The sequence below is a fragment of the Pseudomonas sp. B21-048 genome (genome assembly GCF_024748615.1).
Taxonomy (GTDB): domain Bacteria; phylum Pseudomonadota; class Gammaproteobacteria; order Pseudomonadales; family Pseudomonadaceae; genus Aquipseudomonas.
This window is the reverse complement of sequence record NZ_CP087168.1, coordinates 3265001-3322671: the sequence shown is the minus strand read 5'-3', so window position 1 is coordinate 3322671 and position 57671 is coordinate 3265001. Positions and strand designations below refer to the sequence as shown.

Genomic DNA, 57671 nt, shown 5'->3' with positions numbered 1-57671 from the left:
TTGAGAGCTTGAAGGCGAACGCTGCGATCGGACATTTGGACTACTCGGTAAGGCCATGACGAAGGGGCGGGATAATAACAAACCTGTGCGCTTTTGGAGCATATGCGGGTTTTGCATGAATATCGTTCATGTTGGTGCGCAGGCTGGACCGGTAGAATCGCGACGTTTTCTTACGATCAGGACCAGGGATATGTCGTATCGCGTCGTCACCAGCCTATTGATGCTGTTTTTAAGCGGGGGCGCCGCTGCGCAAGGTCCGGATATTTCCTACGTCCGCGACATTCAACCGATCTTCACCGAAAAATGCGTGGCCTGCCATGCCTGTTACGACTCCGCCTGTCAGCTCAATCTGGGCAGTGGCGAAGGGGCTACTCGAGGGGCGACCAAGGCGCCGGTCTATGACGGCGAACGCCGTCAGGCTGCAGCACCGACCCGGTTGTTTTATGACGCATTCGGCAAACGTGCCTGGCAGCAAAAAGGCTTTTATTCGGTGCTCGACGCCCAAGGCAGCCAAGCGGCGCTGATGGCGCGGATGCTTGAATTGGGCCACAAAACCTCGTTGCAACCTAACGCCAAACTGCCGGAAGACATTGTGCTGGGCCTGAACCGGGAGAACCTGTGTGCCATGCCGGCAGAGTTCGACGGTTACGCCCGTTCCCATCCGAAAGAGGGCATGCCGTTGGCGGTCACCGGCCTGACCGATCAGCAATACCAGACGCTGCAACGCTGGTTGGCCTCCGGCGCGCCGATCGATGAGCAGGGCCTAGTGCCCAGCACCAGGGAAGCCTTGCAGGTGGTGCAGTGGGAAAACCTGCTGAACGCGCCGGGCGCTCGGGAGAGTCTGGTCGGGCGCTGGTTGTTCGAACACTGGTTTTTGGCGCACCTCTATTTCAAGGACGGCGAACCGGGGCATTTCTTTCAGTGGGTGCGTTCGCGTACGCCGACGGGGCAGCCGATCGATCTGATTAACACTCGCCGCCCGAATGACGACCCGGGCACTCAGATCTATTACCGTTTATGGCCGGTGCAAGGCGTGATCGTGCACAAGACGCACATTACCTATCCGCTGAGCGCGGCGAAGATGGCGCGGGTCAGAAGCTTGTTTTACAGCGGTAACTGGCAGGTTAACGCGCTGCCGGGTTATGGGGCGGAGCGAAGGGCTAATCCCTTTGCCACGTTCGAGGCGATCCCGGCGCAGGCGCGCTATCAGTTCATGCTCGATAACGCCGAATACTTCGTGCGCACCTTTATCCGTGGCCCGGTCTGCCGTGGCCAGATCGCCACTGACGTGATCCGCGACAACTTCTGGGCGCTCTTCCAGGCCCCGGAGCATGACCTTTACATCACCGACCCGAACTATCGCGGCCAGGCCACGCCGTTGCTGGCGATGCCGGGGCAGAACGATGACGTCGGCAGTGTTCTGAGTCTGTGGCGCGACTACCGCAACAAACGCAACGAGTACGAAGCCTTGCGCCGGGACAGCTACGCTGATTTGCCGGCACCGAGCTGGTCGACCCTATGGGCCGGTAATGACAACGCGCTGCTGAGCATCTTCCGGCATTTTGACAGCGCCTCGGTGAACAAAGGCTTGATCGGCGACGTACCGCAGACGATGTGGCTGTTCGATTACCCCTTGCTGGAACGCACGTATTACCAGTTGGCGGTCAACTTCGATGTGTTCGGCAACGTGTCTCATCAGGCCCAGACCCGGTTGTACTTCGACTTGATCCGCAACGGAGCCGAACAGAACTTCCTGCGCCTGATGCCGGCCGACTCGCGGGACGGCTACCTCGATGATTGGTACCAGAACAGCGGCCAGTTCAAGATGTGGCTGGATTACGAGTCCATCGACAACGACAAACCAACGGCGCTGACGCTGGACGAAAAGGACCCGAAACGCGATTTCGCCCTGCAGTTGCTGAGCCGTTACGGCGATCTCAACGCCAAACCCGACCCGATTAACCGCTGCGACGGTGCTTACTGCTCGCGGCCGAACATCGATCCGGCCTTGCAGAACGCCGAGCAGGCCTTGAGCCGCCTGACTTCGCGCCCGGCCGCCGGTTTAAAAGTCATTGATCAGCTGCCGGAAGCCACGATGTTGCGCATCGAGACCCAAAGCGGCAAACGCGAGGTCTACAGCCTGCTGCGCAATCGGGCCCACAGCAACGTGGCGTTCCTGCTCGGTGAATCGATGCGTTATCAGCCAGGGCTCGATACGCTGACTATTTATCCGGGTGTGCTCAGCAGTTATCCGAACTTCCTGTTCAACATCCCGGCCGGCCAGGTGCCCGCGTTCGTCGACGCGATGGAAAATGCGAAGGACGCCGTCAGTTTCGAGAAAATCGTCGAACGCTGGGGAATTCGCCGCAGCCATCCGCAGTTCTGGCAGTATTTCCATGACCTGAGCCGCTACATCCACGACACCGACCCGGTGGAAGAGGGCGTGCTGGACATGAACCGCTACGAAAACCTCTGAAACACCGTTGATCCCCTGTAGGAGGGCGGCGGGATCAGATTATCGACAAGTGCATCTTTCTTGACAAAAATACTGGGACTTTGTGCGGCGCGATGATTGGCGTAAACTGCGTCCAAGCCTGCGAGGAGTTTCCATGACCGCTATTACCATTACCGACGCCGCCCACGATTATCTGGCTGATCTGCTCTCCAAGCAGAACACCCCGGGTATCGGCATCCGCGTCTTTATCACCCAGCCTGGCACCCAGTACGCCGAAACCTGCATTGCCTACTGCAAGCCGGGCGAAGAAAAGCCTGAAGACACGGCGCTGGGGCTCAAAAGCTTCACCGCTTACATCGACTCGTTCAGCGAAGCATTCCTGGACGATGCGGTCGTCGACTACGCCACCGACCGCATGGGCGGCCAGCTGACCATCAAGGCGCCAAACGCCAAGGTACCGATGGTCAACGCCGACAGCCCGGTCAACGAGCGCATCAACTACTACCTGCAAACCGAAATCAACCCGGGGCTGGCCAGCCACGGCGGTCAGGTCAGCCTGATCGATGTGGTCGACGACGGCATCGCCGTGCTGAAATTCGGCGGTGGTTGCCAGGGCTGCGGCCAGGCAGACGTCACCCTGCGCGAAGGCATCGAGCGCACCTTGCTCGAGCGTATTCCCGAGCTCAAGGGTGTTCGTGACGTGACCGACCACACGCAGAAAGAAAACGCCTACTACTAAGTAAGGTGTTCACTGCAAACATAAAAAACGGTGCCCGTGAGCACCGTTTTTTTTTGATCGTTCCCACGCTGAGCGTGGGAACGATCATCTCAGGGTCGATACAAATGCGCATGCCCCGCGCGATACAACGACGATTCACTGAAGTGATCGCTACCCAACACCCGACCCACCAGGATCAACGCCGTGCGGCGAAACCCCTTGGCTTCAACCTTCCCGGCAATATCCGCCAGCGTCCCCACCACCCAGTCCTGATCCGGCCAGGTCGCCCGATGAATCACCGCAATCGGGCAATCGGCGCCATAGTGCGGCAGCAATTCGGCGAGGATCTTCTCCAGGTGATTGACCCCCAAATGGATCGCCATGGTCGCGCCGTGCTGCGCCAGACTGCCCAGCTCTTCACCGGCCGGCATCGCGGTTTTGTCCGCGTAGCGGGTCAGAATCACGCTCTGTGACACGTCAGGCAAGGTCAGTTCAGCACCCAAAAGCGCCGCGCAGGCGGCGGTGGCGGTGACGCCGGGAATGATTTCGAACGGGATGTCGAGTTCACGCAAGTAGCGAATCTGCTCGCCAATCGCGCCGTACAGGCTAGGATCGCCGGAATGCACCCGAGCCACGTCATGGCCGTTGGCATGGGCGGTCTTGATCAGATTGATGATCTGTTCCAGGTGCAATTCGGCGCTGTTGACCACCTGTTCGGCCCGGTGGCCCTCCAGCACGGCGGCGGGGACCAGGGAGCCGGCATAGATGATGACCGGGCAGCTACGAATCAGCCGCTGGCCTTTGACGGTGATCAGTTCCGGGTCGCCGGGGCCTGCGCCAATGAAGTAGACGGTCATCGTCGTTTCCTGTGAGAAAAAGGGCATGGGCACGCTTCAGATGAAGATTGCTCATGATCGAAGCGGGGGATTATCGAGGGTTTTACGCGGCGCTGGCCAATGCCAGAGTGGCCTGGGCGTATTTTTGTCGTGGAATCAGCAACTTTGCCGGTGCCTGAGCCAATTGTTCGGCCAGTGCAAGCGCGGCACTTTCCGCTACGCCGTAACAGCCGGTGCGTTCGAACGCGATGTCCGAGTGGTGGCTGAGTTGCGGTTCATAACCGGCCAATTGTTCGCTGCTGAAATACATCAACGGCAATGCCAGTTGTTCGGCCAGTTCGATCAGGGCGGGTTCTCCGCGCTTGAGGTCGATACTGGCCAAGGCCTTGATCTCACGAAGTTCGATTTGATGGGCCTGTAACGCCTGATCAAGCAGCGCCCGCAGCGTACTGACGGGGCAGCCGCGCTGGCAGCCCAGGCCGACCACCAGGGTCGGCGCTGCGCTGACGTCAGTCATGCGCAGTATTGGCCATCGCTTTTGCGGCGGAACAACCAGGCGCTGATCAGGCCCAAGGCCAGCCAGAACGCCATGTTGGTCAGTTGCGAAGCGATTTTGAACTGCGCTTCCAGGGCTTCCGGAGCCAGCATGGAGTGCACTTCCGGTTGTGGCGCGCCAATGACGTGCGGAACGGCGAGAATTGCCACGCCGAGGATCTTCATCAGCCAGTGGCGGCTGAAGACAATCAGCGCAATACCGGTAGCAGTGGACGCTGCCGTGCCGATCCACCAGATCTGCCGTTGCGCCAGATCCGCAGCAGCAGTGCCCGGCAGCTCAGGTGGCAGACCGAGGGTTGGCGCCAGCACGAACGTCGCATAACCGGCCAGACCCCAGAGCAAGCCCTGAGAGGTACGGCGTGGAGCGCGCAAGGTGTAGAGGCCCGCGAGCATCAGGGCGAAACCGACCGCTACCACCAGATTGCCGCCGGTGGTCGACAGCACGCGCTGCCAGCCGTCTTCCGGTTCCCAGGCTTCAGCATCGTGGGTGTGAGCGACAGCACCCGCGGCGTGCTCGTGGGTTTCAACTGCGGCCGGCTCGGACTTTTCGTAGGTCTCGGCCTGCAAAATCAGCGGGGCCACCCAGAAGCTTTGCAGCAGGGTCAACAGCAGGGCGGCCAGCAGCCCGGCGAAACCTGCGGTTTGCGCAATACGCTTGATCATGTCAGCAGGTCTCAATGGCACGGAAAGGCGGAGCTGTGGCGGGTATCGTGCGCGGCGTTGTGCACCGCTTCGATGTGCGAGAAACCGGCGAAATACACGAGGCTAGCGCCCAGGATCGACGCAAAAAAAGCGGCGGTCAGGCGTTGGCTCAGGGTAGTGGTGGTGCTGGCGGTGCTGCTGGCGGTACTGCTGATGATCGACATGGCGCTTCCCTCTGGTCTGTCAGCGGGTGAATAGAGCGCATGAAAACCTCCGCACGCCGGGGGCACGCAGAGATTTCGAACAGCGCCCGCCCACCGCGGGTTTGTTATTCAGTGAACATAAAAGTCACTTTGTGTTGCGGGCCGGTCTCCGGGCTCGCGAGGGGCAGGCTTGCGCCGACACCTGCAAGCATCACCTTCCCATGCCGTATGACGGGCACAGTGGATCTGACGCTTCACTCGCTTACCGTTGCGGGGGCAGCACCGGACTGACATGGCTTTGAGTAAAGCACATGATTCACCGATTTCCCGTTTCACCCTATGAAGGGCACCCGTAACAAGGCGTGTAGGAGAGCATGGGTGGGGGTTGGGCGTCAATTGGCAAGGGTTCTCAACTCTGTGGCGAGGGGGCTTGCCTGTGGCGAGGGGGCTGTGGCGTGCTCAGTGATTGACCCGCCCCCACACGATGCGTAGCCTTGCGCTTTCGAGGTTCTTCGGCATCTGCCGAAGCTAAGAAGGGAACGCGGTCGATGCCGCGGCTGCCCCCGCAACTGTGAACGGTGATGTTCGCTGCCACGCCACTGCAAGCCCTGATTCATCAGGTTCGCGGGAAGGCGCAGCGAATGCCAGGCCAATAAGGCCGGCACACCGTCAGCCAGGAGACCTGCCTCGACACAGATTCTCACTACAACCGGGCGGGGTGATCCGGTGGCGGAACTCTTGCGCGCGTGCATCCGCCGCTGCGATTGTCGTCCCGTATGCCCGCCACCTTGCCAAAGGGCATCCGATGAAAACACTGGCCAAACTCCCCGTCACCATCGTTACCGGCTTCCTCGGCTCGGGCAAAACCACCTTGCTGCGCCACATGCTCGACAACGCCCAGGGCCGCCGTATTGCGGTGATCGTCAACGAGTTCGGCGAGCTGGGCATCGACGGCGAAATCCTCAAGCAGTGCTCGATCGGTTGCACCGAAGAAGAAGCTAACGGTCGCGTCTACGAACTGGCCAACGGCTGCCTGTGCTGCACGGTTCAGGAAGAATTCTTCCCGGTGATGCGCGAACTGGTCGCTCGTCGCGGCGACCTCGACCACATCCTCATCGAAACCTCGGGCCTGGCCCTGCCAAAGCCTTTGGTTCAAGCCTTCCAGTGGCCAGAAATCCGCAGCGCCTGCACGGTTGACGCGGTGATCACCGTGGTCGATAGCCCGGCCGTCGCTGCTGGCACCTTCGCGGCGTTCCCGGATCAGGTCGATGCCATGCGCAAACTCGACCCGAACCTGGATCACGAATCGCCGCTGCACGAGCTGTTCGCCGACCAACTGGCCAGCGCCGACCTGGTGATCCTCAACAAGGCCGACCTGATCAGCGCTGAAGACCTGGCCCGCGTGCGCCTGGAAGTCGCCGAAGAACTGCCGCCAGCGGTGAAAGTCATCGAAGCCAGCAGCGGTCGTCTGCCACTGGACGTGCTGATCGGCCTCGGCGCCGGTTCCGAAGAACACATCGACAGCCGCCACAGTCATCACGATCATCACCATGAAGGTGAGGACGACCACGACCATGACGCCTTCGACTCCATCTCCATCGAACTGCCGCAAGCCGACGAAAGCCTGCTGCTGGACGCGCTGACCCAACTGGTGGTCCAGCACGGCATCCTGCGCGTCAAAGGTTTTGCGGCGATCCCGAACAAACCGATGCGCCTGCTGATCCAGGGCGTGGGCACGCGTTTCGACAAGCATTTCGACCGCCAGTGGAGCGCTGAAGAAGCGCGCACCACGCGTCTGGTGTTGATCGGTCAGGATCTGGACGCCGCTCAGCTCGAAGCGCAATTGCGCGCTGCGCTCAGCGTTTAAACCATGCACCTGCTCAGGACCCAGCCCGGCGGTTTCGTGTCGGATGACAACATTGCCGACCTTGGACAAACCCCCGCCGAGCTGGTGATCCTGTGCAGCGGCGATTCCAGCCTGGCGTTGCTCGCCGAAGCGGCGCAGCAGTTGCCCGACGATTACCCGAGCGTGCGCCTGGCCAACCCGATGCAGGTGCAGAATCACGCCTCGGTCGATCTCTATGTCGACGAAGTGCTGCGCCACGCCAAAGTGATTTTGATCTCGCTGCACGGCGGCATCGCCTATTGGCGTTACGGCATCGAGCGTCTGGTGGAATTGTCCGGACGCGGCGTGCAGCTGATTCTGGTGCCGGGGGATGATCGTCCGGACCCGGAACTCAGTGACCTGAGCACCGTCACCGCGCAAGACCGCGACCGGCTCTGGCACTTCCTGCGTCAGGGCGGCATGGCCAACGCGCTCGACCTGTTTCGCTGCCTCGCCAATCGCTGGCTGGGCCGCGATTACGCCTGGTCCGAGCCGCAAACCCTGCCACGCACCGCGATTTACCATCCGCAAAAAAGCCCCGCTGAGCTGAGTGATTGGCAAGCCGACTGGCAGGCGGATCAGCCGGTGGCGGCGGTGCTGTTTTATCGCTCGCACTTGCAGGCGGCGAACACCGGTTTCATCGATATTTTCTGCCAGCGTTTGCAGGCGGCGGGGTTGAACCCGTTACCGATTGCGCTGGCCAGTTTGAAAGAGCCCGGCTGCCTGACGGTGGTTGAGGACCTGTTGGATGAAGTCGAAGCGGGGGTGATTCTCAACACCACCGGTTTCGCCCAGTCCAGCCCCGAAGCACCGCACTTGCGGCCGTTTCGCCGCAATATCCCGGTGATCCAGGCGATCTGCGCCCAGGACAACGAGCCCGGTTGGCGCGCCAGCGAACAGGGCCTCGGCCCCCGTGATCTGGCGATGCACATTGCGCTGCCGGAACTGGACGGGCGGATCATCAGCCGCCCGATCAGTTTCAAGGACCTGGCCTGGCGCAGTGAGCGCAGCCAGTCCGATGTGGTCTGCTATCGACCTGCACCTGAGCGCATGGATTTCGTTGCAGAACTGGCGCGGCGCTGGATCGATCTGGCGCGTGTGCCCAACGGCGAAAAACGCATCGCCCTGATCCTCGCCAACTACCCGACGCGCGATGGACGCATCGGCAATGGCGTGGGACTCGACACACCGGCTGCGGCATTGAACATCCTGCGCGCGCTGCACGCCGAAGGTTATCCGCTGCCAGCCGAGTTGCCGGACAGCGGCACCGCATTGATCCAGCAATTGCTCGGCGGCGTCAGCAACGACCTCGATACCCTCGACCAGCGTCCCTGCCATCAAAGCCTCGCGCTGGACGACTACAACCTGATGTTCAACGCGCTGCCAGAAGCCAATCGCCAAGCGGTGCTGGAACGTTGGGGCGCGCCCGAAAACGATCCAATGTTCCGTGGCGGACGAATGATGATTGCCGGTCTGCGCTTCGGCCTGACCTTCGTCGGCATTCAACCGGCCCGGGGTTATCAAGTGGACCCGAGCGCGGTGTATCACGACCCGGACCTGGTGCCGCCTCACGGCTATCTCGCTTTCTATTTCTGGTTGCGCAACACCTACGGCGCTCACGGCGTGATCCACGTCGGCAAGCACGGCAACCTCGAATGGCTGCCGGGCAAGGGCGTCGGGCTGTCGGAAAACTGCTGGCCGGATGCATTGCTCGGGCCGCTGCCGAACATCTATCCGTTTATCGTCAATGACCCGGGCGAGGGCGCCCAAGCCAAGCGTCGTACGCAGGCAGTGATCATCGATCACCTGATGCCGCCGCTGACCCGCGCTGAAACCTACGGTCCGCTGCGTAATCTCGAATGGTTGGCCGACGAATATTACGAAGCGCAATTGCTCGATCCGCGCCGCGCCCGGGAATTGCAGCGCGACATTCTGCAATTGGTGCGCGACACGCACATCGACCGCGAACTGCAACTGGACGAGAAGCTTGACAGCGATGCCGATGCGGCGATCTGGTTGCCGCGTCTGGACACATACCTGTGCGATTTGAAGGAGTCGCAGATCCGCGATGGCCTGCACGTGTTTGGCGAGTCGCCGGTCGGTCGGTTACGCATCGACACCTTATTGGCCTTGCTGCGTATTCCTCGCGGCGATGGCCGTGGGGCGCAATCGAGCTTGCTGCGGGCATTGGCCAAGGCGTTTGCATTGGGCTTCGATCCGCTGGATTGCGCGTTGGCCGAGCCGTGGACCGGTCCTCGACCGGATGCCTTGTTGTCGCTCAGTAATGAAGTCTGGCGTACGGCGGGAGACACCCGCGAACGTCTGGAACTGTTCGCCGCGCAGCTGATCGAGCAGGCCTTGAGTGCTGAAATCGATCGGCTGGACGAGCCAGGCTGGTCTGACGTGAGCGCTATCATCGATAGCCTGCGCAACGTCGTTGCCCCACGCCTGGACGCCTGCGGCCCGGCGGAAATGCGCGGCCTGCTCGACGCCCTCAGCGGTCGATTCGTCCCGGCCGGCCCCAGCGGTGCACCGAGTCGCGGCCGTCTGGACGTACTGCCCACCGGGCGCAATTTCTATTCCGTGGACGTGCGCAACCTGCCGACCACCACCGCGTGGCGCATTGGCTTCCAATCCGCGAACCTGATTCTTGAGCGACACTTGCAGGACCACGGCGATCACCTGCGTCAACTCGGCCTGTCGGTCTGGGGCACCGCGACCATGCGCACCGGTGGCGACGACATTGCCCAGGCCATGGCGCTGATGGGCGTGCGACCGGTCTGGGCTACCGGCAGCCAGCGCGTCGACGACTTCGAGATTCTGCCGTTGAGCCTGCTGGACCGCCCACGCGTGGATGTGACTTTGCGCGTCTCCGGATTTTTCCGCGATGCCTTTGCCAACCTGATCCGGCTGTTCGACGCCGCCGTGCAAGCGGTCGCTGCGCTGGATGAACCGGACGATCTCAACCCGTTGGCGGCCAAGGCCCGCGCCGAGCGGCAAGCGCTGCTGGAATCCGGTCTGGATGAAGACGCGGCGCGGCGGCAGGCCGGCTGGCGCATCTTCGGGGCCAAACCGGGTGCTTACGGAGCGGGCGTGCAGGGCGCCATCGACGGTCGCTTGTGGCAAAGCCGTGAGGACTTGGCCGAGGTTTACCTGAACTGGGGCGGCTACGCTTACGGCGGCTCTGACGAAGGCACCGCCGCCCGCGAACAGTTCGCCCAGCGTCTGAGCCAGGTGCAGGCTGTGCTGCAGAATCAGGACAACCGTGAGCACGACTTGCTCGACTCCAACGACTATTACCAGTTCCAGGGTGGCATGTTGGCGGCCGTCGAAAGCCTGCGCGGCGAAGCGGCGGCCAGTTATCACGGCGACCACAGTCAGCCGGACTTGCCGAAGATTCGCACCTTGAAGGAAGAGCTTAACCGGGTGATCCGTTCCCGGGCGGCCAATCCGAAATGGATCGACGGGGTCAAGCGTCACGGCTATAAAGGCGCGTTCGAACTGGCGGCGACGGTCGATAATCTGTTTGCGTTCGACGCCACCACGCAGTTGATCGACGATCACCAATATGCGTTGCTGGCGGACGCCTATTTGCTCGATCCGGCGACCCGGGAGTTTGTCCGCGAACACAATCCCCATGCCCTGCGAGACATGACCGAGCGCATGCTCGAAGCGCAGCAGCGGGGGATGTGGAAAGAGCCGGGCGAGTACCGAGAGGCGCTGGAGAATTTGTTGCTGGATATAGAAGAAGACGGGTAACCAAGAGACGGATCGTTCCCACGCGCAGCAAAGGAATGCAGCCCGGGACGCTCCGCGTCCCTTCCAGAGCCGAACGCGGAGCGTCCGTTGAGGCATTCCCACGCAGAGCGTGGGAACGATCACACCACCGACCACAACGAGTAATGCACATGACCGACACCCCCCATTTCCCGCTCTCCGCCGTGGTCGGCGCCGATGACTTGAAGCTCGCGCTGTACCTGACCGCCATCGACCCGAAAATCGGCGGTGTGCTGATCGAAGGTCCACGAGGCATGGCCAAATCGACCCTGGCCCGAGGCCTGGCGGACCTGTTGGCCAGCGGTCAATTCGTCACCTTGCCCCTGGGTGCCACTGAAGAACGTCTGGTGGGCACCCTTGACCTCGACGCGGCCCTGAGCGAGGGGCGCGCGCAGTTTTCCCCCGGCGTACTGGCCAAGGCCGATGGCGGCGTGTTGTATGTCGATGAAGTCAATCTGCTGCCCGATCACCTCGTGGACTTGCTGCTCGACGTGGCCGCCAGCGGCACCAACCTGATCGAGCGCGACGGGATTTCCCATCGGCATTCGGCGAAGTTTGTGCTGATCGGCACCATGAATCCGGAAGAGGGCGAACTGCGTCCGCAATTGCTTGACCGCTTTGGCCTGAACGTCGCCCTCAGTGGCCACACCGCACCCGCCGAGCGTGGTCAGATCATCCGTCGTCGACTGGATTTCGACAGCGACTCGCAAGGGTTCTGCGCCGAGTGGGAAAGCCAGCAACACGCACTGCGCGAGCGCTGCCAAAAGGCGCGCTCGGCACTGGCGAGCATTCCCCTCGACGATGCGGCGCTGGCGCAGATCACCGAGCGCTGCTTCGCTGCCGGCGTCGATGGCCTGCGGGCCGACCTGGTCTGGTTGCGCGCGGCCCGGGCTCATGCAGCCTGGCGCGGAGCGAATGCCATTGGCGAAGAAGATATCGACGCGGTCGCCGAGTTTGCCTTGCGCCATCGTCGTCGCGAACACTCGCCACCGATGCCGCAACAATCCCAGGTATCGCAGCCCTCTAACCAGAACCCCAACCCAAGCGAAGGTCAGGGCCAGTGGGGCGAAATGCCCGCTCAAGCGCTGCCGGTCGGCGCACGACGAGAAGTGCCGAGCTGGCCAAAAAAGCCCTAGGCATTCGCCCTCGATCAGATGCGGGGGCGAATGCCAGACCCCGCGCAGGACGGCTGGATCACGGCAGACAGGGCAAGCGTCACGCGGCACGCAGTGGATCGATCAATTGGCCCGGCACTTTACTCAATGGCCGACCGCGTCAACGCGACGATGTGCTGTTTCACCTGCGCACTCGCTCCCCACACGAACTGTGGCTGGTGATCGTCGACGCCTCGGCCTCGACCCGGCGTCATCAGGCGCTGAGCGATGCCAAGGGGTTGCTGGCACAACTGTTCGACGACGCCTATCGGCAGCGTGCGCGGCTGGCTTTGCTGACTGCCAGTGGTCATGTGCCGAAGTGGCAGGTGCAAGGGTTGAAAGCCTCCGCGGGCTTGCGCGACTGGCTCGACGGGCTCGGTGCCGGCGGCGGCACGCCGATGCTGGCGGCGCTGGGTGAAGCAGGGCGTTGGCTGGCGGCACGGCAAAAGCGCTTTCCGGCAGAGCAGCAACGGCTGTTGCTGGTGACGGATGGGCGGGTGAAGGAATGGTCAACATTGCCGGCGCTGGATTGCCCGGGGCTGCTGATCGACATTGAGCGCGGACCGATTCATCTTGGCCGGGCAAAGGTGTTGGCGGCACAGCTGCAGGTTGATTATCGGCATATCGATGAGCTGATTTCAGGTTGAGTTTTTGGCATCACCTCGCAATCGAATAATCGCAGTTCATCTGCATCGCAGCCCTATGCTGCTGTAAGCAAGCCAATCACAGGAGTGACCCATGCGCGTTTTAGCCCGCAACGATCAGGACGATTTTCGCGTCAAAGCCTACGCCGGCACCAACGGTGTGTTGCTGGCCATCGACGTGGCCGAACACCGTCGCAAAGGTCTGCTGGGTTTCGCCATCGAAAAACAGCAAGGCAGCAAACCCTGGCTGTTTCTGTTCAACAGCCTGACCTTCCCCGGCAAGGCTCATACGTTCCCCCAGTTTCACGCCACCCCCAGCGATACCGCGCCATTGCAGAAATTTCGCTGGGCCGATTACGCGGTCAATCCGGGCGTGACGATCCATTATCGGGTTCACTTGGCCTATGGCACCGCTGATGCGCCACAACTGGGTGAATGCCTGGAAGTGACGGTCAGCACCGACAATGGCCTGCCCAAAGGTCAAAACGTCATTTTCAATCGGGCGGTGGCCGCCAGTCAGGCTTTCCAGCGCAAGTTCGCCGACGTTGATGCGCTGCTCAGCGTCAACAAGAAACTACCCATCGAAGAATGGCCCGACGCCCCACGGCAATGGCTGGAAAATGGTCTGCTCGCACGCTTGCTGGGGTTCATCGAACGGGCCGAGGATGGCGAGTGGGCGCTGGACATTGCGATCTACGAATACCAGTTGCAGGTGATCGTCGATGCGGTGAACGCTGCCTTTGAGCGCGGCGTAAAGCTTCGGGTTCTGTACCACGCCCAGCCGGACGAAGACACCACGGCGCTGAACGAAGCTAGCCTGGAAAAAATCCCGGCGGCGAACAAGCGTGGGCGAGTCACTCACAACATCTTTCACAACAAGTTCATGGTCCTGAGTCGGCTCGACGCAGCGGGGCAGCATCAGCCCGAGGCGGTACTCTGCGGCAGTACCAACTTCACAGCTAACGGTGTTTATCGTCAGGCTAACGTTGTGCATGTGCTGGACGATGCCCGAATCGGCGCCAGTTACCTGCAAACCTTCGAGCAGGTCTGGGCTGCACCGGCGGACGTCGGCGCCACACGGGAATGGCTCACGGAAAACAATCCGATGCAGCCGGACCAGGCGTTGTTCGCAGGGTTCTCACCGCGCTCGGGCCAGGGCGACTTACGTGAGTTCGTAGAAATCATCGAGTCAGCCAAAAAAGACCTGTTGTTTGTCACTGCGTTCACCTTGCCGGACGAAATACTCAACGCCTTGCTCGGCCAGCCCCACGACGACATCTTGCGTTACGGCTTGCAAAACACCGTCAGCAGCATCACCGGTTTCCACGCTGACCGCACCGCCGAATTCGCCGCCACCGCGCTGCTCAATACCGGCCTGGAAGGCTGGCTTAAGGAAAACATGAAAGGCCAGAAGGGCAACCTGCTGGTGCACACCAAAGCCATCGTCGTCGACTTCACCAGCGACTCACCGACCATCATCAGCGGCAGCCACAACCTTAGTGAAGCGGCCAGTAACGGCAATGACGAAAACTACCTGATCATCCGTGGTGACACCGACCTGGCCGATCGTTACGGCCTGGAACTGCTGCGTTTTTACGAGCATTACCGATTCCGCTACTTTGCAAAGAAGCTGCAACTCAAGCAGGTCCGGCCGTTGGCGGTGGATGACAGCTGGACCGATGATTATTACCTCGAAGGCGATTTGCGCATGTTGTCGCGGTTGCGCTTTGCCGGACGATAAACAGCCTGGCAAGGAGCGGAACCTATGCGGGCTTGCTCGCGAAAGCGGTCTGTCAGACGACTAAAATATGACTCATCCGTGCATTCAACAACTCCCGTGCCCGAGGCGCGGTGCATAAAGTGCTGAAGGTTTTCTGCAACCACGGCAAATCGTGGCGGGGTTTGTGGGCAACCTGCTTGGGCCTGACCTTGCCGATGTGCTTTTTGAAGTTGTCTTCCAGAGTTTCCCGGGTTCCAATTCCTTTGAGCTTCTTCAGCAACTTCCCGTCCTTGTAAAACAGCACGGTGGGTGTGCCGGTGACATCCGGATGCTTGGGCGATTCGCTGGTGTTGAGCATGTAGATTTGCGCGTGATGCCGATAGGGCTCTGCAATCTGACGAAAAACCGGCCCGGCCATTTCGCAGGCAGGACAGTGTTGGCTGCCGAAATACAGGATCACCGGGCGCCAGGTTTTCAGCGCCTTGCGGTAGACCGCAGCCATGGTCGGGTGGGTGGTCATCGAGCTCATTGAAATCTCCTTTTCAAAGACTGTCGAAGGCCTGTTGACGTTAAAGTAGACGAGCAGATGGGTCTACTGTCAGAAATTACAGGTGGGGGGCAGGTGCCGGTGGGTTTCTTTGCGTATAAGCGGACATCTATGAAGCGTCTGATTCACTGTGACGGCGAGTTGTTCGAAGTGCCGACCTAGTGAAATGAAGGTCTGCCTGACGGCAGGCCATTACCGGCCAGCACACAAAAAATCTGACACGCTCATCAATCCCGGTAAAACACCTGCACCAGGTGATACCCGAACTTGCTCTTGATCGGCCCATGCACCACCCGCAGTGGTTTTTTGAAGATCACCGCATCGATCACGCCGACCATCTGCCCGGGCCGTACTTCGCCCAGGTCGCCGCCGCGTTTTCCGGACGGGCAGGTGGAGTATTTCTTGGCCAGCACATCGAAGGCTTCGCCCTTGGCGATGCGTTGTTTGAGCTGCTCGGCTTCTTCCGAGGTTTTCACCAGGATATGGCGGGCTTGGGCTTTCATTGGCAGTACCTTGCAACGGTGGTGGCTATGTTGGTGCCAGCGTGGGGCGCGCGATTATGCCTTAACTCAGTCCGCTTGGCCGATCATCGTGCGAATCTTGTTGGCCAACAGCTCAATGGAAAAAGGTTTGGCCACCATGTCCATGCCTTCTTCCAGGAAACCCTGGCGTTCGGCGGCTTTTTCCGCATAACCGGTCATGAACAGCACCTTCAGACCCGGGCGATGCTGACGCGCGATTTCCGCCAGTTGCCGACCGTTCATACCCGGCAGCCCGACATCGGTCACCAGCAGATCGACTCGCAGGTCGGACTCCAGCAAGGGCAGGGCGGCCTTCGCGTCTTCGGCTTCATGGGCGTGATAACCCAATTCATTAAGCAGGTCGAGCACCAGCATGCGCACCGCCGGATCGTCTTCCACCAACACCACGGTTTCACCGGCCACCGCTGCCGGTGTTTCGCCGTTGAGCGGTTCCAGAGTGTGCTCTGGCACCGCGACGTGGAGCCGTGGCAAATACAGACGAACGCTGGTGCCTTGGCCCGGCAGGCTGTGAAGGCTGACGTGCCCGCCCGACTGCTGGGCGAAGCCATAGATCATCGACAGCCCAAGACCGGTGCCCTGGCCGATGGGTTTGGTGGTGAAGAACGGGTCGAAGGCCTTGGCCAACACTGACGGGGTCATACCGGCGCCGTTGTCACTGACGGCAATCATCAGGTAATCCCCGGCCCTGACCGGTTCCAGGGGGGGGATGTCGCTACCGTCGAGGTGAACATTGGCGGTTTCAATCAGCAGCTCGCCGCCTTCGGGCATCGCATCCCGGGCATTGATGACCAGGTTGAGCAGAGCGTTTTCCAGTTGGCTGACGTCAGTACTGACCGGCCAGACTTCATCGGTCAGTTGCATTTTGAGCTCGATGTGGTCGCCCTTGGTTCGGAGGAACAAATCTTCCAGGGAATGCACCAGCTGGTTGGCATTCAGCGGCTTGCGATCCAGCGACTGACGCCGGGAGAACGCCAGCAGGCGATGGGTCAGGGCGGCGGCGCGGTGGGCCGAGGACACCGCGGCTTCGGTAAAACGACCGATCTCGTCAGTGCGACCATTGGCAATGTAGCGCTGCATCAAATCGAGGCTGCCGATGATCCCGGTGAGCATGTTGTTGAAGTCATGGGCGATGCCGCCGGTGAGTTGTCCCACCGCTTCCATTTTCTGCGCGTGCCGCAAGGCGTCTTCGGCGCGCTCGCGTTCGAACATCTCGTTCTGCAGTCGCTGGTTGGCTTCGGCCAATTGCTGAGTGCGGGCGCTGACGCGTTCTTCAAGGGTTTCGTTGAGATTGCGCAGGGCTTCCTCGGTCTGTTTGCGCTCGGTTTCGTCGATTACGAAGATGTAAAAACCATTTGCCGCGCCGTCCGGGCCATGACGGGGCAGGTAGTTCATCAAGGCCTGACGGAGGCTGCCGTCGCGGTGCGCGGCGCTGATGCTGAAACTGCAGGCCTTGCCTTTCAGCGCCTCGGCAATGTATTCGGCGCGTGAGGCATAGGCTTCGTCGCCCAGCACTTCGCGGATGGTGCGGCCGTAAAGCTCCTGGGGCGTCAGGCCGTACCATTCCAGATAGGCGGCATTGTTCAGGCGAAAGCGCTCCTCGCTGTCGACGTAACTGATCAGGATCGGCATGGCGTTGATGATCAGTTGCAGCTCGGTCTGGCTCTGGCGCAAAGCCTGTTCGATGTGTTTGCGTTCCGTCAGATCGAGTGCTGCGCCAAGGAAACGGATGGGCCGACCATGATGGTCCTTATAGCAGCGGCCTCGGGCAAACACCCAACGCAATTGGCCGTCGGGCTGCAGCAAGCGATATTCCTCGGCGTACTCGCTGCCATGGGTGATGCAGTGCTTGATGTTGCGGGCAATCATGGCGCGATCTTCCGGGTGCACGCCGTGGAGGTATTCGCTGATGGGCAATTGACTGGCCATGGCCGGATTGATGCCATGCAATTGAGCGAAGTGGGCATCGGCGATGAATCGGTCTTCGCCGATGTCCCAGTCCCAGGTGCCGACGGCATCGGTGGCGGCCAGCGCCAGTTGCAGGCGCTGCTCGGTTTCCTGCTGGGCCTTGAGGCTCGCGGCGGAGCGTTGTTCGAGTTCCTGCGCGATGCGGCGGCGCTCATTGGTTTCGATGGCCGTGACCAGAATCCCGGCGACCTCGGCGCTTTCGTTGCGAATGGGGCTGTAGGTCAAATCCAGCCAGAAGTCGGAATTCTGACCGTCGCGCTGCAAGGTAAAGCGCTGCTCGCTGTAGGTCCGCACCTGACCCTGTAGGACGGCGCTGTAAATCGGGTCGGTAAAGTCTTTAAGTTCTGGCCAGATCAGGTGCGTCGGTTGTCCGAAAGCGTGAGGGTGTTTGCTGCCGGCAAGGAGAGCGAAGCCATCATTGTAGATCTGCGCGAGCTGTGGGCCCCACAGCAACAGCATCGGCATCGGCGAGTGAATCACAATGTCCACGGCGGTGCGCAGGCTCTGTGGCCAGTGGTCGGCGGCGCCCAGCGGGTTATTTGTCCAGTCCAGTCGGGCAATCAAGGCCTGGGCGTCGCAGGTGGTCGATGGTGCGTTCATTACAATGTCCTGCGCGTCAGTCGGTGTGGCCGCGTCTACTATCCTTGCAGGGCGGTAGACGCTGGATGACCCGTTTTGGGCCATTTTTTCAATTGAATGCTTCGCGGGTGTTTTTTGCCATGGAAATCGATGCACTGTTGCAGATTCTGTCCAGCCGCAATGGCTCCGATCTTTACCTGTCCACGGGAGCGCCACCCAGCGCGCGATTCGACGGTGTGCTCAAACCCTTGGCCGATCAACCGTTCAAACCGGGAGAGGTGGCGGCCATTGCCGCGTCCATCATGGACGCCGAACAACGCCTGGAGTTCGATCGCGAACTGGAAATGAACCTGGCGCTTTCTCTGGCTGGTGTCGGGCGCTTTCGGCTCAATATCTTCAAGCAGCGCAACGATGTGTCCATCGTGGCGCGCAACATCAAACTCGACATTCCACGCTTCGAAGACCTCAAACTGCCACCTGGGCTGCTTGAAACCATCATGCTCAAACAGGGGCTGATACTGTTCGTCGGTTCGACCGGCTCAGGCAAGTCGACCTCGCTGGCGGCACTGATCGATTACCGCAACCGCCACAGCAGCGGGCATATCATCACCATCGAAGACCCCGTCGAGTTTATCCATCGGCACAAGAAATCGATCATCAATCAACGTGAGGTCGGCGTTGATACCCGCAGTTTTCATGCGGCGTTGAAAAACACCCTGCGCCAGTCGCCGGACGTGGTGCTGATCGGCGAAATTCGTGACCGCGAGACTATGGAACATGCGCTGGCGTTTGCCGATACCGGTCATCTGGTCATTTCCACTTTGCATGCGCACAACGCCAATCAGGCGCTGGACCGCGTGATCAACTTCTTTCCCGAAGAACGCCGGACGCAACTGCTCCATGACCTGGGCAACAACCTCAAGGCCTTTGTTTCCCAGCGGTTGGTGCGTACCCGCGATGGGCAACGCCGGGCGGCGGTGGAGATTATGCTGGGAACGCCGACCATCGGCGACCTGATCCGGCGCAATGAGTTTTCCGAGCTCAAGGGGATTATGGAGAAGTCGTCAGAAGCGGGGATGCAGACGTTTGATGGGGCGCTGTTCGAGCTATTTGCCGAGGGCGCGATTGATGAGGCAGAGGCGCTGAAACATGCGGATTCGGTGAACAACTTGCGCCTGCGCCTGAAAATGCACGCCGAGGCTACGCCCGGGCCCCATACCCCGCCGGGTGAATGGGGTCTGATGGACTGACGTCTACCCCCGCAGGAGCTGCCGAAGGCTGCGATCTTTTGATCTTTAGCGATTCATCTGACGCCAAAAATCAAAAGATCGCAGCCTTCCAGACTGTGTGAAAACGCAGTAATCGCGGCCCAAGCAAACGCCACGGCTTGTTCGGGGCGTTTGCTCTTTGCGGGAAGCAGACGAAAAAAGGCTATTCAGCCCATTAACGCCATCAGTTGACGTGCTCCCAGCACATTAATCACTCTTTTGAGGTTGTAGGCGTTTATCGCCAGCGCCATTTCCGCTCTCGCGCCTTCCAATTGACGCAGCAGGAAGCGGCCGTTGCCGAACAGCCATTGTTTGAGGTTGCCGAAAGGGTGTTCAACGATGGATCTTCGGCTGACCATCATCTCTGGATGTGCCCGCATCCGTTGCCCCATGCGCTCAAAGGCATCTTCGTTTGCATGCCGCGAGACATACCGACGAGGCGCATCGGTGCACTGTGCTTTTAATGCACAGGAGGTGCAATCCTTGATGGCCTGGTACTCACGATTGCCGTTGTGCAATTGCTTGAGTGTCAGTAATTGGCCGGCAGGGCATTGGTAATGGTCGTGCTCTACGTCGTAAACAAAGTCTTTTCGGTCGAAAAAATCCTTACCTTTGCGGCTGGAGTTCTTTGATCGGCTGGGCGGCACATAAGCCGTGATGTTGGCGTCTTCACATGCCTGGAATTGCTGGCCATTGGAGTAGCCGGCGTCAGCCGTCACGGTCAGCTCTGGCTGCTGCAACTGTTCTTTGGCCTCCTTGGCCATCGGCTCCAACTGACGCCGATCGTCGCCATCCTGAGTCACTGCATGGTGCAGGATCAGGCAGTGTTCAGCGTCCACCGCCGTTTGCACGTTGTAAGCAACTCGCGGACCTTTGGCGGTGCGCATCATTCGAGCATCGCTTTCGTGAGCGTTGAACTGCTCCAGATCCATAGACTTCATCAAAGCCTGGCAAGTCCGGTTATTCGACTGCTTGTCTTCAAGTCGCGCCAGCGCGGTTTTGATCGCGCTGCGATCAACCGTTTCACCCGCCTCGTCCTTGTCGGCCTCATCCAGCTGCACCAGATACTGGGCAATGCGCTTGTCCAGCTTTTCCTCCTGGAGCTTGAGCTGTTTGAGATTCAGATGCCGTCGTGCAGACGCCACCGTCCGAAATTTACTGCCATCGATGGCAACCAGGTCGCCCGCAATCAAACCGACCGCGCGGCAGAATTGGACAAAGGCCCGGCACGTGGCAATGAACGCGGTTTTGTTGTCCCGACGAAAGTCGGCAATGGTTTTAAAGTCGGGCTTGAGTCGATTGATCAGCCACATGACTTCGACGTTGCGTTGGCACTCGGCTTCAAGTCGGCGCGAGGAGCGAATCCGCTGGAAATAGCCGTAGAGATACAGTTTGAGCTGGTCGGCAGGATCGTAAGAGGGACGTCCTGTGCCTTTGGGAGTTGCCCTGCCGAAGCCCAATTGAACAAGATCCAGTCCTGCGACATAGGCGTCAATCACGCGAACGAGATGATCTTCAGGTATTAAATCTTCCAGAGAAACCGGGAATAGACTGGTCTGGTTTCGTGGTTCACCTTGGATATACGCCACAGCAAAAATGCCCCGTATCTTTCAATGATGGGGCATTTTCTTGAATCGCTGCGCAAATGGCTAGGTTTTCACACAGTCTGCTTCGGCAGCTCCAGGGGTCGCATTTCAGTCGTTCAGTTCGGGGCGGTCGCGAAACTGCTCCAGGGCCTCGGGATTGGCTAAGGCATCGGTGTTCTTCACCTTCTGGCCATGTACCACATTCCTCACTGCCAGCTCGACCACCTTGCCGCTGATGGTCCGTGGAATGTCCGTCACCGCGACTATCTTCGCCGGCACATGCCGTGGCGTGGTGTTGGCGCGGATGACCTGGCGAATCTGTTGTTGCAGCGCTTCGTCCAGCTCGACACCGTCGCGCAACTTCACGAACAGTACCACCCGCACGTCATCCTGCCATTGCTGACCGATGGCCACGCTGTCCAGCACCTGCGGGACTTTCTCCACCTGACGATAGATTTCCGCTGTGCCGATGCGTACACCGCCGGGGTTGAGTACCGCATCGGAACGCCCATGGATCAGCATGCCGCCATGGGGCAGTTGCTCGGCGTAATCGCCTTGGGCCCAGATGCCGGGGAACAGGCTGAAATAGGACTTTCGCAGCTTCTCCCCGTCAGGGTCGTTCCACAGACCGATGGGCATGGCCGGAAAATGTCGGGTACACACCAGCTCGCCTTTTTCACCGATCACAGGCGTACCGGCGTCGTTCCAGACTTCAACCGCCATGCCCAGGCCCTTGCATTGCATTTCGCCACGGCGCACCGGCAGGACGGGGTTGCCGATCACAAAACACGACACGATGTCGGTACCGCCGGACATCGAGGACAGGCACAGGTCGGACTTAAACACGCGATAGACGTAATCAAAGCTTTGCGGCGACAGCGCGGAACCGGTGGACAGCACGGTTTTGAGGCTGCTCAGGTCATGACTTTCGCACGGCTTCATGCCATTGCTTTCCAGCGCGGTGAGAAACTTGGGACTGGTGCCGAAGACGTTGATGCGTTCGTCGTCGATCAGGTCAATCAAGCGTTCCGGACCTGGATGAAATGGCGAGCCGTCATACAACACCACGGCGCTGTCGACGGCCAGGGCCGAGACCAGCCAGTTCCACATCATCCAGCCGCACGTGGTGTAGTAGAACAAACGGTCGCCGGGGCCGAGGTCAGTGTGCAGGCCATGTTCCTTGACGTGTTGCAGCAGCACGCCGCCGGTGCTGTGAACAATGCATTTCGGCACGCCAGTGGTGCCGCTGGAATAGAGGATGTACAGCGGATGAGCGAAGGGCACGGGAACGAATTGCGGCTCGCCGCCCGGGTCGTAGAAGTCGTCCCAGAGCGTCACGTTGGCCCGGCTGCGGAAGTCTTCGATGCGCGCCTGGGGTCGTGCGTAAGGCACAACGATCAACTGCTGCAAGGACGGCAGTTGCCCGAGGATTTCGTTGACCTTGGTGGTCTGGTCGATGTCCTTGCCAGCGTAGCGGTAACCGGCGCAGGTGATCAGCACTTTCGGCTCGATCTGGCCGAAGCGGTCGATCACCCCATGGGTGCCGAAGTCGGGTGAAGAACAGGACCAGATCGCGCCCAGGCTGGTTGTCGCGAGCATGGCCACAAGGGTTTGCCAGGTGTTCGGCATGCACGCGGCCACGCGGTCGCCGAGGCCGACACCGGCAGCTTTCAGGCCGTTTTGAAAACCGGCGACATGGCTCGCCAGTTCGGCCCAGGTCAGTTGTTCCCGTTGGCCGTTTTCACCGATGGCCACTACCGCCACGGCATCGTCGCGACGGCGCAGCAGGTGCTCGGCGAAGTTCAGCGTGGCGCCGGGGAACCACTGGGCGCTGGGCATTTGCGTGCCCTCTATCAGCACCGCGTCTGGCTGGTCGTGAAAACGGATGTCGAAGAAATCGACGATGGCCTGCCAGAAAGCTTCCCGCTGATCGATGCTCCATTGGTGCAGGTCAGGGTAGTCGGCGATCTCAAGGGCATGTCGCTGATTGACGAAGCGCCGGAAGCCCTCCATGCGGGTCTTGCCGATGCGCTCGGTGCCGGGTTGCCAGAGGATGTCGGACATGGCTTGGCCTCTCTCGTTCCCACGCTCTGCGTGGGAATGCCTCAATGGACGCTCCGCGTCCGCTTTGGGACGCGGAGCGTCCCGGGCTGCATTCCCACGCAGAGCGTGGGAACGATCAGTGTCAGGGGGCTAGCGGCGGGTTACTGCGCCAACCACCCACCATCAATATTCCACGCCGCGCCACGCACCTGGCTACCGGCTTCGCTGCATAAAAACAGCACCAACTCACCCAGCTGCGGCGGCGTCACGAATTCCAGGGACGGCTGCTTCTCGGCCAGCAAGTCGTGTTGCGCCTGCTGCGGGTCGATCCCGGTCGCGGCGCGATCATCGATCTGCTTCTGCACCAGCGGCGTCAGCACCCAACCCGGACAAAGGGCATTGCAAGTGACGTTTGTCGTAGCGGTTTCCAGGCCGACCACTTTGGTCAAACCGATCACGCCATGCTTGGCCGCAACGTACGCCGCCTTGCCCACCGAACCGACCTGGCCATGCACCGACGCGATGTTGATGATCCGTCCCCAGCCCTTGGTGCGCATCCCCGGCAAGCTCAAACGGGTGCTGTGAAACACCGACGACAGGTTGATCGCAATGATCGAGTCCCAGCGCTCCACCGGAAAATCTTCCACCGACGCCACGTGCTGGATGCCCGCGTTGTTGACCAGGATATCCACGCCGCCGAACTCACGCTCGGCGTACTCGATCATGTCGGCGATCTGCGTCGCGTCGCTGACGTCGGCCGGGTGATGGCCGACCTTGCCGCCGAATTGTTCCACTTCAGCAATCACCCTGGAGGCATCGCCGAAACCGTTGAGGATCAGGTTGGCGCCAGCCTTGGCCAGGCTCAAGGCGATTCCCAGACCGATGCCGCTGGTGGAACCGGTGACCAGTGCGGTCTTGCCCGAAAGAGTCGTCATGAATACCTCACACAATGCCAGTGGCGTAGAAAGTACCGATCACCACAAAAACAGCGAGTGTCTTGATCAGCGTAATACAGAAAATGTCTTTGTAGGCCTCGCGGTGGGTCAAACCGGTGACCGCCAGCAAAGTAATCACCGCGCCGTTGTGCGGCAGGGTATCCATGCCGCCACTGGCCATCGCGGCGACCCGGTGCAGCACTTCCAGCGGAATATTGGCGGCGTGGGCGGCGCTGATGAACGTCTCGGACATCGCCGCCAGGGCAATGCTCATGCCGCCCGATGCCGAACCGGTGATGCCGGCCAGCAGAGTCACGGTAATCGCTTCGTTGGCCAGCGGGTTGGGAATGCTTTTGAGCCAGCCGGACAGCACCAGAAAACCCGGCAACGAGGCGATCACTGCACCGAAACCGTATTCCGACGCCGTGTTCATCGCTGCCAGCAGCGCGCCGCTGACCGAGCTTTTACTGCCTTCGGCCAACTTGCCGCGAATCGTCTGAAAGGCGAACACCAGCACCATGACGATGCCCACCAGCAAGGCTGCCTGGACCGCCCAGATCGCCGTCAGTTTGGCGATGTCGGTGGTCACCGGTGCTGCCATGCCCGGCAGCGAAAGGCTGTGAGTCTTGCCGTACCACTCAGGAATCCAGCGAGTGAACAACAGGTTCATCAGGCCCACCATCAACAGCGGCGACAGCGCGATCCATGGGTTGGGCAACTTGATGTCCGGCGCGGTTTCCGGCTCGTTGCGCAACGCTGAGCCATATCCCTCACCGCTGCGCTGGGCCTTGTTGCGCTGACTCTGCAGGAACAGCATGCCGGCGCTGAACACGAAAATCGTGCCGATCACACCCAGCCACGGCGCCGCCCAGGCGGTGGTGTTGAAGAAGGTGCTGGGGATGATGTTCTGGATCTGCGGCGTGCCGGGCAGGGCGTCCATGGTGAACGAGAATGCGCCGAGGGCGATGGTCGCCGGGATCAGGCGCTTGGGGATATTGCTCTGGCGGAACATCTCGGCTGCAAACGGGTAGACCGCAAACACCACCACAAACAGCGACACGCCGCCGTAAGTGAGCAGGGCGCAGACCAACACGATCACCAGCATCGCTTGGCGAGTGCCGAGCAAGCGAATGGCCGCGGCGACGATGGAGCGGGAGAAGCCCGACAACTCGATCAGCTTGCCGAATACGGCACCGAGCAGGAACACCGGGAAATACAGTTTGACGAAGCCGACCATTTTTTCCATGAACACCCCGGTGAAGACGGGGGCAACGGCGGAAGGGTCAGTGAGCAGGACGGCGCCGAGGGCGGCGATCGGGGCAAAGAGGATAACGCTATAGCCACGGTAAGCAGCCACCATCAACAGCGTGAGGGCTGCCAAGGCAATGATCACACTCATGGTGTGTCTCCTTCGATTGTTATTTTTGTAGGTGAAGCTTTGTGGGAAGGGCTATAGCGGGTTTCGTGCCAGAAGATAAGTTGTTAAAATTTAAAGAAAATATTTATTTGTCAGAAGATTGTGCGGGTTTCTGTCTCTGTATTGAGATTTTTGGTGGCTGGGGCTGGGGCTGGGGCTGACGCTTTCGCGGGCAAGCCTCGCTCCTACGGGGAATGGGGTTATTTGCTTCAATGCACCACCTGTAGGAGCGAGGCTTGCCCGCGAAGAGGCCATATCTACCAATAGAGATTCGTGTCTCCTTATGGAGACTCCGCAATCCCCAACGCCACCATCTTCTTGTACAACGTCGACCGCCCCAGCCCCAACCGAGCCGCCGCTTCGATAACCTTCCCGCCGCATTGCGCGAGGGCGGACTCAATCAACTGCCGATCAAACCGTTCGCGAGCCTCACTGAAGGTTTCATGGGCAACCGGCTCAATGGCCAAGGGCACCACACGCTGCACCGGCGTAAAACTGCCAATCGCCGCGCGGATATCCGCTGCATTCAGCATCAAATCATCACTGAGCAAGGCGGCGCGCTCCAGGACGTTGCGCAGTTCGCGGATGTTCCCTGGCCAGGCGTGTTGACCCAATAGTTCCAGGGCTTCGGGGTTCAGTTCGTGCTGACTGCGCAGCTCCTCGAGGATCGCTTCGCTGAGGGCCGGCAGGTCGTCGAGGCGATCACGCAGGGGCGGAACCTGAATCGGCAGCACGTTGAGGCGGTAATACAAATCGGCACGAAACTCACCGCGTTTGATCGCTGCTTCCAGATCGGTGGAGGTGGCCGCGATCACTCGCACATCGCTCTGGATCACTTCGTTGGAGCCCACCGGCTCGAATTCCTTTTCCTGCAACACTCGCAGCAACTTGCTTTGCAGGGGTAGCGGCATGTCGCCGATTTCATCGAGAAACAGCGTGCCGCCCTGAGCGATTTGCAATTTGCCGGCGCGGCCCTTGCGATCGGCGCCGGTGAACGCGCCGGGCGCGGTGCCGAAGAACTCGGCTTCCAGCAGCGACTCGGGAATCGCTGCGCTGTTGATGCTGACGAAGGCTTTGTGCGCCCGAGGCGAGGCGCCGTGGATCGCCTGGGCCAGCAGCTCTTTGCCGGTACCGGTTTCGCCGAGCAACAACACCGGTGACTCGGCACTGGCGCTGCGCCGGGCGCGGCGTTTGACTTCCAGGCTGGCGGCGCTGGTGCCGATGAAATGGGCGAAGTTGTACTTGGTCTGCCGCGCCCGCAGCAGCGAGCGGGTCGAGGCCAGTTCTTCCTGCATGCTCAAGTAGCGCTTGAGCATCGGCGACAGGCTGCGCAATTCATCGAACAAGGCAAAACCGATGGCGCCGATCACCGCGCCGGCATCGCCGTGAATCGGCAGACGCATCACCACCAGCGGTTCTTTGGGGGTGTCTTGCATGTCCAGCAGGATGGGTCGTCCGGTGCGCACCACCTCACGCAACAGGCTGCCGGGGATCACGCTTTCGCAGGCCCTGCCGATCGCACCTGCGGCCGATTCGAGACCGAAACGCCGGGCATAACGCTCGTTCATCCAGACGATGTTCGCATCGCGGTCAACGATCACCGTGCCTTCGCTCGATTGCTCGATGATTTCGAACAGCGAACGGATCGCCAGGGTGCGAACGCGCTGGTAGTCCTTGAGGCTTTCGGTGGTGTTCATGGGCTTCATTGTCCAGGATGTGTGGCGTCTTGGTCTGACTGCATGACGCCGATTATGCCTACCCCAGACGCGCCGCCGCCAACAGCTCTTTGGTATACGGATGCTGCGGCGAATCAAACACGTCGTGGCTCGCGCCGCTTTCCACTACTTTGCCGTCCTTGATCACGATCATGTCGTGGGCCAGGGCGCGTATCACGGCCAGGTCGTGACTGATGAACAGGTAGGTCAGGCCATGTTTTTCCTGAAGCTGACGGAGCAGGGCGACCACTTGTTTTTGCACCGTGCGATCCAGCGCCGAGGTCGGTTCGTCGAGCAGGATCAGCGCCGGTTTCAGCACCAGCGCGCGGGCAATGGCGATGCGCTGGCGTTGGCCTCCGGAGAATTCGTGCGGGTAGCGATGGCGGCTTTGTGGATCAAGGCCGACTTCTTCCAGCACCTGGATCACTTGCGCTTCGCATTCGTCCGGAGTGGACTGGCTGTGAACCTCAAGACCTTCACTGATGATCTGCGCCACCGACATCCGCGGGCTGAGGCTGCCGAAGGGATCCTGAAATACCACCTGCATCTTTTTGCGCCACGGTCGCAGCTGCTTTTGCGTCAAGCCATCCAGGGCCTCACCCTGAAAGCGAATGCTGCCCTGCGAGTCGAGCAAGCGCAGGATCGCCTGCCCGAGGGTGGACTTGCCCGAACCGGACTCGCCGACGATGCCCAACGTCTTGCCGCGCTGGACGTTCAGGCTGATGCCATCCACCGCGCGCAGGTAAGTTTTACGCTGAAACAGGCCACCACCGATGGCGAACCGCACCTGCAAATTATCCACTTCCAGCACTTTTTCGCGCTCGTCCCGGGGCAGGGCTTCGCCTTCCGGTTCGGCGTTCAATAGCACGCAGCTGTAAGGATGTTTAGGCTCGGTAAACAGTGTTTCGCAGGGCGCCTGCTCGACGATTTCCCCTGCCTTCATCACGCACACGCGCTGGGCGATGCTGCGCACCAGGTTAAGGTCGTGGCTGATCAGCAGCAGCGACATGCCGAGTCGCTGTTGCAGGGATTTGAGCAGCAGCAGGATCTTGCGCTGCACCGTCACATCCAGCGCGGTGGTCGGCTCATCGGCGATCAGCAACTCCGGCTCGCAGGCCAGGGCCATGGCGATCATCACCCGTTGCCGCTGGCCGCCCGACAGTTGATGGGGATAGGCCTTGAGCCGCTCTTCGGGCTTCTGGATGCCCACCAGTTGCAGCAACTCGAGAATCCGCGCTTGCGCCGCTTTGCCGCCCAGCCCCTTATGCAGCAGCAAGGTTTCGCCGATTTGCTTTTCAACGCTGTGCAGCGGGTTGAGGGAGGTCATCGGCTCCTGGAAGATCATCGCAATCCGGTTGCCACGCAGCTCGCGCAAAACCTTGACGTCGGCGCCGATCAGCTCCTGGCCGCGATAGCGAATGCTGCCGGTGGTTTCAGTGCCGGTCTCGGGCAGCAGTTGCAGGATCGAGTGGGCGGTCACCGACTTGCCGCAACCCGACTCGCCGACCAGCGCCAGGCATTCGCCGGGACGGATGTCCAGGCACAGGTTGCGCACCACGGTCTGGCCGCTGAAGGCCACGTTGAGGTCACGGATTTCGATCAGGTTGTCAGTCATATCACCAGTCCGTGTCATGGTTGTCGATCAAGAGCGTGGATCAAAGGCATCACGCAACGCCTCGCCAATGAACACCAGTAAAGAAAGAATCAACGCCAGGGTGAAAAACGCCGTCAGCCCCAACCACGGTGCTTGCAGGTTCTGCTTGCCTTGACCGATCAATTCGCCCAGGGACGCACTGCCGGCGGGCATGCCGAAACCGAGGAAATCCAGCGCCGTGAGGGTGGAAATCGCCCCGGTCAAAATGAACGGCAAATAACTCAGGGTGGCGTTCATCGCGTTGGGCAGAATGTGCCGCACGATCACCTTGCGATCGGTCAGGCCCAGCGCACGGGCGGCCTTGACGTATTCCAGGTTGCGCCCGCGCAGGAACTCGGCGCGCACCACGTCTACCAGCGCCAGCCAGGAAAACAACGCCATGATCCCCAGCAGCCACCAGAAATTCGGCTCGACGAACCCCGACAGAATGATCAGCAGGTACAGCACCGGCAACCCCGACCAGACTTCCAGCAAGCGCTGACCAAGCAGGTCGACCCAGCCACCGTAATAGCCTTGCAGCGCACCGGCAGCGATGCCGATCAGCGCGCTGATGAAGGTCAGTGCCAGCGCGAACAGAATCGACACCCGCGCGCCGAAAATCACCCGGGCCAATACGTCCCGGGCCTGATCGTCGGTACCCAGCCAGTTGACCTTCGACGGCGGGCTTGGCGCGGGTTGGTTGAGATCGTAATTGGGCGTGTCGTCGCTGAACGGGATCGGTGGGAACAGTATCCAACCGCCATCCTTGTGGATCAGCTTCTGTACGTAATCGCTGCGGTAGTCGGCCTGGAATGGCAATGGCCCACCAAATTCCTGCTCGGTGTGGCGTTTGAGCGCCGGGAAATACAGCGAGCCCTGATAACTGACCATCAGCGGTTTGTCGTTGGCGATCAACTCGCCGCCCAGGGTCAGCAGGAACAGGCCGATAAACAACCACAGCGACCACCAGCCCCGGCGGTTTTTCTTGAAACGGTCGAAACGGCGACGCCCCAATGGGGAGAGCTTGAACATCAGGCGTTCCTCGCGGCGAAGTCGATACGTGGGTCGACCAGGGTGTAACAGAGGTCGCCAATGATTTTTATCAGCAGTCCGAACAAAGTGAAAATGAACAGCGAGCCGAATACCACCGGATAGTCCCGTGACACCGCAGCTTCGTAACTCATGCGACCTAACCCGTCGAGCGAGAAGATCACTTCGATCAGCAGCGATCCGGCGAAAAATACGCTGATGAAGGCCTGCGGAATTCCCGACACCACCAGCAGCATGGCATTGCGAAACACATGGCCGTAAAGCACCCGGCGTTCGCTCAAGCCCTTGGCCCGGGCGGTGACTACATACTGGCGGGTGATTTCATTGAGGAAGGAGTTTTTGGTGAGAATGGTCAGCGTCGCGAAACCGCCGATCACCAGTGCCGTCACCGGTAGCACCAGGTGCCAGAAGTAATCGGTGATTTTGCCCAGGGTCGACAGTGACTCGAAATTGTCCGAGACCAGGCCGCGCACCGGAAACCAGTTCAATGAGGTGCCACCGGCGAAGACCACAATCAGGAACATCGCGAACAGGAACGCCGGCATGGCGTAACCGATGATGATCGCGGTGCTGCTCCAGATATCGAAATGGCTGCCATGGTGTACAGCCTTGCGGATGCCCAGAGGGATCGACACCAGGTAGGTGATCAACGTCGCCCAGAGCCCGAGGGAAATGGTTACCGGCATTTTTTTCAGAATCAGGTCGGTGACCGTGGCACCACGGAAAAAGCTCTTGCCGAAGTCCAGGCGAGCGTAGCTCTTGAGCATCAGCCACAGGCGTTCTGGTGCTGGCTTGTCGAAGCCGTATTGTTTTTCGATCTCTTTGATTAACTGCGGGTCGAGCCCACGACTGGCACGGGAACTGCCTTGCAGGGCTTCGCTGGAACCGCCACCGACACTCGCACCGCCGATGCCTTGCAGCTTCGCGATGGCCTGTTCCACCGGACCGCCCGGTGCGGCCTGGACGATCACGAAATTGACCAGAAGAATGATCACCAGTGTCGGAATGATCAGCAGCAGGCGCCGCAGTACGTAAGCCCACATCAGTGCGGCCCTCCGGGTTTTCCGCGTTTGATGAGCTCGGCGGCCATCTGTTGGTTGGTCAAGGGGGTGGAGCTCACTTCCCACCAACTCTCGATGGCTTCGTCATTGCTCGCTTGCACAGAGGGAATGCCGAAGCGGTTCCACCACACGGTCGAGCTGCCTGGCGGGTAATAATTGGGAATCCAATAGAAATTCCATTGCAGGACGCGGTCCAGGGCATGGGCGTAGCGCAGCATGTCAGCCTGGGTGGTGGCGCGAACCAGGCCGTTGATCAGCGTATCGACCGCGGGGTTCTTCAGCACCATGTAGTTGTTGGAACCGGGATCGTTGGCCGCCGCCGAGCCAAAGTAGTTGTACAGCTCGTTACCCGGCGAAGTGGTGACCGGGTAGCCGGTGACGATCATGTCGTAGTCCCGGGACATCAGGCGGTTTATGTATTGGGAGGCGTCGATGCGGCGAATATTCAGGTCGATGCCGATTTGTTTCAGGGTGCGCTTATAAGGCAGTAGCAGTCGGTCCATGCCGTTCTGGCTGATCAGGAAGGTGAAGCTCAGCGGTTGACCTTGGGCATTGACCAGTTGATCGCCATCGGGTTTCCAGCCGGCCTGTTCCAGCAAGTCCAGGGCCTGCAACTGTTTGTCGCGAATCACGCCGCTGCCATCGGTTTTCGGCGCTTCAAAGACCTGAGTGAAGACTTCGTCGGGGATCTGCCCGCGCAACGGTTCGAGAATCGCCCGTTCACCCGCGTCCGGCAATTGCCGGGCGGCCAGGTCAGTGTTGGAAAAGTAGCTCTGTTGGCGGATGTACATCTCGCGCATCATCTGCCGGTTGCTCCATTCGAAATCCCAGAGCATGGCCAGGGCCTGGCGCACACGGCGGTCCTGGAACATCGGGTTTTGCAGATTGAACACAAAGCCTTGGGCCGATTGTGGTGCTTGCGTTGCCAAGTGCGCCTTTTGCAGGCGACCGTCGCTCAGGGCCGGGCTGTCATAGCCGATGGAATAGGCGGTGGCGGAGAATTCGCGGTTGTAGTCGTAGGCCCCGCCACGCAGCACCTGACGGGCGACGTCGGTGTCGCCGAAGTACTCGATGCTGAAATGATCGAAGTTGTACAGGCCGCGGCTGACCGGTAAATCCTTGCCCCACCAGTCGGCGTTACGCTCGAAGGTGATACTGCGCCCGGAATCGACCTTGCTCACGCGGTACGGCCCGCTGCCCAGCGGCGGCTCGTAACCACCGCCGTTGGCGAAGTCGCGGGTTTTCCACCAGTGTTCGGGAAACACCGGCAAGGTCGCGAGGTCGAGGGGCAGGGTGCGGTTTTCGTTGCTTTTGAAGTCGAACCGAACGGTAAGGGGTGACTCCACTTCGACGCCTTTGACGTCGGCGAATTGCGTGCGAAAGCGCAGGCTGCCCTGGGTCATCAGCAAGTTGAAGGTGTAACGCACGTCTTCGGCGGAGATCGGTTTGCCGTCGGCGAAACGGGCCTTCGGATTCAGATAGAAACGCAGGGACAAACCATCGTCGGAACGCTCCATCTGTTGGGCCACCAGGCCGTAAACGGTATAGGGCTCGTCCAGCGAGCGCTGGGCCAGGGGCGAGTAGATCAAGCCGTCGATCTGCGTGACACCCGTGCCCTTGTCAATGTACGGCAGCATATGGTCGAAATGACCGATTTCCATCGTCGAGCGACGCATCGTACCGCCCTTGGGCGCTTGCGGGTTGGTGTAGGCGAAATGGCTGAAGCCAGCGGGATACTTCGCCGGTTCACCGTACACGGTCAAGGCCTGTTGCGGTGCAGCGTTCACACCGGCGGCGCCCAATAACAGGGCCACGGCAGTGAACAACAAAGTGGGGGAAGCCAGTCGCATTGTCAGCCTTAGAGCCGGGTGGTTGATAACCACAATTTGTACGCTAGCGGCGCGTCCCTCGCCAGCCGTATCACGTAACGAAAACACAACGGCCCGCCAAAAGGCGGGCCGTTATGTAGCAAACTCAAAGCGTTGATCAGTCCTGACGGCTGGTCACTTCCAGCAGGTGATAACCGAACTGGGTCTTGACCGGGCCTTGCACCACGTTGATCGGTGCACTGAAGACCACGGTGTCGAATTCCTTGACCATCTGGCCTGGACCGAACGAACCCAGATCACCGCCCTGGCGGCTGGACGGGCAGCTGGAGTTGGCTTTAGCGACTTCGGCGAAGTCGGCACCGGCCTCGATTTGGGCTTTGAGTTCGTTGCACTTTTCTTCGCTGGAAACCAGGATGTGACGGGCAGTGGCTTTGGCCATGGGAAAATACTCCATTCAGTGTTCAATAAAATGCGGAGCCTACCGGATTCAGTGGGCTATTTCTCTCTCAAAGTTCCATCGATGTCAGTTCCGTCAATATCCGTTCCGTGTATATCGCATGGCATCAAGGCATTGCTTAAAGGCCGGCTTTTTTCAAGCGTTCGGCATGTTGTACATACAGAGCGGTGGGATCGATGCCCTGGCGGACCTGACCGGTTGTCTGGCTGAGGCTGTCCAGATGATCCAGCGGATAGTCCGAACGGATCACTTTGCCTAAATGGGAGCTGAATCGGCCAACCAAGCCATCATTTTGCTCCGCTTCGGTGGTGAAGTAGTGGGAGAAAGCCCGGAGAAACCCGTGCAGCGGATTGAGTGCAGGGTGCGCCTCATCGAGAATGTTTCCCTGCAAGGTGCCGCTCCAGGAATAGTAGTGCACGCCGTTCACCGCATCGCGCCCCTTGCCGCCCCAGGTTTTCGGCAGTCCTTGAGGGTACTTGTCGTTGAATGCGCCAACGCCTTCGGTGGTCAGTGCATTGAGTGCGGCAATGGCATTCTGCGGCAGGTGCCTGTTGCCACTGAGCAGCGACAGGAAGTCGGCGAACAGGGTCGCCACCGCCCCAGCGACATGCTCCGGCAGTCGCCCGGGCGTCAGCGCCTTGCGCAGGTAATCGGCCAGTTCCGAGCCATGGTTCGGCCCGCTGACCGATGTCACCGAGGCGACCGACTCGGGTGCCAGCGCTCCCGCATACCGTGCAGCCAGGGCACCCTGACTGTGACCGATCAAATTGACTTTGCTTGCACCGGTTCCTTGCAATACCCGGTCGATCTGCGCCAGCAGTTGTTCGCCGCGGGTTTCATTGCTGTGGGTGGCTGACAGATGCGGGATGAAAACCCTCGCACCGGCACTTCTCAGGGCCAGTTTGACGTCATGGAACAGTTCCAGATTGCCGATGCGATCGAAGCCGAAAAGCCCGTGGACCAGCAGGATCGGATAGTGAGTGGTTGCATTCCGTAGCATGTGCATTCCTTTTTCGCAGTGGGTCAGGTGTGTGCTCAAAGGGGCACTCTAAAGCACCCGACCTGCTCGGCGATGTATGAAAAAGCCGCTGTAACCTGGTGAAAACGGAATAGAAATAGTACGAAAGTTCAGATGAACATGAGGTATTGGTCGGAATATCTGGACATCTTTTTATACGGAGCGGGGCGCTTTATTGCGATGGCCTACTTTGGAAACGTCATTTGCCTGCTTGGCGCGTCTGCGTCCAGCCATCCAGTCCTCGCTTGAGGACGGGATGGAATCGCATCGGTCAAGACGGTTATTGTTCCCTGCGTGGCGCCCGAAGTCGCTCGGCTGCCTGCAGCAACAGTTGCTCCGTTGCGGACCAGCCAAGGCAGCCATCCGTCACCGATACCCCGTAGCGCAGCGAGGGGCTCAACGGCTGGCAGCCTTCGACCAGATGGCTTTCAATCATCATGCCGACCAGCGAGCGATTACCGTGCAGGCGCTGTTCAAGCACGTCGTTGAACACAGCGGGCTGACGTAATGGATCTTTACCGCTGTTGGCATGGCTGCAGTCGACCATGATCCGCGCCGGGATTTTGAGCTTGGTCAAATCGCCGTGCACCTGGGCAATGCTATCGCGGTCGTAGTTTGGCCCGCGATGGCCGCCACGCAGCACCAGATGGGTGTCGGGGTTGCCCGGTGTCTGGATAATCGCAGGATGCCCTTGGCTATCGACACCGAAATGGCGATGCGGATGGGCGGCCGAGCGCATGGCATCGCTGGCGACAGCCACTCCGCCATCGGTGCCGTTCTTGAACCCTACCGGCATATTCAGGCCGCTGGCCATTTCCCGGTGAATCTGTGATTCGGTGGTACGGGCACCAATCGCGACCCAGCTCAGCAGGTCGTCGAAGTAGCCCGCAGCCATGGGTTGCAGCAGCTCGGTGGCAATGGGTAAGCCCAGTTGGAGCATGTCGCGCATCAATTCGCGGGACAGCGTCAGGCCGCCTGCCATGTCGTCGCTGCCATCCAGATGCGGGTCATAGGCCAGGCCTTTCCAGCCGACCGTGGTGCGGGGTTTTTCGACGTAGGCGCGCATCACCAGCAGCATTTCATCGCTGACTTGTGCAGACAGAGGGGCTAGGTGGGCGGCGTATTCGAGGGCTGAACGGGGATCGTGAATCGAGCAGGGGCCGACGATGACCAGCAGACGGGAGTCTTCACCGTTGAGGATCGCGCGAACCGCCTGACGGTGGTCGGCGACTTGCCGGGTCAGGGCATTGCTGAGGGGTAATTGCTGTTTGAGCTGCAATGAGCTGGGCAGACGAACAGTCAGCGCTTCATTGGCAGGGCTCAGGGTGGACAGCGGCGGAGCAGAGACGGACGAGTTCATATTCGGGCTTCCTGGGCTGGCGGCGGGTTGTTCCCGCGCGCTCGGCCCTACTGGGGTGTTCGACAATTGGCCGGATTGGCCGCGTGTGTGTGCTTGCCACCTGTGGGTGACCGATCGGAGGCGGCAGGCTGTCCCGAGCGGAAGCTGGTAAATCGCCAGGCGGTAAAACTGTCGTGACGGTAATAAGTGGCGTAGTTCATGTCGTGAATCCTCAAATTGTCTGGTTGACGCTAAAAATGTATGCAGCTAAATGCAGGGAGCTGAAAAAACAAAACCCCCGGTCGGGAGGCCGGCCGGGGGTTGAGAATTCTCTGGTGGGCGACCCGTTTAAAGTGGGCGCCGTGTGGGTATCAGGCGCGCCAGTGGCTAAACCAATACCCAAAATAAAAGCTGACTGGAGCACAAACGTCATTCGCCCGGGCAGCCGCAACCGAGCGCGAGGCGCTGGCGGTACGAAGCTGTGAGAGGGCGTTGAGCATGGTCTGTCTCCGATGAATGCGCCGAGCTTACTAGAGCCTGGTATGCGGATTCAATCAGAAAATGCTATCGATGATCACGGGCTTTTCTATCGCTTGAGTCCGTCGTGGGGTGTGACACACTTTGCATTGCGCCGCGGGCGTGTTGAGCACAGAAAACGGCTACGCTCCAGATATCGCACTTTTGTAGGGCGAGCCTTATGGTTGTTGCTCGCCGCAATGCTGACGGCTGGAAAGGGCAAATCGTGGCTGTGGCGGAGGCTTGAATGGGTTTCAAATTGCGTCCGGCAACATCTCTGGACCTGGACTTTGCTCGTGACCTGACTTGTCGAAATATGCTTCGCTATTACATTCAACATGAGCTGTTGTGGCTGGACGAGGCCTTCGATGTCGCCTGGGAGGGACGCGAAAACTGGCTGATTGTGCGTGATGACACGTTGATGGGGTATGTCAGTCTGAGCCGCGACGCCAGAGCCTTGTATATCCGCGAATTGCATTTATTGGAAGCGCACCAGGGGCAGGGCGCCGGTTCCTGGGCGATCGATCAGGTATTTGCCATGGCATGCAAGGAACGGCGCCCGGCATTGCGTTTGACGGTGTTTGAAAATAATCCGGCAAAAATACTTTACGAGAGAAAGGGCCTGAAGGTGGTCGGCAAGGACCAGTGTTTCCTGAGAATGCAGCGTGATATCAATGGGCTGCATCGCTGAAACACACTGGCGGCAAGCCTCGCCAGAAGAATTGATACTTTTTATATGTTGCTTGCCGCTAGGTCTGCCAGTCGCTTTTTGCTAAGGTGTCCGGCAATCCAATAAGACCAAATCGCGAGGTGTCTGCTTGATTAGGGTGCTAGTAGTCGATGACCATGATCTCGTTCGTACAGGCATTACACGAATGCTGGCTGACATCGATGGCCTGCAAGTAGTCGGTCAGGCCGAGTCGGGAGAGGAATCCCTGCTCAAAGCGCGTGAATTGAAACCCGATGTGGTGCTGATGGACGTCAAGATGCCGGGGATCGGCGGTCTTGAAGCCACGCGCAAGTTATTGCGCAGTCATCCCGATATCAAAGTCGTCGCGGTCACCGTGTGCGAAGAAGATCCATTTCCTACTCGGTTGTTACAGGCAGGTGCCGCAGGTTACCTGACCAAGGGGGCCGGGTTGCCGGAAATGGTCCAGGCCATTCGCCTGGTGTTTGCCGGGCAACGCTACATCAGCCCGCAGATTGCTCAGCAGCTGGCGATCAAATCGTTCCAGCCAACCAATGATTCGCCCTTCGACGCCTTGTCGGAGCGGGAAATCCAGATCGCGTTGATGATTGTCGGCTGCCAGAAGGTGCAGATCATTTCCGACAAACTGTGCCTGTCGCCCAAAACAGTGAATACCTACCGTTACCGAATTTTCGAGAAGCTTTCGATCAGCAGCGATGTCGAGTTGACGCTGTTGGCGGTTCGTCACGGCATGGTTGATGCCAGCCTCTGAAAATGAATGAAATCTTTGATCCAAGTGCTTTTCTGTCGACGGTCAGTGGGCGGCCGGGCGTCTATCGCATGTTCGACAGCGATGCGCGCCTGCTGTATGTCGGCAAAGCCAAAAATCTCAAGAAGCGTTTGGCGAGCTACTTCCGCAAAGCCGGTCTTGCCCCCAAAACCGCCGCGCTGGTGGGCCGTATCGCCCAGGTCGAAACCACCATCACGGCCAACGAAACCGAAGCCTTGCTGCTTGAGCAGACGCTGATCAAGGAATGGCGCCCGCCGTACAACATCCTGCTGCGCGACGACAAATCCTACCCTTATGTCTTTCTCTCGGACGGCCAGTTCCCACGCTTGAGCATTCATCGGGGGGCGAAAAAGGCCAAGGGTAAATATTTCGGCCCTTATCCCAGCGCAGGGGCGATTCGCGAAAGCCTGAGTCTGCTGCAAAAGGCTTTTTTTGTTCGTCAGTGCGAAGACAGCTTCTACAAGAACCGCGCCCGACCTTGTCTGCAATACCAGATCAAGCGCTGCAAGGCGCCGTGTGTGGGTCTGGTGGAGCCCGAGGTGTATGCCGAAGATGTACGCCACTCGGTGATGTTTCTTGAAGGTCGCAGCAATGCCCTGGCGGACGAGTTGTCCGCGGCCATGGAGGAGGCAGCGATCAACCTCGAGTTCGAGCGCGCCGCCGAGCTGCGTGACCAGATCTCATTGCTGCGTCGGGTCCAGGACCAACAGAGCATGGAAGGCGGGACGGGCGATGTCGATGTGATTGCGGCATTCGTCAATCCAGGTGGCGCCTGCGTGCATTTGATCAGCGTGCGCGGTGGCAGGGTGCTGGGGAGCAAGAACTTCTTTCCGCAGGTGGGTATTGAGGAAGACGTTTGCGAAGTCATGGCCGCGTTTCTCGGCCAATACTTTATCAGCAGTCCCGAGCGCGACTTGCCGAGCGAATTGATCGTCAACGTGGTTCATGAAGACTTTCCGACTCTGATCGCCGCCATCGAAGAGCTGCGCGGTCGCGAATTGACCATCAGCCATCGAGTACGCGGCACCCGAGCGCGCTGGCAGCAACTGGCGGTCACCAATGCCGAGCAAGCGCTGGGCGCGCGTCTGGCTAACCGGCAACACGTTGCGGCACGTTTCGATGCCCTGGCCGAAGTGTTGAGCCTGGACGAGCCGCCGCAACGTCTCGAGTGTTATGACATCAGCCATTCCAGCGGCGAGGCGACGGTGGCCTCCTGTGTAGTGTTCGGCCCGGAAGGTCCGATCAAATCCGACTACCGCCGCTACAACATTGAAGGCGTTACGCCGGGCGATGACTATGCCGCGATGCATCAGGCCCTGACCCGACGCTTTAGCAAATTGAAGGACGGGGAGGGCAAGTTGCCGGACATCCTGCTGGTCGACGGCGGTAAAGGTCAGCTGTCCATGGCGCGTGACGTGCTTAACGAGCTGGCCGTGCCAGACCTGATTCTGCTGGGCGTGGCCAAGGGCGCGACGCGCAAGGCCGGTTTCGAAACCCTGTACCTCAATGACGCAGCCCATGAATTCACCTTGCGCGGCGATTCCCCCGCGCTGCATTTGATCCAGCAGATACGCGACGAAGCCCACCGTTTCGCCATTACCGGGCACCGCGCACGTCGCGGGAAAACTCGCCGCACGTCCACGCTTGAGGGCGTTGCCGGTGTCGGACCGACACGTCGACGCGATTTGTTGAAACATTTTGGTGGATTGCAGGAGCTGTCTCGTGCCAGCATCGAAGAGATCGCCAAAGCACCCGGGATCAGTAAAAAGCTCGCAGAGTTGATTTATGCAAATCTGCACAGCGAGTAGAATGCCCAACTCACCTCGTAGCCAGTTGTGTCGATGAATATCCCTAATCTGATTACCGTTCTACGCGTCCTGCTCATCCCGATCTTCATTTTGCTGTTTTACTTGCCTTACCACTGGAGCTATCTGGCGTCTGCCTCGGTTTTTGCATTTGCCGCCGCGACCGACTGGCTGGACGGGTATCTGGCCCGTCGTCTGGAACAAAGCACACCGTTCGGGGCCTTCCTCGATCCTGTTGCGGACAAGCTGATGGTCGCCGTTGCCCTGGTCCTGCTGGTGCAGGAGCATGGCAACCTGTGGCTCACGCTGCCGGCCGCCGTCATTATCGGTCGCGAAATTGTCGTCTCGGCACTGCGCGAGTGGATGGCCGAACTCGGTGCTCGCGCCCATGTAGCAGTGTCGAACCTGGGCAAATGGAAAACCGCCGCGCAAATGCTGGCGCTGGTGATCCTGCTGGCCAATCCGTCGAGTTTCAGCTTCTGGGTCCTCATGGGCTACGCCTTGCTGCTCGTGTCCGCTGGCCTGACGTTATGGTCCATGGTCCAATACTTACGGGCTGCCTGGCCGCATCTGAAGACCGACGTGGAAAAGAAATAAAACTTTTTTGAATCAAGGGGTTGACGGGGCATCTGGATTCTATAGAATGCGCCTCACCAAGACGCGGGAATAGCTCAGTTGGTAGAGCACGACCTTGCCAAGGTCGGGGTCGCGAGTTCGAGTCTCGTTTCCCGCTCCAGATGTTGATCTACAGATGTCTACTGAGATCTGTAAGTCATTGAAAATAGAGGCTTCGGCCTCTTTTTTCGTTCCAGCGAATTCTACCGAAAACCACCCCCAGCCACACTTTTTTTGTACATTAGAACGTACATCGAAATGCGGGCTCGAAAGGTGCCAGTTTTCAGATAGATAAAGCATTGCTGGAACCCGTACATCTCTCCTCAATCGATCGAGACGAGGAGATGTACGCATGCCTTTGACTGATACGGCCGTTCGCAACGCAAAAAATTTCGGAAAAAATTACAGCCTCAGGGACATGGACGGCTTGCACCTGTTCGTCAGCTCGAAGGGTGCCAAGAGCTGGCATTTTCGTTTTACCTGGTTGGGCACGCCGGCTCGAATCTCCTTGGGGATGTATCCGGAGTTAAGTCTCAAAGATGCTCGCTCGGCTCGCGACAATGCCCGTTCCCTTGTCGCAAAGGGCATCGATCCTCGGGCCGCTCGGAGAGAGGATCGTCTTATCGCTTTGGCTGCGGACGAGAACTCCTTCGCAGCAGTCTTTCTTGCCTGGCGAACCTTCAAGGCGGTTACGCTGAAGCTCGGACGCCAAACCTCGCTTTCTCAGATTGATCGCATCTTTGCCAAAGACGTGTTGCCTTTGCTTGGCCCTCTACCTATTGCCGAGATTTCTCGTCCGCACTTGATCGAATTGCTGCGCAGAATTGAGAGTCGACAGGCGTTCACTACCGCGGAAAAATGCCGGACCTGGTTCAACCAATTGTTCCGCTATGCCATGGTTGAAAAGGGACTGATGACCAATCCCTCAGCAGATCTCGATATTGTCGCCGTTCCCAAGCCGCCGGTGACAAATAACCCCTATCTGCTCATGGAAGACCTTCCTGTCTTCCTGCAAAAATTGCGGCATTACGGTGGTAGCAAGGCGACTGTTTTGGGTTTGCGCTTGCTGTTCCTAACCGGCGTGCGAACAGGCGAATTGCGATTAGCTGAGCCTGACCAGTTTGACTTGGATCGAGGGATTTGGACTATCCCGGCGGTGATTGTTAAGCAGTTGCAGGTGCGATTGCGCAAGGAGGGTAGCAACAAGGTTCCGCCTTATGTGGTTCCGCTTTCACGTCAGGCAATCGCGATCGTCCGGGAGTTGCTCAAGCTCAGGCGTCCAGCACAGCGCTATTTACTGCCCCATCGCAGTGATCTGTCAAAACGGATCAGCGAGAACACCCTCAACGTAGCGCTCAAGCGCATGGGCTATGAAACCCACATGGAATCAAACCATAAGCGGCCCCGGGCAGTCCTGCGGTGAAAGTGCCGAGCTTGGCACGGGATAGGAAAAACTAACCCCCTGGTACGCAGTACGAGACAGGTTCCGCCCGAGGCGTGGGGGCTACTCGACTCTGTACAATCAGGAGACTGGTCGCGCGATCTCTTTTTCCGACACGATGATCTTGTTCACCAAGCCGTACTCCAGTGCTTCCTCAGCATTGAGCCAAAAGTCGCGCTCGGTGTCGGCACTAATTTTTTCTGCCGTTTGCCCAGTCGCGTGGGCGAATATTTTGTCCAGGCGCTTTTTCATCCTGACAATTTCATTCATGTAAATCTCAACGTTGCTAGCTGGCCCTTGAAAGCCACCAGACGGTTGATGCAGCAGAAACCGAGTGTTTGGGAGTGAGTAACGATTTTCTTTTTCGGCTGCCGCGTAAATCAGTGCGCCCGCGCTCGCGACGCTGCCAGAGCCAATCATTACCACCGTCGGGGCAATAAAACGAATGGCGTCGAAGATCATGTCGCCCGATTCAACATGCCCACCCGGCGAGTTGATGAAGACGTAAATCGGATCATCGTTAATGGACGCAAGGATGTGCAGTTGTTGCACAACGTCCTTGGCCATCCGCTCATCCACTACTCCCGTGATGAATACCTTGCGAGCCTTGATCGCATATTCCATCAGTTTGGCGCTGACGGCGCCCTGTTGCTCCTTGTTGTCCTGCTCTTGTTCGTCGGTATTCATAACGTCTCCCAGACCTGTTCAAAGTTCCATTTTAGGCAAGCCATATCCACGGGCGTGCCTTCTTGCCGAAGGGAGCGTAAGCGGCTCCCGAATCGTAAACCGTTGCGACTTTAGGCGTTGAGCTGGACGTAAGTCAAAGCCTTTAGCGGCACTGGGCGAGAGCCTTGGTTGAGCCATCGATCGCCGAGACTCGCCGTTGGATCTTTCGGGTTTCAGGCAAAGTACAACGCAAAAATATATCTCGCCGTCACGATGGGCAGATTGGAAAAATCATGCGAAGCAAGTTTGCAAAGCAAAAAATTGCTTCTACGCTCGGAATGTTCTTACAAAGACGTGGAAAGTTTTTCCTACTCTTCTGACGGATAAAGTCGTACTCAGGATGAGGACGAGCCCAGGTGCCCGATCGGCATGTTGGCGCATTGCGTGCTTCCACGCCTTGGAGTTTCTTCAAGAGGATACAGGGATGATCCGTACGCCATTATCGCCTTATCAGCGCGATATTTGGGTTGCCGCTGCTCAGCTCCCCGAAAACAATCAGTACACGCTCTTCTGCTACGACCGACTCGTTGGCGAAGTGGATGAAGAGGCTTTGCGCCACGCAATGGTCTCTGTTGCCAGACGCACCGATGCTTTCGGTCTGCGCCTTGGGGAAGAAGACGGTGAACCTTTTCAATGGCTCGCCGACGAGTTGGATATCTCGATAACGACCCTTGACCTTACGCATGAATATGATCCCGACGCTGATGTCCAGGCCTGGTTGTGCAATGCGTTTGGCTTCAGTTACGCCCTGGACGGCAGCCAGTTGGCTGACCTGTTCCTGCTTCGAGCAAGTGATTCAACGTATGTCTATGTCCGTGCGCACCATATTGTTTGCGACGCCTGGGGCTTGCAGTACTTCATGGGTCAGGTGCGTGATGAATACCTGAGATTGACCGCCAATGCGGTGACAGAAACGCAAGCCCAAGCGACATCCTTTTTGGCGGTCATTGAGGCCGACGACTACACGCAATTGGAACAGTACAGGGAAGATCGTGCCTACTTTTCCCAAGTATTGAGTGGGGTCGAGCCTGCCCTGTTCAGTCGCAAGCTGCCTGCCGGCGCGCGGAGTAACGCTCGTCACGCCATCACCCTAGAGCGGTCGCTGCTGGCGACCATCAGAGACCGTGGCGAGTCCCCGTTCCTGTTTTTCAGCGCCGCAATCGCGCTTTATCTGGCCCGTGTGCACCAGCGCGATGAGGTCGTGCTCGGGATTCCGGTACTGAACCGTGCTGACCGCAGGGCCAAGGCAGTGGTTGGGCATTTCGCCAATACTTTGCCGTTGCGCGTCGAGATTACTCCATGCCAACACATCGAGGAGTTTGTTGCGCAATTGCGGCAGAGCATTCGTGCGTTGCTGCGCCATCAGCGTGTGCCGCTGGGGGACGTAGCCAGAGGCTCGGCGCCGTTGTTCGATACCACCATTTCCTATATGCGCTGGCCGAAGGCCGTCTCGATCCCTGGCGTAACCTGTGAAACCGTAGCGCAGACCCATGCTCATGATCAGGATGCACTGGCGATATGGGTGTCGGAGTTCGATGACCACAGTGATGTGCAGGTGGACTTCGAATACGCCTGCGATGTTTTTGATGAAGACTTCACGATGGAAGCGGCCGCGAAGCATATCGAGACGCTTCTGCGTGCGCTGGTGGTAGGCGACGACCAGCAGGCGGTGGACCTTGAGCTGTTATCGGCTCGCGAATACAACGACTTAGTTTATGCGCGCAACACCACCACCATTCCATTTCCCAGCGACACCACATTACCCGAACTGTTTGCCGCACAGGTGGCACGAGCACCGCAACAGACAGCCCTAATTCACTCGGACGGCAGTTGTGCGAGTAACGCCGAGTTGCATCGCCAAGCATCGGCTGTAGCCACCGTGCTTCGGGCCCACGGCGTAGCGCCCGATGACCGGGTCGCAGTAATGATTGAGCGTGGTCGCTACCTGTTGCCGGCTATTCTCGGCATCCAGTTGGCTGGGGCTGCCTACGTGCCCATCGACCCGAAATACCCACTTGATCGAATAGAACTGTTGCTGGAGGATTGCGGTGCCAAGGTCGCCTTGGTACTGGATCTTGCCCTTCCTGCAACGCTCTGTACCGTCCTACAGATGGCAGAGATGCCACTCGCGTCAGACGAACCAGTGTTACCAGTGGCGGCCCCCACAAATTTGGCCTACGTGATTTACACTTCCGGTTCCACCGGTACCCCAAAAGGGGTGATGGTCGAGCACCGCGCAGTCGTGAACCGTTTGTGCTGGATGCAACGCCAGTACCCGATCGACGAGCAGGACGTACTGCTGCAGAAGACGCCGACAGCCTTTGATGTATCCGTCTGGGAACTATTCTGGTGGAGTTTCTCCGGAGCGCGCTTATCTCTGCTGCCGCCCGGGGCGGAGAAGGATCCTCGTGAGGTTCTGCAAACCATACAGCGCGACCGTGTCACCGTGATTCATTTCGTGCCATCCATGTTGTCGGTACTGCTTGACCTGCTGGAAAACGATGTACTGGCTCGGGAGCAGGCACTCAGCTTGCGGCGGGTGTTTTGCAGCGGCGAGGCACTGGCGCTGGCCCAGGCAAACCGCTTCAAGCGGATATTTGGTGAGTTGGTGGCCCTGGTCAACCTCTATGGGCCTACCGAGGCGACCGTCGATGTCTCGGACTTCGTGTGCGCCAGTGATCCCATGCCGCGGGTACCGATCGGGAAACCCATCGATAACATTCAACTGTATGTCTTGGGCAAGGGCTACAAGCCGCAACCTATCGGTGCAGCCGGTGAGCTTTACATTGGGGGTGTCGGCGTTGCGCGGGGGTATTTGAACCGGCCGCAACTGACGCAAGAACGCTTTGTTTGCGACCCGTTCAACCCGGGCGGCAGGCTGTATCGCACAGGTGACCTCGCGCGTTGGCTGGCTGATGGCAACCTGGAATATCTGGGCCGCGGTGATGATCAAGTCAAGATCCGTGGCAACCGGGTCGAGCCCAACGAAGTCCGTGACCATGTAGAGCGCTTGCTAGGCGTCAGGAGCGCTGCCGTAGTGGCCTGCTCTTCACAGGCTCGCGGTACATATCTGGTTGCCTACTACGTGGCAGATACCGAGCAGGATGCCGGGGCATTACGCGCCGGACTCGCGGCGGTAATTCCGGACTTTATGATCCCTGCGTTCTTCGTGCATCTCGATCAGATTCCCCAGACCAGCAACGGTAAACTGGATCGCAACCGTTTGCCATCGCCGCAACGATTGCTGGTAAGCGTTGCGCCACGGACGACGACCGAAACTTTATTGGCGACGGTCTGGGGCGAGGTTTTGGGCGTGTCCGATGTTGGCGTCTATGACGATTTCTACAGTCTGGGCGGCGATTCGATCCTTATGCTTCGCATACGCGCCGAGTCAGAGCGCCAAGGCCTGAGTTTTCAGTTAGCCGACCTGCTGCGCAACCCCACGGTCGCTGGCCTGTCGGAGTACGTGGTAAGGCCGGTCAAGCCCCAGGGCATTGAGCCTTTCGAGCTGGTCTGCGAAGTGGATCGCCCAAGGCTTGAAGGCCTGGAAGATGCCTTCCCGGTCAGCAGGCTGAGCTTGGGCTTGCTGTTTCATTCCAGCCAGCGACTCGAATCGTCGATCTACCACGATGTCTTCCGCTACCGCTTTGAATTGGCGTGGGATGAGTCAGCCTTTCGACGTGCGGTTCACACCGTTGTGCAGCGTTTCCCCGCACTGCGCTCGTCGTTCGACCTGATCGGGTGCACCGAGCCGATGCAGTGCATTCATGGGGAGGCCGCCAGCCAGCTGAAAATTATCGATTTAAGAGGACAGGACAACGCTCAAGCGCAGATCGACCAACACATTCATCAGCGTCGGTTTCACCGCTACGTGGTTAACCAACCGACGTTGTACCTGTTCACGGGGTTTATCAGCGAGAAAGGGCTGGAGCTGGTGTTCAGTTTTCATCACGCGATCCTGGATGGCTGGAGCGTGGCCACGATGATCGCCGCGTGGGTGGCCGCTTACCGTGGCCAGCTCATGACTACCGATACCGCACCCGCACTGGCCAGTTTTGTGCACGAGGAACGTAACGCGCTGGCAGCCAAGGACACCGCGGACTATTGGGCTCGCTTGCTTGATGGCAAGTCCATGACCCGACTCGATGGGTTTCGCGCCCACGAGCCAATCCGGGGTGAAGACACGGTAATGGGCCAATGGGTAGCCTTGCCGGATGAACTATTGACGCAGGTTAAGACTACGGCCGCAAAACGTGCGGTGCCGTTGAAGGCGCTGTTGCTGGCTGCCCACTGCCTGACGCTTCATGTGCTCACGCGTTCGGACACGGTGGTTACTGGTGTGGTAACCCATAGCCGGCCGGACCTGGCTGGCACTGATCAGATGGTGGGTTTGTTTCTCAATACCTTGCCGGTCTGTTCGCTGACGGCGGGGCGAACCTGGTTTGGGATTGTCGATGAGATCGTGCGTCAGGAGCGCGATGGCTACGAGCATCGCCGTTACCCCCTCAGTGCCATTCAGCAAGCCCAAAACGATGTGCTTCATACCGCCTTCAATTTCGTGAACCTGCATGTGCTCGAGTCGTTGCATGAGTTGCGCGACCTTCAGGTCTGGGAAGAGACAAATTTCTCGTTGTTCGTCAGTGCTATCGCCAACCCCGTGGGGGATGGCATGTACCTGCGGGTCGATACCGATGGGCATGCCATAACGCGTGCGCAGGCGGACCTGGTGGGGGTGACATTTGTCGATGTGCTGCGCCGGATGGTCGATACCCCCGATGATGCAGTGGACTTCTCTTTCCTCGCACCGCCACGCGGTGTCACTTCGCTGCCAGAGCCATTGGTGGATGTGGTCACGCAGTTCGAGCGCCAGGTCCGGGCGACACCAGACAGCGGCGCGCTGGCATTCAACGATGAGCATTGGACGTATCGCGAACTGGATCAGGTGTCCCGTTACGTGGCCACTCGTGTGAGAGCCACAGGTGCAAATCCCGGTGCCGCCATTGGCGTAGCGATGAACCGGTCGCCGGAGATGATCGCGGTGATCTGGGGGATTCTGCGGGCCGGGTTGATCTGCGTACCGTTGGATGTGAGTTACCCCGCCCATCGCCTTGCGTTGATCCTGGAGACCGCACAGCCATACAGAGTGGTTGCTCATCCGCAACATGCCGGCGTCGCAGCCAGCGACATTGTCCTGCAAGCCGAGGAGGTGGTAGCGCCTATTGTCACTCAAGCCTACGCCGCCCCAGGCCTGGACGACCTGGCCATGCTGCTGTTTACCTCTGGTTCCACCGGTCGGCCCAAGGGCGTGGAACTGCCTCACAGGATGTGGGCCAACTACACGCAATGGCAGCTGCGGGTTCCCAGTGGTAGGCCGGGGCTGCGCACGTTGCAGTTCGCACCCTTGAGTTTTGACATGTCTTTCCAGGAGATTTTCTCCACCTTGTGTGGCGGGGGGGAACTGCGTCTGGTCTCCAATGAGGAGCGGCTTGATCCAGGCGCGCTGTTGCGTCTGCTTGAGCACCATCAGGTCCAGCGCGCCTTGCTGCCGTTCGTTGCGTTGCAACGGCTGGCCGAGGCATCCAATACCCTGGGCCTGCGGCCACGTGCCCTGCAGGTGGTGGTGTCATCCGGAGAGCAGTTGCGTATCACCGAGGACATACGGGAATTCTGCAGTGCAATGCCGGGCCTGTTGCTGGAGAACCAGTATGGGCCGACCGAGACCCATCAGGTCACGTTCCATTCGTTGACCGGAGATCCGGCGACGTTTCCCGCCCTGCCGCCCATTGGCCAGCCATTGGATGGCGTCGAGATCCAGCTCCTCGACGCTAGCATGCGGCCGGTACCCGTGGGTGTTACCGGTGAAATATACGTGGGCGGTGAGTGCCTGGCCCGTGGTTATCATCGCGCCCCTGAGCTCACCGATGAGCGTTTTATACCGCACCCTTGGCGTGCGGGTGCCAAGCTTTACCGCACCGGCGACCTGGGCCGGGTACTGAGTAACGGCGACGTGGTGTGGCTCGGCCGGGCTGATACGCAGGTCAAGGTGCGCGGCTTCCGTATCGAGCCGGTCGAGGTGGAGCTCGCAATCATGCGACAGGCTGAACACCAGCCGGGCCTTAAGGGTGTTGCCGTGGTCGCCAGAGATCGGGATGGCACCGATGCATTCCTTGCTGCGTTCTTGAGTGGTGACCAGAGCCTGGTCGACATGAGTGATTTGAAAAAGGCGCTGCGAGCGGAGCTGCCGGACTTTATGGTCCCTTCGTTTTTCGTCTGGGTGGATGGCTTCTCGCTGACGCCCAGCGGCAAACGCGACGATGCAGCACTGCGGGCAATACCACTGGCACAAGCAGCATTGGTGGAGTACGAAGCGCCTCGTGATGAATATGAACGCACGATCGCCGAGCTTTTGTCCGAGTTGCTGGATGTGCCGGAGGTCGGCATTCGTGACGACTTCTTCGAACTGGGTGGCACTTCGTTGACTGCAATGCGGTTGGTGCTGACCCTTGAAAAACGGTTCGGTATCGATGTCCCCATTGCTGCCCTGATCGAGGCACCTACCATTGCCGGCTTGGCCGAAAGGCTACGGGGGCGCAACGCTGTGCTGGCGTTTGATCCTTTGGTGCCTATCAGGACCAGCGGCAGCCGTACACCTTTGTTCCTGGTTCATCCCCTGGGCGGGCATGTCTTGTGCTACTTGCCACTGGCCCGCGCTCTTCCAGCCGATATGCCTGTGTATGCCTTGCAAGCGGCAGGCAGCGGCCAGGGCAGCACACCACTGCAGAGCATTGAGGAAATGGCGATGGAATATCTGGTCGCAGTCCGCCGCGTGCAACCGCAAGGCCCGTACGTGCTGGCGGGCTGGTCATTTGGCGGATTCGTCGCCTATGAGATGGCCCGCCAGCTGCGGGCGCTCGATCCTCATTCGGTTGAGCAAGTGATCGTGCTGGACTCGATCACCATCGATCGCGACCGCTTCATGGGGGCAACCGATGATGCCTTGCTGCAGTTCTTCTATTGGGAGCTGGTCTGGTTTGAACGAAGCCACGAGAAAGTCGAGCCGCTGCCGTCTGAACTGAGCCTGGACGAGAAGTTGGACCACATCGTCGAGGGCGCCATCAGTCACGGCGTGCTGCCTGAGGGTACGCCCCGGGCCACGGTGCGGCGCTTGTACGAGCTGTTTCGGGCAAACTGGCGTGCGCTGATGGAATACCGCCCGCCTGTGACCGATTGCGACTTCGCGTTGCTACGCGCCGACGGACCCTTGCCGGCCTCCCTCAAGCCTATGCACGACGCGGCGGGTACGCACTACAACGAGCCGAGCAATGGATGGCGGCATTGGACCACCGGCAACCTCACGGTCATCGATGTGCCGGGTGACCACCTGCTGCTCATGAAGGAGCCGTATGTCGCGTCTGTGGCTGCGGCGATCACCGGGTTGCTTCTCCCTTCTACGCACTCCGACGGAAATCAACCATGACCCGCCAACGCAAGAAAGTCGTGATCATAGGCGCCGGGATCGGCGGGCTGGCGGCTGCTGCCTGCCTGAGCAAGGCAAACTTTGATATTGAGCTGTATGAGCGCGCCAAAGAATTACGCGCGGTGGGTTCCGCCTTGTCGCTGATGCCCAATGCGCTCACAGCGCTTGCCAGGCTTGGGGTGAAACCGGACTTCAAGGAGGCTCAGCCATTCGAGTCGTTGCGCTTTCTCACCCGACGCGGGCGGCCGATCAGGTCGATTGATTTCGGCAGCATGTCGCGCCAGCTCGGCCAACCCAACCTGGCAATCCATCGGGCCAGCCTGCAACAGGCGCTGCTTGAGCAAGTGTCAGACTGCAAGATCGAGTTGGGCGTGACTGCCACAGGCTATGTCGAAGAAGGAGACGGCGTAGTCGTGACCTTCAGCGATGGGCGAGAGGTATACGCCGATATCTTGATTGGTGCCGACGGTTTCAGCTCGGCTATACGCGCCACACTTGCTGGTCCAGAGCGGCCAACCGACTGGCACTACATTATCTGGCGCGCCACGCTTGCATTCAGCCACCCCAAGGTTACCCAAGGGTATGTGGCGCACTATTGGGGGCGCGGGCAACGCTTCGGCCTGGCTGACATCGGCGGCGGCAATGTTTATTGGTGGGGGACCAAGAACATGCCCGCGGAGCAGGCTCAGGACTGGCGTCGTGGCAAGGCCGGTATCCAGCAGTTATATGCAGGTTGGGCCGATGAGGTGCAAGCCGTGATCAGCGCCACTGCAGATCACACGATCACCAGCCTGCCGGCTCAGGACCGTCCATTTCTCGAGCGATGGGGCGCCGGGCCCGTAACGCTGCTAGGCGACGCCGCGCATCCGATGCTCACAAGCCTGGGCCAGGGTGCTGCGATTGCCATTGAGGACGGCGCGGTCCTTGCCCACTGCCTGACCACTATCGACGATTCCCAGGTGGCCCTGCGCGCCTATGAAGATCGTCGACGCGATCGTGCCCGAGCCATGGTCGAAAGCTCGCGGGCGCTGAGTTGCGTGGAGCAGCTGGAACATCCACTGCGCACCTTTGCCCGCGACGTTTACTTTCGCTTTGCTCCAGAGAGCACCTTCACGCGGCAGAACGAGCTGGCGCTGACATTCCCGGGGGTCGAGTGATGACACAGGTTAATCGTCCGCTTTCTGCAGTGGAGCGTTGGTACTGGCTGTGTGATCAGTTCTCGGTGCTGAACGTGATATCCCGGGTACGTGTCCGTGGAGATGTACAGCTCGACGACCTGCGCCGCGGGCTGGATGAGTTGCAAGCTCGCCATCCGCTGCTGCGTGCGAGGATCGAGCATGATGATGGCCTCAATCCTCGATGGTTGCCCTGCGAGCAGCCCATCCCCTTGCGCACTGTGCGCGGTGAGCATGATGAGCAGTGGGTGGATGAAATCAATGCTCGTGAACTGGTGGAACGAGTCGACCCGGACAACGGGCCACTGATCCGCACGGTGCTGGTCAGTGGTGCCAATAACGTGCATGACCTGCTGGTGGTTGTGCCGCATATCATCGCCGATGGCACGACCGTGTTGTCACTGTCCGAACAATGGCTGGTGCTGGCGGCCGATCCTCATGCTCTGCGCTGGACGGCGCGGGTGCTGGCGCCGGCGGAAGACTTGCGGCCCGCGCAGTATGCCGGCGAGCCAGCGGAGCAAAGCCTCACCGCGCAGACCGCAAGCGACCAGGCACTGATGGCGCGGTGCCGACCTAGCCGTGTCGAACCCAGCGTCGCGGTTGCGCTCGACGCACGGCGCACTCGTTTGTTGCACCGAGAACTGGATGAGCAGCAACTTGAGGCCCTCACGCGTGCCTCCCGTGAGCAAGGCACCACGGTGCACGGTGCACTTACCGCCGCCTTGGTGTTGGCTGCCGCACGCGACGCAGATGCGCAGCCGGGCTTCTTTACGGTTGGCTCACCCATCGACTTCCGCAGTGAATTGCAACCTGCCGTACGTAACGATGAGGTAGGCACTTACGTCGCCACTGTTCCATCGGTGGTCGACGCCGCTTTGCCGTTTTGGGACTTGGCCCGTGCCCTTACTACCGACCTCAAACAACGCAAGCAGAAGGGCCATCACTTTAACCTGGTAACACTGGTAGTCGCTGCTGCACCGCTGTCAATGGAGCTCGCTCGTCCGTTCATGGCGTTCATGGAGGCTGAGGGGCCCATCAACCTGTGTTCGTCGAACATCGGGCGTTATCCATTTGCAGACCGCATAGGCAACTGGGAAGTATCCCAGGCGCAGTTTCTGACCGGTATCTCAGTCAACGGTTATTTCGTTGCCACCATCAACAGCAGCCACGGTCGGCTGTTCTGGAATTTTACCCACATCGACGAAGCCATCCCGGCCAATCGCGCACAGTGCCTGGCTGACGAATGCGTGCGCGAACTGCTATGTGCCCTTGATCAGCCGCCCCGATCCGTTCCTGAGGAGCAATGACATGATGTTCAGCAGCAAGCCTTTGCCGACCCAAGGCAAATTTGTATTGATCACCGGGGCCTCGTCCGGCCTTGGACGAGAAACTGCCCTGCACCTGTCTGAACACGGCTTTGAGGTTGTCGCGGGGGTACGCCGGCCCGCCGATGGGCAGGAACTGGTCGCGCAGTGCCCGTCGGGGCGAATTACCACGGTGATCATGGATGTGACCAATGAAGATACGATCAACTCTGCGGCAGTCAGTGTATCGACTCTGATCGGCCCGGCAGGTCTTTGGGGACTGATCAACAATGCCGGGATTTGCGTGTCGGCTCCACTAGAGTGCGTCTCGAGCGACCTGCTGCGTAAACAGTTAGAGGTCAACCTGGTTGGCCAGCTTGCCGTTACACGAGCATTTCTGCCGTTGTTGCGTCGTTCAAACAGTGCACGGCTGGTCAATATAACGTCGGGGCTTGGCTCGGTCGCAATTCCTTATCTGGGGGCTTACTCGGCCGCGCAATTTGCCAAAGAAGGCCTCAGCGACGCGCTGCGCCGTGAGCTGGCACCCATGGGGATTGCCGTCTCAGTGGTGAGCCCTGGCGCAATCTGGACACCGATCTGGGACAAGATCTCGGTCGAAGGCGAGCGTGCACTAGCGTCAGTTCCAGAGGCTATCGCCACACTTTATCGTGAGACGTACCTGCGCTTTCTGAAGGGTAACGAGGAGGGCGCACGCAACAGCCTAACCCAGCCGGCTGATGTCGCTGCCGCCGTATTTGCGGCACTCACGGCGAGCAAACCGAAGACCCGCTATCGCGTTGGCGCAGATGTGAGGCGCGGTACCCTGCTCGCGCGGCTGCTGCCCGACGCCATGATCGACAAGATGTTCCGGCCTATCGTTACTCCGGCACCGGCTGACAAGGAGGTGCAGCGTGTCTGACCGTCAACTTCGGCTGGGAGAGGAACTGATTTCGCCTTTGCATTCACTGTATGACGGCCTGCAGGTTGATGGCGCATCACGGCCTGCACACCTGGCACCGAATCATCCGGTGTGGTTGGTGACACGCTACCAAGATGCCCGGACCGTGCTGGCCCATCCCGGCGTGCGGCGCGATGCGAAGCAGGCAGCCGAACTCTATACCCGGCGCACGGGGATCCGGCGTGCGGAAATTGGCGAATCCCTCAGTCACCATATGCTCAACTGCGACCCGCCGGATCATGCACGTTTGCAGGCCTTGGTGGGTCGTGCCTTCACCCGGCGCCACATTGAGCGCCTGCAACCGCATATAGAGCGAGTGACCGAAGAGTTGCTCGACGCCATCGCGTTGCGCGAGCAAGCCGACCTGATGGCTGATTTCGCCGTGCCATTGACCATCGCTGTGATCTTCGAGTTGCTGGGAATTCCTGAAGCCGAACGCGATCATGTGCGTGATTCCTGGGAGCGTCAGGCTCAATTGTTGCTACCCGAGGAAGCCAACGCACTGGCCGACCAACAAGCGACGTACCTCAAGAAACTGCTGCAAGCCAAGCGCGATCAACCGGCTGATGACGTGTACAGCGGCCTAGTCCAGGCTGCTGATGAAACCGGGCAACTGACCGAACTCGAGCTGGTAGGCATGGCGCATTTGCTGTTGATGAGTGGGTTTGAGACCACCATGAACATGATCGGTAATGCCATGGTCACGCTGCTGACCCACCCTGAGCAATTGGCCCAGTTGCGCGCCCAGCCCGATTTGCTGCCCAACGCCCTGGAGGAGTTGGTGCGCCATGACAGCCCTGTGCGCGCGTCTATGTTGCGCTTTACCGTGGAAGACGTGGTGCTGGGTGACGTCACCATTCCCAAGGGCGAGTACATCCTGGTCTCCAACCTGACCGCCAATCACGACGCGGACCGATTTGAGAACCCCGATCGTCTTGATCTGACACGCAATACCGATGGCCATCTCGGTTATGGCTTCGGTGTTCACTACTGCGTGGGTGCGGCGCTGGCGCGCCTAGAAGGGCGCATCGCTATCGGTCGCTTGCTCGGCCGGTTTCCCAATCTGGCCCTGGCGGTACCGCACTCGGAACTGCAGTGGTTGCCGATCACTTTTTTGCGCGCCTTGATCAGTGTCCCGATCTTGCCCGGGCCAAGCATTACGTCTACCTCCCCCCTGAAAGGAATACACGATGAATGCCAGAGAAATTCTCACCTATAGTTTGCAGCTCCTGGAAAACGGTGACGCCAGGGCTTGGTGCGACCTGTTTCATGAAGATGGAGTGTTGGAGTTTCCATATGCGCCGCCTGGCTGGAACACCCGCTTCGAGGGGCGCGAGGTGATCTGGGCGCACATGCGCAAGTTTCCGGAACACTTGCGGGTCAATTTCACTGAGGTGTCGTTCTACGACACCAGCGACCCTGACCTGGCCATTGGAGAGTTCCATGGCGACGGCGTGGCCAAGGTGTCAGGTGGCACACTCAAGCAGGATTACATCTCGGTGATCAAGTCGCGAGACGGAAAGATTGTGCTGTACCGCGACTTCTGGAACCCACTGCGCCACCTTGAGGCGCTGGGTGGCGTGGAAGCCGCCGCAAAGATCGTCCAGGGGGCCTGACCCATGGCACGTGCAGCCGTTATCTGTGGCCTGGGCAGCTATGTACCTGAGGCCATTGTCACCAACGACATGCTCGCCGAAGTGCTGGATACCTCGGATGAATGGATCCGCACACGCACCGGTGTAGCTCAGCGTCATATTGCGGCGGCTCACCAAAGTACCGGCGACCTAGCGATTGAAGCCGCAAAGTGCGCGTTGTTGAGTGCCGGACTCACGCGTGTGCAAGCTGTTGTGCTTGCGACCGCCACCCCGGACTTTTCTTGCCCGGCCACCGCGCCCAGGGTCGCCGCCGAGCTGGGCATGACCGGGGTGATGGCATTCGATATTTCGGCGGTCTGTACCGGGTTTGTCTACGGCCTGGCCGTCGCCAGCGCGCTGATCACCGGGGGTGTGGCGCAGAACGTGTTGCTCATTGGTGCCGACACCTTCACGCGCACCCTAGACCCCGGCGACCGCTCCACCCGGGCGCTGTTCGGGGACGGCGCGGGCGCGGTGGTACTGCGCGCTGGAGACAGTTCCGAAGCTGGTGCGTTGCTTGGCTTCGACCTGGGCAGCGATGGCACTCAGGCTGGGTTGCTCATGACACCGGTAATCACCCATGAAGAACGGAGAAGCCAGCAGGCAACGGGCTTTTTCAGCATGGACGGACGCGCTGTGTTCAACGAAGCGGTGACTCACATGACTGAGTCGGTGCAACAGCTTCTCAAGACAGTGAACTGGGGCATTGGCGACGTCGATCACTTAGTTCCGCATCAGGCCAACACACGTATTTTGGCGGCGGTAGCAGATCAGCTGGACGTGCCGTTCGACCGCGTAGTGAGCAACCTAAGGGACGTTGGCAATACCGTGGCGGCGTCCATTCCTCTGGCGTTGGCCCACGGGCATCGTGCGGGGATCATGCAAGAAGGTGATCGGGTCGTGTTGACGGGATTCGGTGCCGGTCTCACTTGGGGGGCGGTGGCGCTACATTGGCCAAGGATTGTCTAAATCACTTGTTTCAGGGAGAAAAAGTATGCCTTTAGCCATGGAAGAAAAGTTGTTCACGCTGCTTAGTGACTACGCCAAGGTGCCGAGAGAGAAAATCTCTGTGCATAGCCGGATGCAGTCCTTTGCTGAGGACTCGCTGGCGATCACTGAGTTGTCATTCAAGCTGCGCAAGGCGTTCGAAGTGCCCATTGCCGATGAGGATCTTGACCCACTAGAGACGGTGGGTGAGCTGATCGAACTGGTAGATACGCGGCTAGCGTCCTGGCCCTGACCACAACCAATTCACTGTCTTCACTCCGGACCCGCCGCTCGGCGCAACGGCAAGAGGGCAATTTGGATCAATCATCAAAGCCAGCAATGGCTGGGGGTAGATGTGAGTCAGGACCTCAACTCAAACATCAGTTTGCACCGGGAGTCCGCTTTCTATGAGCAGGATTCCGGTGCGACAACAATCATGACCTTGGCCAACTTTCCGGATGACGTATTGCCGTTGTTGCAAATGGAAAGCCTGATGACGTTTGAAGCGATGGCGTACTTTCGCTGTGACGTGCTAGTGGAGCTAGGGTGCTACGACGGACGCGCGCTAGAGATTGCCCGGCTGCTCAATGCACGGTACCTCGGTGTTGATCTCAACCAGCGGGCGATTCAGCTCCTACAGGATCGTATTGAACGCGAGGGTATGGCAGATCGAGCCGGCACCCTTGTTGGCGATGTGCTAAACCACATTGACTGTGGCCATGCACCGCTGGGGGCGAAGGAGCTGTACCTGTTGCCTTTCAATTTGCTGGGTAACTTTCGTGATCCAACCCGGCTGTTGAAGTCTTTGGCGGCCCGCAACGTCGCCGCAGTGATTTGTGTATTTGGCGACAGTCTCGAAGCGAGCTGCGTTAGGCAGCGCTATTACCTCAAGTGCGGGGTGGAGAGGCTAGAGCGCCATTCGCAGGCTGACGGCATGATTTTCACCGGTGTCGACGGTTTTTACTCAAGGTCCTATTCAAAGGCAGCACTGCACTCGTTATTGACGGAATGTGGGCTGACGATTATTCGCACCAGCTCAAACCTGTTTGCCCATTGCGCCACGGTTTTACCCAGGGGCGCGGGTTGCAAATCCCATTGAAGGGGCTTTGCAATCCACGCCGGTTGGCTTTGAAACAGGTGGCGTGAAATCACACGGTTTGACGACTAAATTGCCCGAGGTTGAAATGTTATGCCCCTAATTATCTACGTTCTAGGCGCTGCAATCTTCGCCCTTACCACCAGCGAGTACATGGTGGCTGGTTTAATGCCCGAGTTATCGAGCGACTTCGGTGTTTCATACGCTGCCGTGGGGTATCTGGTGACAATCTATGCCGGCGCGATGGCCTTGGGGGGGCCGTTGCTCACCGTTGCGCTGCTCGCTGTTCCTCGCAAGAAAGCCCTGCTGGGTTTGATTGGTCTATTTGTGGTCGGGCAGATTATCGGCGCGCTGGCGCCGGGCTACGAAATCATGGTGGTCGCACGGCTCGTCACGGCAATTGCGGCTGCGGCATTTTTTGGTGTCGCCCTGACGGCGTGTTCGGAACTGGTGGAAGGCCATTTATTTGGGCGTGCCTCGTCCATGGTACTGGGTGGCCTGATGGTGGGGACCGTCCTCGGGTTACCGGCGGCGACGCTGGTGGGAGACTGGTTCGGCTGGCGGGTCAGCTTCCTGGCGGTGGCTGTCGTGGCCATGCTAGTCGGGTTGCTGGTGATAAAACTAATGCCGCCGCTGCCGGCGCCTCCCAGCGTTTCGTCATTACGTTCAGAGCTGGCCGTGTTCAGGAACGGCAAACTGTGGGAAGTCTATGCCACCAGCCTATTGCTGATCGGTGCTACCTTTGCGGGCTTCACCTATTTCGTGCCGATCTTGACAGAAGTTAGCGGTTTTTCGCCGGCAACCGTTCCCGCACTGCTGGTGGTCTACGGTCTTGCGACGCTGGTAGGCAACAATATCGTGGGCCGGTTGGCCGACCGTCACACCA

The 57671-nt window shown here is 59.5% G+C and carries 44 protein-coding genes, 1 tRNA gene and 2 riboswitches (2 of these 47 running past the window's edge); of the genes, 24 read left to right on the top strand and 21 right to left on the bottom strand.

Going from position 1 to position 57671, the window contains the following annotated elements:
* Positions 1-35, bottom strand: partial view of a methionine synthase gene (metH, locus tag LOY56_RS15450; RefSeq protein WP_258615318.1) — the 5' portion only. The gene continues 3676 nt to the left of window position 1, outside the view; the window shows 35 of its 3711 coding nt (coding positions 1-35); its start codon is at positions 33-35; the stop codon falls past the left edge of the window.
* Positions 36-190: 155 nt separating this feature from the next.
* Between metH and LOY56_RS15445 the strand changes: the two genes are divergently transcribed.
* Positions 191-2476 (top strand): fatty acid cis/trans isomerase, encoded by a 2286-nt coding sequence (locus LOY56_RS15445; protein WP_258615315.1) that lies wholly within the window; start codon positions 191-193, stop codon positions 2474-2476.
* A gap of 133 nt (positions 2477-2609) precedes the next feature.
* Complete coding sequence (nfuA, locus tag LOY56_RS15440) at positions 2610-3194, top strand: Fe-S biogenesis protein NfuA (RefSeq protein ID WP_028621370.1); 585 nt, start codon at positions 2610-2612, stop codon at positions 3192-3194.
* A gap of 89 nt (positions 3195-3283) precedes the next feature.
* Here nfuA and cobM read toward each other — a convergent pair whose 3' ends face one another.
* The 4 genes from cobM to LOY56_RS15420 all read right to left on the bottom strand — a co-directional run bounded on the left by cobM (position 3284) and on the right by LOY56_RS15420 (position 5430).
* The gene (cobM, locus tag LOY56_RS15435; protein WP_258615313.1) at positions 3284-4030 is read right to left on the bottom strand and encodes a precorrin-4 C(11)-methyltransferase; all 747 of its coding nucleotides are present in this window, start codon (positions 4028-4030) and stop codon (positions 3284-3286) included.
* An 82-nt stretch (positions 4031-4112) separates the two neighbouring features.
* The gene (locus tag LOY56_RS15430; protein ID WP_258615310.1) at positions 4113-4526 is read right to left on the bottom strand and encodes a cobalamin biosynthesis protein; all 414 of its coding nucleotides are present in this window, start codon (positions 4524-4526) and stop codon (positions 4113-4115) included.
* The gene (locus tag LOY56_RS15425; RefSeq protein ID WP_258615309.1) at positions 4523-5227 is read right to left on the bottom strand and encodes a CbtA family protein; all 705 of its coding nucleotides are present in this window, start codon (positions 5225-5227) and stop codon (positions 4523-4525) included. Before LOY56_RS15425 ends, LOY56_RS15430 begins: the two co-directional genes overlap by 4 nt.
* Before the next feature lie 11 nt (positions 5228-5238).
* Positions 5239-5430, bottom strand: coding sequence for a CbtB domain-containing protein (locus LOY56_RS15420; RefSeq protein WP_258615308.1), 192 nt, complete (start codon positions 5428-5430; stop codon positions 5239-5241).
* A gap of 121 nt (positions 5431-5551) precedes the next feature.
* Positions 5552-5778: riboswitch (cobalamin riboswitch) on the bottom strand.
* 119 nt (positions 5779-5897) lie between these two features.
* A riboswitch (cobalamin riboswitch) is annotated at positions 5898-6114 on the top strand.
* 100 nt (positions 6115-6214) lie between these two features.
* Here LOY56_RS15420 and cobW point away from each other — a divergent pair.
* The 5 genes from cobW (at position 6215) to LOY56_RS15395 (ending at position 14610) form a co-directional block, all read left to right on the top strand.
* Positions 6215-7276 (top strand): cobalamin biosynthesis protein CobW, encoded by a 1062-nt coding sequence (gene cobW / locus LOY56_RS15415; RefSeq protein WP_309474860.1) that lies wholly within the window; start codon positions 6215-6217, stop codon positions 7274-7276.
* A gap of 3 nt (positions 7277-7279) precedes the next feature.
* Entirely contained in the window at positions 7280-11053 is a 3774-nt protein-coding gene (gene cobN / locus LOY56_RS15410) for a cobaltochelatase subunit CobN (RefSeq protein WP_258615306.1), read from the top strand.
* 149 nt (positions 11054-11202) lie between these two features.
* Positions 11203-12207 (top strand): ATP-binding protein, encoded by a 1005-nt coding sequence (locus LOY56_RS15405; RefSeq protein ID WP_258615305.1) that lies wholly within the window; start codon positions 11203-11205, stop codon positions 12205-12207.
* A 101-nt stretch (positions 12208-12308) separates the two neighbouring features.
* Positions 12309-12872, top strand: coding sequence for a VWA domain-containing protein (locus tag LOY56_RS15400; RefSeq protein ID WP_309474887.1), 564 nt, complete (start codon positions 12309-12311; stop codon positions 12870-12872).
* A 91-nt stretch (positions 12873-12963) separates the two neighbouring features.
* On the top strand, positions 12964-14610 hold the full coding sequence (locus LOY56_RS15395) for a phospholipase D-like domain-containing protein (protein ID WP_258615299.1): 1647 nt from the start codon (positions 12964-12966) through the stop codon (positions 14608-14610).
* Positions 14611-14662: 52 nt separating this feature from the next.
* On the opposite strand, the gene LOY56_RS15390 is transcribed toward LOY56_RS15395, so the two are convergent.
* The 3 genes from LOY56_RS15390 to LOY56_RS15380 form a co-directional block, all read right to left on the bottom strand.
* Complete coding sequence (locus LOY56_RS15390) at positions 14663-15118, bottom strand: co-chaperone YbbN (RefSeq protein ID WP_258615297.1); 456 nt, start codon at positions 15116-15118, stop codon at positions 14663-14665.
* A 245-nt stretch (positions 15119-15363) separates the two neighbouring features.
* Positions 15364-15639 (bottom strand): peptidylprolyl isomerase, encoded by a 276-nt coding sequence (locus LOY56_RS15385; protein WP_007898282.1) that lies wholly within the window; start codon positions 15637-15639, stop codon positions 15364-15366.
* A 66-nt stretch (positions 15640-15705) separates the two neighbouring features.
* Positions 15706-18243 carry a PAS domain S-box protein gene (locus LOY56_RS15380; protein ID WP_258615295.1) on the bottom strand — a complete coding sequence of 846 codons (2538 nt, stop codon included), beginning with the start codon at positions 18241-18243 and terminating at the stop codon, positions 15706-15708.
* A 119-nt stretch (positions 18244-18362) separates the two neighbouring features.
* Between LOY56_RS15380 and LOY56_RS15375 the strand changes: the two genes are divergently transcribed.
* The gene (locus LOY56_RS15375) at positions 18363-19472 is read left to right on the top strand and encodes a PilT/PilU family type 4a pilus ATPase (RefSeq protein WP_258615293.1); all 1110 of its coding nucleotides are present in this window, start codon (positions 18363-18365) and stop codon (positions 19470-19472) included.
* A 185-nt stretch (positions 19473-19657) separates the two neighbouring features.
* Here the strand turns inward: LOY56_RS15375 and LOY56_RS15370 are convergent, their stop codons facing one another.
* The 12 genes from LOY56_RS15370 to LOY56_RS15315 all read right to left on the bottom strand — a co-directional run bounded on the left by LOY56_RS15370 (position 19658) and on the right by LOY56_RS15315 (position 35594).
* A complete protein-coding gene (locus LOY56_RS15370; protein ID WP_258615292.1) occupies positions 19658-21079 on the bottom strand; it encodes an IS1182 family transposase in 1422 nt (473 codons plus the stop codon).
* Between the two features lie 105 nt (positions 21080-21184).
* Positions 21185-23140, bottom strand: coding sequence for an acetoacetate--CoA ligase (locus LOY56_RS15365; RefSeq protein WP_258615289.1), 1956 nt, complete (start codon positions 23138-23140; stop codon positions 21185-21187).
* Between the two features lie 140 nt (positions 23141-23280).
* Positions 23281-24054 carry a 3-hydroxybutyrate dehydrogenase gene (gene hbdH / locus LOY56_RS15360; protein ID WP_258615288.1) on the bottom strand — a complete coding sequence of 258 codons (774 nt, stop codon included), beginning with the start codon at positions 24052-24054 and terminating at the stop codon, positions 23281-23283.
* A 7-nt stretch (positions 24055-24061) separates the two neighbouring features.
* Positions 24062-25453: a GntP family permease gene (locus tag LOY56_RS15355; RefSeq protein ID WP_258615287.1), complete on the bottom strand. Its 1392-nt coding sequence runs from the start codon at positions 25451-25453 to the stop codon at positions 24062-24064.
* Positions 25454-25752: 299 nt separating this feature from the next.
* The gene (locus tag LOY56_RS15350; protein ID WP_258615285.1) at positions 25753-27168 is read right to left on the bottom strand and encodes a sigma-54-dependent Fis family transcriptional regulator; all 1416 of its coding nucleotides are present in this window, start codon (positions 27166-27168) and stop codon (positions 25753-25755) included.
* Between the two features lie 58 nt (positions 27169-27226).
* Positions 27227-28801 carry an ABC transporter ATP-binding protein gene (locus LOY56_RS15345; RefSeq protein WP_258615283.1) on the bottom strand — a complete coding sequence of 525 codons (1575 nt, stop codon included), beginning with the start codon at positions 28799-28801 and terminating at the stop codon, positions 27227-27229.
* A 27-nt stretch (positions 28802-28828) separates the two neighbouring features.
* The gene (locus LOY56_RS15340) at positions 28829-29851 is read right to left on the bottom strand and encodes an ABC transporter permease (protein ID WP_258615280.1); all 1023 of its coding nucleotides are present in this window, start codon (positions 29849-29851) and stop codon (positions 28829-28831) included.
* Positions 29851-30912, bottom strand: a complete 1062-nt coding sequence (locus LOY56_RS15335; protein ID WP_258615278.1) for a microcin C ABC transporter permease YejB — start codon at positions 30910-30912, stop codon at positions 29851-29853. Before LOY56_RS15335 ends, LOY56_RS15340 begins: the two co-directional genes overlap by 1 nt.
* Positions 30912-32780, bottom strand: a complete 1869-nt coding sequence (locus LOY56_RS15330) for an extracellular solute-binding protein (RefSeq protein WP_258615277.1) — start codon at positions 32778-32780, stop codon at positions 30912-30914. The genes LOY56_RS15335 and LOY56_RS15330 overlap by 1 nt, the downstream gene beginning before the upstream one ends.
* Before the next feature lie 136 nt (positions 32781-32916).
* The gene (locus LOY56_RS15325; RefSeq protein ID WP_007898306.1) at positions 32917-33198 is read right to left on the bottom strand and encodes a peptidylprolyl isomerase; all 282 of its coding nucleotides are present in this window, start codon (positions 33196-33198) and stop codon (positions 32917-32919) included.
* Between the two features lie 136 nt (positions 33199-33334).
* Positions 33335-34216 carry a triacylglycerol lipase gene (locus LOY56_RS15320; protein ID WP_258615276.1) on the bottom strand — a complete coding sequence of 294 codons (882 nt, stop codon included), beginning with the start codon at positions 34214-34216 and terminating at the stop codon, positions 33335-33337.
* A gap of 298 nt (positions 34217-34514) precedes the next feature.
* Positions 34515-35594, bottom strand: coding sequence for a 3-deoxy-7-phosphoheptulonate synthase (locus LOY56_RS15315; RefSeq protein WP_258615274.1), 1080 nt, complete (start codon positions 35592-35594; stop codon positions 34515-34517).
* A 742-nt stretch (positions 35595-36336) separates the two neighbouring features.
* On the opposite strand from LOY56_RS15315, the gene LOY56_RS15310 reads away from it, so the two are divergent.
* From LOY56_RS15310 to LOY56_RS15285, 6 genes are all read left to right on the top strand, one after another.
* Positions 36337-36780 (top strand): GNAT family N-acetyltransferase, encoded by a 444-nt coding sequence (locus LOY56_RS15310; RefSeq protein WP_258615272.1) that lies wholly within the window; start codon positions 36337-36339, stop codon positions 36778-36780.
* 127 nt (positions 36781-36907) lie between these two features.
* Positions 36908-37549, top strand: coding sequence for a UvrY/SirA/GacA family response regulator transcription factor (gene uvrY / locus LOY56_RS15305; protein ID WP_008015884.1), 642 nt, complete (start codon positions 36908-36910; stop codon positions 37547-37549).
* A 2-nt stretch (positions 37550-37551) separates the two neighbouring features.
* Positions 37552-39375 carry an excinuclease ABC subunit UvrC gene (gene uvrC / locus LOY56_RS15300; protein ID WP_258615270.1) on the top strand — a complete coding sequence of 608 codons (1824 nt, stop codon included), beginning with the start codon at positions 37552-37554 and terminating at the stop codon, positions 39373-39375.
* A 33-nt stretch (positions 39376-39408) separates the two neighbouring features.
* Positions 39409-39969 (top strand): CDP-diacylglycerol--glycerol-3-phosphate 3-phosphatidyltransferase, encoded by a 561-nt coding sequence (gene pgsA / locus LOY56_RS15295; RefSeq protein ID WP_007896267.1) that lies wholly within the window; start codon positions 39409-39411, stop codon positions 39967-39969.
* 63 nt (positions 39970-40032) lie between these two features.
* Positions 40033-40108: transfer RNA gene (locus tag LOY56_RS15290), tRNA-Gly, on the top strand.
* 231 nt (positions 40109-40339) lie between these two features.
* Positions 40340-41410, top strand: a complete 1071-nt coding sequence (locus LOY56_RS15285) for an integrase arm-type DNA-binding domain-containing protein (protein ID WP_309474859.1) — start codon at positions 40340-40342, stop codon at positions 41408-41410.
* A 99-nt stretch (positions 41411-41509) separates the two neighbouring features.
* Here LOY56_RS15285 and LOY56_RS15280 read toward each other — a convergent pair whose 3' ends face one another.
* Positions 41510-42115: an ATP-dependent Clp protease proteolytic subunit gene (locus tag LOY56_RS15280; RefSeq protein WP_258615268.1), complete on the bottom strand. Its 606-nt coding sequence runs from the start codon at positions 42113-42115 to the stop codon at positions 41510-41512.
* Positions 42116-42551: 436 nt separating this feature from the next.
* Here LOY56_RS15280 and LOY56_RS15275 point away from each other — a divergent pair, with 436 nt between their 5' ends.
* The 10 genes from LOY56_RS15275 to LOY56_RS15230 form a co-directional block, all read left to right on the top strand.
* A complete protein-coding gene (locus LOY56_RS15275; RefSeq protein WP_258615266.1) occupies positions 42552-49631 on the top strand; it encodes a non-ribosomal peptide synthetase in 7080 nt (2359 codons plus the stop codon).
* Entirely contained in the window at positions 49628-50788 is a 1161-nt protein-coding gene (locus LOY56_RS15270; protein ID WP_258615264.1) for an NAD(P)/FAD-dependent oxidoreductase, read from the top strand. The genes LOY56_RS15275 and LOY56_RS15270 overlap by 4 nt, the downstream gene beginning before the upstream one ends.
* A complete protein-coding gene (locus LOY56_RS15265; protein WP_258615260.1) occupies positions 50788-52113 on the top strand; it encodes a condensation domain-containing protein in 1326 nt (441 codons plus the stop codon). The genes LOY56_RS15270 and LOY56_RS15265 overlap by 1 nt, the downstream gene beginning before the upstream one ends.
* Before the next feature lies 1 nt (position 52114).
* The gene (locus LOY56_RS15260; protein ID WP_258615258.1) at positions 52115-53029 is read left to right on the top strand and encodes an SDR family NAD(P)-dependent oxidoreductase; all 915 of its coding nucleotides are present in this window, start codon (positions 52115-52117) and stop codon (positions 53027-53029) included.
* Entirely contained in the window at positions 53022-54287 is a 1266-nt protein-coding gene (locus tag LOY56_RS15255) for a cytochrome P450 (protein ID WP_258615257.1), read from the top strand. The genes LOY56_RS15260 and LOY56_RS15255 overlap by 8 nt, the downstream gene beginning before the upstream one ends.
* Positions 54259-54684 carry a nuclear transport factor 2 family protein gene (locus tag LOY56_RS15250; RefSeq protein WP_258615254.1) on the top strand — a complete coding sequence of 142 codons (426 nt, stop codon included), beginning with the start codon at positions 54259-54261 and terminating at the stop codon, positions 54682-54684. Before LOY56_RS15255 ends, LOY56_RS15250 begins: the two co-directional genes overlap by 29 nt.
* Before the next feature lie 3 nt (positions 54685-54687).
* The gene (locus LOY56_RS15245) at positions 54688-55671 is read left to right on the top strand and encodes a beta-ketoacyl-ACP synthase III (protein ID WP_258615253.1); all 984 of its coding nucleotides are present in this window, start codon (positions 54688-54690) and stop codon (positions 55669-55671) included.
* A 25-nt stretch (positions 55672-55696) separates the two neighbouring features.
* Positions 55697-55942 (top strand): acyl carrier protein, encoded by a 246-nt coding sequence (locus LOY56_RS15240; protein WP_258615250.1) that lies wholly within the window; start codon positions 55697-55699, stop codon positions 55940-55942.
* Positions 55943-56125: 183 nt separating this feature from the next.
* Positions 56126-56788: a class I SAM-dependent methyltransferase gene (locus LOY56_RS15235; RefSeq protein ID WP_408980388.1), complete on the top strand. Its 663-nt coding sequence runs from the start codon at positions 56126-56128 to the stop codon at positions 56786-56788.
* 90 nt (positions 56789-56878) lie between these two features.
* A protein-coding gene (locus LOY56_RS15230; protein WP_258615245.1) for an MFS transporter crosses the window boundary here: on the top strand, positions 56879-57671 show its 5' portion. It continues 368 nt past the right edge of the window; the window shows 793 of its 1161 coding nt (coding positions 1-793); the start codon lies at positions 56879-56881; the stop codon falls past the right edge of the window.

Bases quoted from the DNA above. Each gene is read 5' to 3' on its own strand.
- LOY56_RS15345 (WP_258615283.1), bottom strand. From the start codon at position 28,801: ATGACTGACAACCTGATCGAAATCCGTGACCTCAACGTGGCCTTCAGC.
- uvrC (WP_258615270.1), top strand. From the start codon at position 37,552: ATGAATGAAATCTTTGATCCAAGTGCTTTTCTGTCGACGGTCAGTGGG.
- LOY56_RS15355 (WP_258615287.1), bottom strand. From the start codon at position 25,453: ATGAGTGTGATCATTGCCTTGGCAGCCCTCACGCTGTTGATGGTGGCT.
- LOY56_RS15280 (WP_258615268.1), bottom strand. From the start codon at position 42,115: ATGAATACCGACGAACAAGAGCAGGACAACAAGGAGCAACAGGGCGCC.
- LOY56_RS15335 (WP_258615278.1), bottom strand. From the start codon at position 30,912: ATGTGGGCTTACGTACTGCGGCGCCTGCTGCTGATCATTCCGACACTG.
- LOY56_RS15310 (WP_258615272.1), top strand. From the start codon at position 36,337: ATGGGTTTCAAATTGCGTCCGGCAACATCTCTGGACCTGGACTTTGCT.
- LOY56_RS15330 (WP_258615277.1), bottom strand. From the start codon at position 32,780: ATGCGACTGGCTTCCCCCACTTTGTTGTTCACTGCCGTGGCCCTGTTA.
- LOY56_RS15285 (WP_309474859.1), top strand. From the start codon at position 40,340: ATGCCTTTGACTGATACGGCCGTTCGCAACGCAAAAAATTTCGGAAAA.
- LOY56_RS15270 (WP_258615264.1), top strand. From the start codon at position 49,628: ATGACCCGCCAACGCAAGAAAGTCGTGATCATAGGCGCCGGGATCGGC.
- LOY56_RS15420 (WP_258615308.1), bottom strand. From the start codon at position 5,430: ATGTCGATCATCAGCAGTACCGCCAGCAGCACCGCCAGCACCACCACT.
- LOY56_RS15315 (WP_258615274.1), bottom strand. From the start codon at position 35,594: ATGAACTCGTCCGTCTCTGCTCCGCCGCTGTCCACCCTGAGCCCTGCC.
- LOY56_RS15425 (WP_258615309.1), bottom strand. From the start codon at position 5,227: ATGATCAAGCGTATTGCGCAAACCGCAGGTTTCGCCGGGCTGCTGGCC.
- LOY56_RS15325 (WP_007898306.1), bottom strand. From the start codon at position 33,198: ATGGCCAAAGCCACTGCCCGTCACATCCTGGTTTCCAGCGAAGAAAAG.
- cobN (WP_258615306.1), top strand. From the start codon at position 7,280: ATGCACCTGCTCAGGACCCAGCCCGGCGGTTTCGTGTCGGATGACAAC.
- LOY56_RS15375 (WP_258615293.1), top strand. From the start codon at position 18,363: ATGGAAATCGATGCACTGTTGCAGATTCTGTCCAGCCGCAATGGCTCC.
- LOY56_RS15395 (WP_258615299.1), top strand. From the start codon at position 12,964: ATGCGCGTTTTAGCCCGCAACGATCAGGACGATTTTCGCGTCAAAGCC.
- cobW (WP_309474860.1), top strand. From the start codon at position 6,215: ATGAAAACACTGGCCAAACTCCCCGTCACCATCGTTACCGGCTTCCTC.
- LOY56_RS15260 (WP_258615258.1), top strand. From the start codon at position 52,115: ATGATGTTCAGCAGCAAGCCTTTGCCGACCCAAGGCAAATTTGTATTG.
- LOY56_RS15350 (WP_258615285.1), bottom strand. From the start codon at position 27,168: ATGAACACCACCGAAAGCCTCAAGGACTACCAGCGCGTTCGCACCCTG.
- LOY56_RS15380 (WP_258615295.1), bottom strand. From the start codon at position 18,243: ATGAACGCACCATCGACCACCTGCGACGCCCAGGCCTTGATTGCCCGA.
- pgsA (WP_007896267.1), top strand. From the start codon at position 39,409: ATGAATATCCCTAATCTGATTACCGTTCTACGCGTCCTGCTCATCCCG.
- LOY56_RS15390 (WP_258615297.1), bottom strand. From the start codon at position 15,118: ATGAGCTCGATGACCACCCACCCGACCATGGCTGCGGTCTACCGCAAG.
- LOY56_RS15320 (WP_258615276.1), bottom strand. From the start codon at position 34,216: ATGCTACGGAATGCAACCACTCACTATCCGATCCTGCTGGTCCACGGG.
- cobM (WP_258615313.1), bottom strand. From the start codon at position 4,030: ATGACCGTCTACTTCATTGGCGCAGGCCCCGGCGACCCGGAACTGATC.
- LOY56_RS15445 (WP_258615315.1), top strand. From the start codon at position 191: ATGTCGTATCGCGTCGTCACCAGCCTATTGATGCTGTTTTTAAGCGGG.
- nfuA (WP_028621370.1), top strand. From the start codon at position 2,610: ATGACCGCTATTACCATTACCGACGCCGCCCACGATTATCTGGCTGAT.
- LOY56_RS15385 (WP_007898282.1), bottom strand. From the start codon at position 15,639: ATGAAAGCCCAAGCCCGCCATATCCTGGTGAAAACCTCGGAAGAAGCC.
- LOY56_RS15245 (WP_258615253.1), top strand. From the start codon at position 54,688: ATGGCACGTGCAGCCGTTATCTGTGGCCTGGGCAGCTATGTACCTGAG.
- LOY56_RS15265 (WP_258615260.1), top strand. From the start codon at position 50,788: ATGACACAGGTTAATCGTCCGCTTTCTGCAGTGGAGCGTTGGTACTGG.
- LOY56_RS15250 (WP_258615254.1), top strand. From the start codon at position 54,259: ATGAATGCCAGAGAAATTCTCACCTATAGTTTGCAGCTCCTGGAAAAC.
- LOY56_RS15430 (WP_258615310.1), bottom strand. From the start codon at position 4,526: ATGACTGACGTCAGCGCAGCGCCGACCCTGGTGGTCGGCCTGGGCTGC.
- LOY56_RS15405 (WP_258615305.1), top strand. From the start codon at position 11,203: ATGACCGACACCCCCCATTTCCCGCTCTCCGCCGTGGTCGGCGCCGAT.
- LOY56_RS15235 (WP_408980388.1), top strand. From the start codon at position 56,126: ATGACCTTGGCCAACTTTCCGGATGACGTATTGCCGTTGTTGCAAATG.
- LOY56_RS15340 (WP_258615280.1), bottom strand. From the start codon at position 29,851: ATGTTCAAGCTCTCCCCATTGGGGCGTCGCCGTTTCGACCGTTTCAAG.
- hbdH (WP_258615288.1), bottom strand. From the start codon at position 24,054: ATGACGACTCTTTCGGGCAAGACCGCACTGGTCACCGGTTCCACCAGC.
- LOY56_RS15365 (WP_258615289.1), bottom strand. From the start codon at position 23,140: ATGTCCGACATCCTCTGGCAACCCGGCACCGAGCGCATCGGCAAGACC.
- LOY56_RS15240 (WP_258615250.1), top strand. From the start codon at position 55,697: ATGCCTTTAGCCATGGAAGAAAAGTTGTTCACGCTGCTTAGTGACTAC.